The 53,631-nt window shown below is 39.7% G+C and carries 50 protein-coding genes, 3 tRNA genes and 1 riboswitch; of the genes, 23 read left to right on the forward strand and 30 right to left on the reverse strand.

Annotated elements, in window-relative coordinates:
* Window positions 1-171 precede the first annotated feature (171 nt).
* The 3 genes from Aru01_RS10415 to Aru01_RS10425 all read left to right on the forward strand — a co-directional run bounded on the left by Aru01_RS10415 (window position 172) and on the right by Aru01_RS10425 (window position 4,295).
* Window positions 172-1,365, forward strand: a complete 1,194-nt coding sequence (locus Aru01_RS10415; RefSeq protein ID WP_016657781.1) for a hypothetical protein — start codon at window positions 172-174, stop codon at window positions 1,363-1,365.
* A gap of 30 nt (window positions 1,366-1,395) precedes the next feature.
* Window positions 1,396-2,766, forward strand: a complete 1,371-nt coding sequence (locus Aru01_RS10420) for an amidase (RefSeq protein WP_016657782.1) — start codon at window positions 1,396-1,398, stop codon at window positions 2,764-2,766.
* A 638-nt stretch (window positions 2,767-3,404) separates the two neighbouring features.
* Complete coding sequence (locus Aru01_RS10425; protein ID WP_016657783.1) at window positions 3,405-4,295, forward strand: metal-dependent hydrolase; 891 nt, start codon at window positions 3,405-3,407, stop codon at window positions 4,293-4,295.
* Between the two features lie 140 nt (window positions 4,296-4,435).
* Here the strand turns inward: Aru01_RS10425 and Aru01_RS10430 are convergent, their stop codons facing one another.
* From Aru01_RS10430 to Aru01_RS10440, 3 genes are all read right to left on the reverse strand, one after another.
* The gene (locus Aru01_RS10430; RefSeq protein ID WP_016657784.1) at window positions 4,436-5,272 is read right to left on the reverse strand and encodes an SAM-dependent methyltransferase; all 837 of its coding nucleotides are present in this window, start codon (window positions 5,270-5,272) and stop codon (window positions 4,436-4,438) included.
* Between the two features lie 2 nt (window positions 5,273-5,274).
* Window positions 5,275-6,573, reverse strand: coding sequence for an FAD-dependent oxidoreductase (locus Aru01_RS10435; protein WP_016657785.1), 1,299 nt, complete (start codon window positions 6,571-6,573; stop codon window positions 5,275-5,277).
* A 256-nt stretch (window positions 6,574-6,829) separates the two neighbouring features.
* On the reverse strand, window positions 6,830-7,708 hold the full coding sequence (locus Aru01_RS10440; protein ID WP_016657786.1) for a pirin family protein: 879 nt from the start codon (window positions 7,706-7,708) through the stop codon (window positions 6,830-6,832).
* Between the two features lie 375 nt (window positions 7,709-8,083).
* Between Aru01_RS10440 and Aru01_RS10445 the strand changes: the two genes are divergently transcribed.
* Both Aru01_RS10445 and bfr read left to right on the forward strand, forming a co-directional pair.
* Window positions 8,084-8,278 (forward strand): bacterioferritin-associated ferredoxin, encoded by a 195-nt coding sequence (locus tag Aru01_RS10445; protein ID WP_016657787.1) that lies wholly within the window; start codon window positions 8,084-8,086, stop codon window positions 8,276-8,278.
* Window positions 8,279-8,532: 254 nt separating this feature from the next.
* Window positions 8,533-8,997 (forward strand): heteropolymeric bacterioferritin subunit Bfr, encoded by a 465-nt coding sequence (bfr, locus tag Aru01_RS10450; RefSeq protein WP_016657788.1) that lies wholly within the window; start codon window positions 8,533-8,535, stop codon window positions 8,995-8,997.
* A gap of 70 nt (window positions 8,998-9,067) precedes the next feature.
* Here bfr and Aru01_RS10455 read toward each other — a convergent pair whose 3' ends face one another.
* The 15 genes from Aru01_RS10455 to tpiA form a co-directional block, all read right to left on the reverse strand.
* Window positions 9,068-10,726 (reverse strand): PglL family O-oligosaccharyltransferase, encoded by a 1,659-nt coding sequence (locus tag Aru01_RS10455; RefSeq protein ID WP_016657789.1) that lies wholly within the window; start codon window positions 10,724-10,726, stop codon window positions 9,068-9,070.
* Window positions 10,727-10,819: 93 nt separating this feature from the next.
* On the reverse strand, window positions 10,820-11,281 hold the full coding sequence (locus tag Aru01_RS10460; RefSeq protein WP_016657790.1) for a pilin: 462 nt from the start codon (window positions 11,279-11,281) through the stop codon (window positions 10,820-10,822).
* Between the two features lie 140 nt (window positions 11,282-11,421).
* Window positions 11,422-11,973, reverse strand: coding sequence for a TPM domain-containing protein (locus Aru01_RS10465; protein ID WP_016657791.1), 552 nt, complete (start codon window positions 11,971-11,973; stop codon window positions 11,422-11,424).
* On the reverse strand, window positions 11,967-12,986 hold the full coding sequence (locus Aru01_RS10470) for a TPM domain-containing protein (RefSeq protein ID WP_016657792.1): 1,020 nt from the start codon (window positions 12,984-12,986) through the stop codon (window positions 11,967-11,969). Before Aru01_RS10470 ends, Aru01_RS10465 begins: the two co-directional genes overlap by 7 nt.
* A 39-nt stretch (window positions 12,987-13,025) precedes the next feature.
* Window positions 13,026-13,613: a LemA family protein gene (locus Aru01_RS10475; RefSeq protein WP_016657793.1), complete on the reverse strand. Its 588-nt coding sequence runs from the start codon at window positions 13,611-13,613 to the stop codon at window positions 13,026-13,028.
* A gap of 77 nt (window positions 13,614-13,690) precedes the next feature.
* Window positions 13,691-14,425 carry a tetratricopeptide repeat protein gene (locus Aru01_RS10480; protein ID WP_016657794.1) on the reverse strand — a complete coding sequence of 245 codons (735 nt, stop codon included), beginning with the start codon at window positions 14,423-14,425 and terminating at the stop codon, window positions 13,691-13,693.
* Window positions 14,426-14,656: 231 nt separating this feature from the next.
* Complete coding sequence (locus Aru01_RS10485) at window positions 14,657-15,055, reverse strand: ribosome-binding factor A (protein WP_016657795.1); 399 nt, start codon at window positions 15,053-15,055, stop codon at window positions 14,657-14,659.
* Window positions 15,055-17,760, reverse strand: a complete 2,706-nt coding sequence (infB, locus tag Aru01_RS10490) for a translation initiation factor IF-2 (RefSeq protein ID WP_016657796.1) — start codon at window positions 17,758-17,760, stop codon at window positions 15,055-15,057. Before infB ends, Aru01_RS10485 begins: the two co-directional genes overlap by 1 nt.
* Window positions 17,761-17,774: 14 nt before the next feature.
* Window positions 17,775-19,259: a transcription termination factor NusA gene (gene nusA, locus Aru01_RS10495; protein ID WP_016657797.1), complete on the reverse strand. Its 1,485-nt coding sequence runs from the start codon at window positions 19,257-19,259 to the stop codon at window positions 17,775-17,777.
* Between the two features lie 29 nt (window positions 19,260-19,288).
* Window positions 19,289-19,819, reverse strand: a complete 531-nt coding sequence (gene rimP / locus Aru01_RS10500) for a ribosome maturation factor RimP (protein ID WP_016657798.1) — start codon at window positions 19,817-19,819, stop codon at window positions 19,289-19,291.
* A gap of 202 nt (window positions 19,820-20,021) precedes the next feature.
* Window positions 20,022-20,098: transfer RNA gene (locus tag Aru01_RS10505), tRNA-Met, on the reverse strand.
* Window positions 20,099-20,183: 85 nt separating this feature from the next.
* Window positions 20,184-20,260 (reverse strand) — tRNA-Met (locus Aru01_RS10510).
* 36 nt (window positions 20,261-20,296) lie between these two features.
* Window positions 20,297-20,381 (reverse strand) — tRNA-Leu (locus tag Aru01_RS10515).
* 52 nt (window positions 20,382-20,433) lie between these two features.
* A complete protein-coding gene (gene secG / locus Aru01_RS10520) occupies window positions 20,434-20,772 on the reverse strand; it encodes a preprotein translocase subunit SecG (RefSeq protein ID WP_016657799.1) in 339 nt (112 codons plus the stop codon).
* 10 nt (window positions 20,773-20,782) lie between these two features.
* Window positions 20,783-21,577: a triose-phosphate isomerase gene (gene tpiA / locus Aru01_RS10525; RefSeq protein ID WP_016657800.1), complete on the reverse strand. Its 795-nt coding sequence runs from the start codon at window positions 21,575-21,577 to the stop codon at window positions 20,783-20,785.
* Window positions 21,578-21,834: 257 nt separating this feature from the next.
* Between tpiA and Aru01_RS10530 the strand changes: the two genes are divergently transcribed.
* From Aru01_RS10530 to coaE, 3 genes are read left to right on the forward strand one after another with little or no spacing between them, the layout of a single operon-like run.
* Complete coding sequence (locus Aru01_RS10530; protein WP_016657801.1) at window positions 21,835-23,064, forward strand: type II secretion system F family protein; 1,230 nt, start codon at window positions 21,835-21,837, stop codon at window positions 23,062-23,064.
* Complete coding sequence (locus Aru01_RS10535; RefSeq protein WP_016657802.1) at window positions 23,064-23,933, forward strand: prepilin peptidase; 870 nt, start codon at window positions 23,064-23,066, stop codon at window positions 23,931-23,933. The genes Aru01_RS10530 and Aru01_RS10535 overlap by 1 nt, the downstream gene beginning before the upstream one ends.
* On the forward strand, window positions 23,920-24,561 hold the full coding sequence (coaE, locus tag Aru01_RS10540) for a dephospho-CoA kinase (protein ID WP_042111330.1): 642 nt from the start codon (window positions 23,920-23,922) through the stop codon (window positions 24,559-24,561). The genes Aru01_RS10535 and coaE overlap by 14 nt, the downstream gene beginning before the upstream one ends.
* Before the next feature lie 31 nt (window positions 24,562-24,592).
* Here the strand turns inward: coaE and Aru01_RS10545 are convergent, their stop codons facing one another.
* From Aru01_RS10545 to ppnP, 3 genes are all read right to left on the reverse strand, one after another.
* On the reverse strand, window positions 24,593-25,531 hold the full coding sequence (locus Aru01_RS10545) for a DMT family transporter (RefSeq protein WP_016657804.1): 939 nt from the start codon (window positions 25,529-25,531) through the stop codon (window positions 24,593-24,595).
* 62 nt (window positions 25,532-25,593) lie between these two features.
* A complete protein-coding gene (gene rlmB, locus Aru01_RS10550) occupies window positions 25,594-26,343 on the reverse strand; it encodes a 23S rRNA (guanosine(2251)-2'-O)-methyltransferase RlmB (RefSeq protein ID WP_016657805.1) in 750 nt (249 codons plus the stop codon).
* A gap of 148 nt (window positions 26,344-26,491) precedes the next feature.
* Entirely contained in the window at window positions 26,492-26,815 is a 324-nt protein-coding gene (gene ppnP, locus Aru01_RS10555; protein WP_016657806.1) for a pyrimidine/purine nucleoside phosphorylase, read from the reverse strand.
* Window positions 26,816-27,243: 428 nt separating this feature from the next.
* On the opposite strand from ppnP, the gene recN reads away from it, so the two are divergent.
* From recN to Aru01_RS10575, 4 genes are all read left to right on the forward strand, one after another.
* Entirely contained in the window at window positions 27,244-28,908 is a 1,665-nt protein-coding gene (gene recN / locus Aru01_RS10560; protein WP_016657807.1) for a DNA repair protein RecN, read from the forward strand.
* Between the two features lie 301 nt (window positions 28,909-29,209).
* Window positions 29,210-29,764 carry a YqgE/AlgH family protein gene (locus Aru01_RS10565; protein WP_016657808.1) on the forward strand — a complete coding sequence of 185 codons (555 nt, stop codon included), beginning with the start codon at window positions 29,210-29,212 and terminating at the stop codon, window positions 29,762-29,764.
* A gap of 79 nt (window positions 29,765-29,843) precedes the next feature.
* Entirely contained in the window at window positions 29,844-30,257 is a 414-nt protein-coding gene (gene ruvX, locus Aru01_RS10570; RefSeq protein ID WP_040331472.1) for a Holliday junction resolvase RuvX, read from the forward strand.
* Window positions 30,258-30,299: 42 nt separating this feature from the next.
* Window positions 30,300-31,013 carry an SDR family NAD(P)-dependent oxidoreductase gene (locus Aru01_RS10575; protein ID WP_016657810.1) on the forward strand — a complete coding sequence of 238 codons (714 nt, stop codon included), beginning with the start codon at window positions 30,300-30,302 and terminating at the stop codon, window positions 31,011-31,013.
* A 9-nt stretch (window positions 31,014-31,022) separates the two neighbouring features.
* Here Aru01_RS10575 and Aru01_RS10580 read toward each other — a convergent pair whose 3' ends face one another.
* Both Aru01_RS10580 and Aru01_RS10585 read right to left on the reverse strand, forming a co-directional pair.
* Window positions 31,023-31,610 carry a TetR/AcrR family transcriptional regulator gene (locus Aru01_RS10580; RefSeq protein ID WP_016657811.1) on the reverse strand — a complete coding sequence of 196 codons (588 nt, stop codon included), beginning with the start codon at window positions 31,608-31,610 and terminating at the stop codon, window positions 31,023-31,025.
* 11 nt (window positions 31,611-31,621) lie between these two features.
* A complete protein-coding gene (locus tag Aru01_RS10585; RefSeq protein ID WP_016657812.1) occupies window positions 31,622-32,833 on the reverse strand; it encodes a multidrug effflux MFS transporter in 1,212 nt (403 codons plus the stop codon).
* A gap of 294 nt (window positions 32,834-33,127) precedes the next feature.
* Here Aru01_RS10585 and Aru01_RS10590 point away from each other — a divergent pair, with 294 nt between their 5' ends.
* On the forward strand, window positions 33,128-33,493 hold the full coding sequence (locus tag Aru01_RS10590) for a hypothetical protein (protein ID WP_016657813.1): 366 nt from the start codon (window positions 33,128-33,130) through the stop codon (window positions 33,491-33,493).
* Window positions 33,494-33,602: 109 nt separating this feature from the next.
* On the opposite strand, the gene pgsA is transcribed toward Aru01_RS10590, so the two are convergent.
* The 5 genes from pgsA to uvrC all read right to left on the reverse strand — a co-directional run bounded on the left by pgsA (window position 33,603) and on the right by uvrC (window position 39,240).
* Window positions 33,603-34,190: a CDP-diacylglycerol--glycerol-3-phosphate 3-phosphatidyltransferase gene (pgsA, locus tag Aru01_RS10595; protein WP_016657814.1), complete on the reverse strand. Its 588-nt coding sequence runs from the start codon at window positions 34,188-34,190 to the stop codon at window positions 33,603-33,605.
* A gap of 71 nt (window positions 34,191-34,261) precedes the next feature.
* Window positions 34,262-35,056 carry an acyl-CoA thioesterase gene (locus Aru01_RS10600; RefSeq protein WP_016657815.1) on the reverse strand — a complete coding sequence of 265 codons (795 nt, stop codon included), beginning with the start codon at window positions 35,054-35,056 and terminating at the stop codon, window positions 34,262-34,264.
* 244 nt (window positions 35,057-35,300) lie between these two features.
* The gene (locus tag Aru01_RS10605; RefSeq protein WP_016657816.1) at window positions 35,301-36,053 is read right to left on the reverse strand and encodes a TSUP family transporter; all 753 of its coding nucleotides are present in this window, start codon (window positions 36,051-36,053) and stop codon (window positions 35,301-35,303) included.
* 3 nt (window positions 36,054-36,056) lie between these two features.
* On the reverse strand, window positions 36,057-37,106 hold the full coding sequence (locus tag Aru01_RS10610) for a hypothetical protein (RefSeq protein ID WP_016657817.1): 1,050 nt from the start codon (window positions 37,104-37,106) through the stop codon (window positions 36,057-36,059).
* A gap of 334 nt (window positions 37,107-37,440) precedes the next feature.
* Window positions 37,441-39,240: an excinuclease ABC subunit UvrC gene (uvrC, locus tag Aru01_RS10615; RefSeq protein WP_040331473.1), complete on the reverse strand. Its 1,800-nt coding sequence runs from the start codon at window positions 39,238-39,240 to the stop codon at window positions 37,441-37,443.
* 346 nt (window positions 39,241-39,586) lie between these two features.
* Between uvrC and Aru01_RS10620 the strand changes: the two genes are divergently transcribed.
* A complete protein-coding gene (locus Aru01_RS10620) occupies window positions 39,587-40,462 on the forward strand; it encodes a transporter (protein ID WP_016657819.1) in 876 nt (291 codons plus the stop codon).
* 114 nt (window positions 40,463-40,576) lie between these two features.
* Here Aru01_RS10620 and lpxO read toward each other — a convergent pair whose 3' ends face one another.
* A complete protein-coding gene (gene lpxO / locus Aru01_RS10625; protein ID WP_016657820.1) occupies window positions 40,577-41,497 on the reverse strand; it encodes a lipid A hydroxylase LpxO in 921 nt (306 codons plus the stop codon).
* A 474-nt stretch (window positions 41,498-41,971) separates the two neighbouring features.
* Here lpxO and fadB point away from each other — a divergent pair, with 474 nt between their 5' ends.
* The 3 genes from fadB to Aru01_RS10640 all read left to right on the forward strand — a co-directional run bounded on the left by fadB (window position 41,972) and on the right by Aru01_RS10640 (window position 46,053).
* Window positions 41,972-44,125 (forward strand): fatty acid oxidation complex subunit alpha FadB, encoded by a 2,154-nt coding sequence (gene fadB, locus Aru01_RS10630; protein WP_016657821.1) that lies wholly within the window; start codon window positions 41,972-41,974, stop codon window positions 44,123-44,125.
* Window positions 44,126-44,137: 12 nt separating this feature from the next.
* Window positions 44,138-45,310 (forward strand): acetyl-CoA C-acyltransferase FadA, encoded by a 1,173-nt coding sequence (fadA, locus tag Aru01_RS10635; protein WP_016657822.1) that lies wholly within the window; start codon window positions 44,138-44,140, stop codon window positions 45,308-45,310.
* Window positions 45,311-45,606: 296 nt separating this feature from the next.
* Complete coding sequence (locus Aru01_RS10640; protein WP_016657823.1) at window positions 45,607-46,053, forward strand: hypothetical protein; 447 nt, start codon at window positions 45,607-45,609, stop codon at window positions 46,051-46,053.
* A gap of 133 nt (window positions 46,054-46,186) precedes the next feature.
* Here the strand turns inward: Aru01_RS10640 and Aru01_RS10645 are convergent, their stop codons facing one another.
* Complete coding sequence (locus Aru01_RS10645; RefSeq protein ID WP_040331474.1) at window positions 46,187-46,687, reverse strand: hypothetical protein; 501 nt, start codon at window positions 46,685-46,687, stop codon at window positions 46,187-46,189.
* A gap of 212 nt (window positions 46,688-46,899) precedes the next feature.
* Between Aru01_RS10645 and Aru01_RS10650 the strand changes: the two genes are divergently transcribed.
* The 6 genes from Aru01_RS10650 to Aru01_RS10675 all read left to right on the forward strand — a co-directional run.
* Window positions 46,900-47,172 (forward strand): DUF2798 domain-containing protein, encoded by a 273-nt coding sequence (locus tag Aru01_RS10650; RefSeq protein ID WP_016657825.1) that lies wholly within the window; start codon window positions 46,900-46,902, stop codon window positions 47,170-47,172.
* Window positions 47,173-47,273: 101 nt separating this feature from the next.
* Entirely contained in the window at window positions 47,274-49,412 is a 2,139-nt protein-coding gene (locus Aru01_RS10655; protein WP_016657826.1) for an Ig-like domain-containing protein, read from the forward strand.
* A gap of 188 nt (window positions 49,413-49,600) precedes the next feature.
* Window positions 49,601-50,296 (forward strand): YidX family protein, encoded by a 696-nt coding sequence (locus Aru01_RS10660; protein WP_016657827.1) that lies wholly within the window; start codon window positions 49,601-49,603, stop codon window positions 50,294-50,296.
* Between the two features lie 489 nt (window positions 50,297-50,785).
* Window positions 50,786-50,958, forward strand: a riboswitch (M-box (ykoK) riboswitch).
* A 224-nt stretch (window positions 50,959-51,182) separates the two neighbouring features.
* Complete coding sequence (locus Aru01_RS10665; RefSeq protein ID WP_016657829.1) at window positions 51,183-52,100, forward strand: magnesium transporter CorA family protein; 918 nt, start codon at window positions 51,183-51,185, stop codon at window positions 52,098-52,100.
* Window positions 52,101-52,118: 18 nt separating this feature from the next.
* Entirely contained in the window at window positions 52,119-53,069 is a 951-nt protein-coding gene (locus tag Aru01_RS10670; RefSeq protein WP_016657830.1) for a magnesium transporter CorA family protein, read from the forward strand.
* Between the two features lie 70 nt (window positions 53,070-53,139).
* A partial coding sequence (locus Aru01_RS10675) for a CorA family divalent cation transporter (protein WP_042111334.1) occupies window positions 53,140-53,631 on the forward strand: 492 nt, incomplete at its 3' end.

Below are 53,631 nucleotides of genomic sequence, written 5' to 3' on the forward strand. Positions count from 1 at the left end.
AAAAAGAAATGATTTTATATGCAGATATCGATTTAATGAACTCACGTGGTGCCCCGATATGGAATAAGCATAACGATTTAATTAGAGATCGCAGAACTGATACCTATGATCAAATGCTGGGCTATACACAACATACCCCATATCCACGGTAATTTAAGCTGAGTTTTGGAAATGGAAAAAAAGGATTCTTTATGGTTTTATAATTTATTGACCGTGACTACTGCCATTTTGGTGGTTGTATTCATGGTGCAATTCATCACCCAAAATGCGCTTAAGCTATGGCCAGATTATACTTCAATGCAAAGCTTATCATCGCCCATAGCATGGATTCGCTGGATTTTAGGGGATATGAGTGAGGCACAATTTTATAAAAGTGAACTTGCTTCTCTAGGCTTACTTATTGGCGCAATCACTGCGCATATGGCAAGCGTTCGAAAAAAAAATTGGAAAGGTTTTGATCTTAGCTATGGAACAGGTTTATTTCCATGGATTCTCTTCAGCTCAACACTAGGTTTAATCCTAAGTAATATTTTATGGGGATGGACGGTCATTAAAACTGATCAATGGCAACCCACTTTCGTTACTTTTGTTTCTTTACCAGCAGCTGTAGTACTGATGTACGGGCGTGGCTTGAAAGTCGCGTGCGTGGGAGCGGTTTCAGGTGCAATTTTAGTTGCACCGAGTTCTTTGCTACTCGTGAATTATGTATGTATGCCTTTGAACTTACCTAATATTATTGGGAATGTCAGTGGTATGGCTCTAGGCAGCCTGATTGCCCTATTTTTATTACATAAATACCCAACTCTAATTGCTCAATCAATCGAGCAAAATAATACCTCATCCAAAGAGGAGGATTTGCAAAGTAAAACGACCAATTTAACTACTCAAAAATATGGTCCGACATGGACAATTAGACGAATGCTGGCAGATTTTTCTGAGTCGCAATTTTTTGCGAATGAGCTTGCTGGTTTAGGCTATTTAATCGGAGTTTTTTTTGCTATTTATTTAAATCCGTTGAGTATCGCATATGGAAGTGGCTTGATTGGAAAAATTCTGATTGCACAGGTGCTCTCCGCAGGTATCGCTATTTTAGTCTGGAGAAAAAAATGGGAACTTTATGGATGGTATCCAACTTACATACCAATATCTTCTGTAGCTCCAGCAGCGGTACTTGTTTATCAGGGTAGCTTAATATCGATCATTGTTGGTGCAGTTCTTGGTGCAATATTAGCCCCGCCTTTGGCCAGAAAGCTATCACTTCTATTAGCCAATTATCAACATCCATATATAGGCAATGTTCTCTCAATGGCTGTAACCACGCTCTTAACCGTCGGTGTCATTGGTTTAATTCCAACATTGAGTTAAAGGTTAAATACCCAAGAAGTCGAGAAAATTATGCAAAAATGTCCCATACACGGTTTTTTTTCTGATCAAAATATCATGCAATTAGCAGAACAATTACGTAATGGAAAACTCACATCCATACAAATAACTTTGGCAAGTTTAGAGACGATTCAACAATTCAACAGTCAAGTCAATGCGTTTTGTTTTGTGGATAGAGACTTTGCAATCAAGCAAGCTGAACATGCTGATAATTTATTTGCTCAAGGCATCGATCATGGTCTATTGCAAGGTATACCCATAGCAATCAAAGATAATATTAAAACAGCCAATATGCCAACAACCATGGGATCTGCATTTTATAAGGATTATATTCCTACAGAAAATGCAGATTGTGTCGAACTCTTAAAACACGCGGGTGCGATTATTATTGGTAAAACCAATACGCATGAGTTTGCTTATGGCCCAACTGGAGATTGTTCATTTTTTGGTGCCACAAAAAATCCTTGGAATACAAAAAAAATATCAGGAGGCTCCAGTTGTGGAAGTGCCGTAGCTGTCGCTACGGGGATGGTTCCAATCGCAATTGGAACAGATACAGGAGGATCAATTAGAATCCCTGCTTCATTAACTGGCATCATTGGATTTAAACCAAGTTATAGAAGCTTTTCAACGCTTGGTGTATTCCCATTATCACAAACCTTAGATCATTTAGGCATATTAGCGAAAAATGTGGAGGATATTAAAATTGTATTTGATATATTGAAAAATCCTTCAGTGAAAACACAATCCACCAATGATCAAGAAGTTAAACCTAAAGCTGCTTGGATTGCAATTGAGCAGATAACACATCAATTTGATTCATCTCATTACCAGAACATAAAAGAAAAAGCTTTTGAATTATTTGGTCATCATCTAGAAAATATAGCTATTGATCTGAGCTCAATCTTTTCAGAAATTAGTAATTGCTTTACTGCAATCCAAAATGCAGAGGCCTATAGAATTCATCAAAAAAACATAGAAACCAATCCAGAACTATTTCAAACAGAGGTACTCGAACGCTTATACAATGCAAAACATACATCGGGATGGGCATATTTAGAGGCAATGTCATTGCGTGAGAAATTTCAGTTTACCCTATCAGAAGTTTTTCAACATTATGAATTCTTAATCATGCCAACCATCGCTATACCAACAACAGATTTAGATCAACGTTATATTTATTGTGACAACCATCAAATCAATGTACGTAATGCTCTATTAAGCCTAACTAGCCCATGGAATGTCTTAGGATTTCCGGCCTGCAACATCCCAATAATGTTATCTAATGACAATATGCCTTTAGGACTGCAAATTGTCGCAAATAATAATGACGATGCCAAATTGATTGAGTTTATGCAATTACTGAATACCGATATGTGCTAAAACCTATATAAAATTATTTTATTGGTTTAAATACTTTAGGAACACTAGGAAAATAATAGAATGTTCTGACTAAGTATCAGAATCATCTTTGGTAGGATTTAGCATAAAAGACCTTTATCTTTACTCGTTTCGAGCCTACTTGGACTCGAAACGAGTCCAATAAGTATTGCCCTAAGTACAACATAACTTACTGATATAACTACTGACACAATTTAATGGTGGAAAGCTCTGAGCTGATTTGAATCTGCTCTGCATCATCTTTGCTGATCTTGCTATAGCTAAACATTGAGTGTGAACTTGGTAGCTTTGATTCAAAGCTAAAATGCAATGACTATTCTATCTATAATCAATTAATAATTTCCAAAAGACCAAACCCCATCTATTCTTTATTTTAAATATTAACTTCTCTATTAATCAACCAATTATAGCTTATAAATAAATATCAATTAGATGTTCACACAAAACATAAACTCACTATTAAGTCTTTAATTTTTATTATATTTGCAACATTGTTTATACTCTCCAATGTTTTTATATTCGTCCTAAAGTGATATTTTTCGGCCTTTAGAGCCGTTATATTCAACCCTTTATTCAACTATAAATTAATAAGATGTTCATGATGGGTTAGGGATAGAAAAATGAATTCAAAAGTAAATATATCAAATCGTGCTGGCGCGACATTTCCAGTACGTCGTTTAAGCATCGATTATGATGCTGTACCTGAATATTGGGCCAATAATTCGGCAGCACTGACTCATTTCATGACAGCTCTGTCTGCACTATTTCCAGCGGGTGAAAAGCTATTTATAGATAGTGTACGTGCACTACGTCATCATCCATCAGTTAAAGATAATGCGGAATTACAAAAAGAAATCAGTGCCTTTATTGGTCAAGAAGCCATGCATACGCATGAACATATTGGTTTTAATGCATCTGCACAGAAATATGGTCACGATGTTGCTTTACTTGAGAAGCTGACAAGCAACTATATTCAAGCAGGAAGAAAATATGCGGCCATACCTTTTAAACTGTTTGGTTTAAAACAAGAAATGTTAGACATCATGGGAACAACCGCTTTAGAACATTTCACTGCCTCTTTAGCTGTACAGCTCTTAGAAAACGAAAATTTTAAATCTGTTGTGAGCACCAATGAAACCATGGCGTATTTATGGTTTTGGCATGCTATTGAAGAAAATGAGCACAAAGCTGTCGCTTTTGATGTATTTGAAAATATTTTTGGTAAAGGAGTTAAAGCATATTTAGCACGAACCAGTGCACTGCTTGTGGCAATGGTATTCTTATTTGTTGCACATAATCATTTCTTAGGGCACTTGCTTTATAAAGATAAGAAGCTCAATTTAAAAAATTTAGCTGAAATATATAATTTTGCTTATCGCCCAGGGAAAGGGATTATTATTGGTATGGCAAGTGAAATGGCATCTTATTTTAGACCATCATTTCACCCCAATGATTCAGATACAACAAGCTTATTAACTTACTGGAAAAATCAATTAGGTTTCCAGAGTTAACTGATTAATAGACCTCTTGTTAAATATCCATTTTAATAATATTTAATTAAAACAAAAATATAAAATATGGATTAAATTATTTTAATAACACAAGAGGTCTATTATTATAATATCTTTAAAATTATTTTAGTGTATTGATTTCAAGAGCTATTCTGAACGCTAATTTGTACATAACGCAGCATTCCTTTTTGATATAACTGCTGACAAAGTTGGGCGGTCAGACTAATTTTAAAATAATCGATGTTAAACTTACCTTGATCTTTTTTTAGCTTTAATTGCTGGATATATTTGGCAAAACCAGCGAAGACAGGCTGTGATAGGTCTTCAACTTTAATCTGCTCTAAACCTGCAGAACTTAAGCTCTGTTTTAATGCAGAAATCGTTTGCAATTGACTCAAATCTACATCTGCTGCTTTTAATAAATAGCGATAATAGCGCTGCTGTCTAATATTTAAGTGCTCAAACTGTTCTGACAAAGCCAAATAGTGAAAACCTAAGCGACCACCTTGAGCCAGTACAGTCTGAACTGAACTTAAAAATGCATTGAGTGAACTATGATAGGCCGCATCAATACACAAGATAACATCAAATTTTTGATCAATTTTAAGTTGATGTAGCTGTAAGAAAGACATGTTATACAACATCGGATTTGGTTTTAATTGCTGCTGAATTTTTTCAATACAAGTTGCCTGTAACTCTACTGCAGTTAAATCTCTCACCTGATAGTGCTGCTGCCAATGCTTTAAACTTGCCCCCTGACCACAGCCCAAATCCAATAAACGATCTTGTGGAGCTAACTGTACAGCTTGCGCTAAACAGTCAGCCAATGCCTGACAAGCCTGTACATAGCTGGTGCAGTGTTCATCCCAATACCCTAGGTTACTCCACACTAAGATACGATCATCACCTAGATATCGGCTGTTGATCGCATACTTATGTTTAACGTGTAGGGACTTCAACCATGACCATCTTTGCAAGATTAGTAACCCAACTGCGGAGCAACTTCTACTTGAGGCTTTAAACCAACAAATGGCAATGCTGCACCAAAGATCTCAGCAATATGCATTGCAGAAGTGACTGCTGATTCTAAAATTGGTAAACCATCACATGACCATGATCCACAGAAAAATACTTTACGGTCTGGATTTAAATGACGCTGCTGCAGCTCTTTATTTAAACCTACAGTCTGTGCATCAACCACTGCACGTGTCAACGTGACGGTAGAGATAATTTTCTTCGGATCAATCTCAGTGATTGGACGCCATGTTTGAAAAACAGGTGTTTTACCCACTAGACTCGGTTCAATTGAGTTCAACCAAACTGTAAACTGCTGACGACTAAAATTACGTTCCATCAAGTAGTTTAAAACAGACCAGTCTTTACGTTTCGGTGGCATTACAGAACTATCGGTATGAATGACCAAATCACCTTGCTCGAAACGGAACTGCTTTAATAAAGCAATATCATCAGCAAACTGCTTAGTATCTAAAAATTCTTCAATTTTGGTGGTCGGTGTTGCAACAACAACGCGGTCAAAATAGTTCACTTCACCCGCTGTGTTCTCGACCAATACTTTATTGCCTTCTTCGACAACTCGACTGATTGAAGAGCCACTACGAATATCAACATTTTCAATTAATTTATCGACTAAAGCAGGTGTTCCACCTTGAATCCGCAATAAAGCATCACCATCAGTTAACTGCTTTAAAAATACCAACAACGGCTTAGCCGGCCATTCGCCTATAGTTTTTGGATCACAAGTACAAATGGTGTATAACACTGGCATTACTGCGCCATGCCAAAATACTTCTTCAATATCGTTATTATTAATAAATTCGGCTAAGGTAATATCTTGATTTTTAGACTTAAAAAACTGGTGGATTGCTGTTTTAAGTTGCAGCATGCCTTTAACTAAGCGCCAACCATACTGCTTAATCCCTTTACGGTTATTAATTATTGGGAAATTACCAATACGGCTACGTGTAGTCGTAAGCCACGTTTCAGTTTTATCTCCAAACAACCAGCTACAAGCCATATAAGTACGAACAGGGAAGGTGGAAATTCCTAAATAAGCAGCAAGGCTCAATGTATTTTTCCAAAGATGCGGGTTCATTACACGTAAAGGCGCATCCACAAGTCCGTCTTCGAAAGTCACGCTATGACTATCCATCCCTCGCCCAGCAAGCGCTTCAAAAATGGTGATGTCATGTCCAGCATCCTTGAGAATCCTTGCTGCTGCCAGACCAGCCATCCCACTACCAATCACTGCTATTTTCACAGTTGTTATCCATGCGTTGACAATTTTTCCAATTATGAATCAAGCTTTAAAAAAACACCCTATTAAAAAGTTCCAGATTTTTAATTTATTTTCTGACAATACTATACTTATTCTCAATCTCACTGGACTTGATCTTATTCAGCCACGACTAAATTCAGCTGAATCATATGTAGCATCAAGTTTTAATATGTTTGCATTTAAAACGTAGCCAACCCTGTACAAAGACAAGGTTGGCTAACTTTACATCATGCTAGGATCACAAGGTTTCTGCTGCAATCTGACCAAACTTACCTTGGTTAAATTCAGCAAATGCCGTAACGATTTCTGCTTTATTATTCATAACAAATGGACCATAACCTTCGATCGGCTCATTGAGTGGCTCACCTGTTAAAATTAATAGCTTAGTTGCATCCAGTGCTTCAATCAAAATCTCTGTTTCAGCATCTTTGGCAAACAAAACAATCGAGTGATCTTTAATTTCATGCGTTGTATTGATCTGCACCTGCCCCTCTAGGACCACCACAATGGTATTGTGCTGCGCTGGTACTTGGAAGCTTCGGATTAGACCCTTTTGCAGTGTTAAATCCCACACATTGACAGGACTAAATGTAGTCGCTGCACCTTTAAACTGCTGAAATTCTCCAGCGATTACTCGAAGTTGACTGCCTCGGTCATCTAAAGCTTTAACTGGAATATCAGCAGCACTAAGTGCTTGATAACGAGGTGTGGTCATTTTGTCCTTTGCAGGAAGATTTACCCACAATTGCACCATTTCAAACAAACCACCGCGCTTTGCATATTCATCAGAGTGGAACTCTTGATGCACTAACCCCGCGCCAGCCGTCATCCACTGTACGTCTCCTGTTTTGATCACACCACCACCGCCATGTGAGTCTTTATGCTCAACCTCACCCTGATAGGCAATAGTGACTGTTTCAAAGCCACGATGTGGATGAGAACCCACGCCACGTTGTTCTTCAGTTGCGCTGAAAGCATAAGGTGCCGCATAGTCCAATAACAAAAATGGACTAATCACTTGACCTAAGCGATCATAAGAAAATAGGTTTTTTACAGGAAAACCATCACCAACCCAATGCATCTGTTGATTACGATAAACACCATTAATTTTTTTCATTGTGAAGTCCCATGCTTAAATGAGTACGATGGGTGCTATTTTAATGAGTTTCATACTGATTAACGAGCTGACCCACGTTACACACAGTGTCATAGACAGGACAATGACAAGACTTGAAATCGCTAAATTCGCCAGCAGTTGCTACAGCATGGAGGTATGGATAACCTTAAACTTATCCACAGTTGTGCATTTTTCGTATTATTCACTGAGCTGCAGTATCGCTTAAAAACTAAGCTTTGATAAAAAACAGATCAGTTGTTGTAATCTCATTCAAAAATTCAATTTAGAATTAATAATCAGCAAAATGATTTCTATTGACAAACGATAATAATTATCAATAATATTACCTATAAGGTTTAGCGATGGACTTCAACAATGTACGTGTGCTTATGTCGTGGAATTACAGATCAAGATATTAAAAATGCCGTTGCTGAAGGCAGTGAAAGCTTTCGTGAAATTCGTGACTCACTCGACCTTGGAACATGCTGTGGACGTTGCGTACCTGAAGCACGCGCAGTCATCAACTCTGAACTTGCAGCCATTGCAGCAAAAATTTCTATTGCAGCCTAAATCACCTTATAACTTGTGTTACCCAGATAACAATAACTAGATGATGTTGATTTCCTCAGCCCGCCGAGCACCAGACAGCGGGCTTATTTTTTATATCTACTTTATATTCAAATAGTTCTAATGAATTTTGATTACGATTTTCATTCGCCGTTCAGTAAATAACTCGAACAAAACCCAAGAGTCGGTTAGAATTTAGCAACTTTATAATGTCAGTATAGTAAGACATCATTCTATTGGGTCTGGGAGTAAAAATAATGAAAGGCGATCGTGACGTAGTCAATCAACTCAATAAGGTGCTTTATCATCACCTGACCGCAATCAATCAATATTTTTTACATTCACGTATGTTTAATGATTGGGGAATTGAACAGTTAGGCTCTGCAGAATACAAAGAGTCTATCCGTCAAATGAAACATGCCGATAAAGTAATTGAGCGTATTTTATTTTTAGAAGGTTTACCAAACCTACAACACCTTGGCAAATTATATATTGGTCAACATACAGCTGAAGTTTTAACTTGTGACGTGCGTAAAGTCACTGAAAACATCGATGCAATCAAAGAAGCCCTCGCCCTTTCCGAAGTAAAACTCGATTATGTAACTCGTGATCTACTGCAAGAGATTCTTGAAAAAGAAGAGGAATACTGGGATTGGGTAACCACCCAAATCGATTTGGGTGAGTCAGTGGGTATGGAAAACTATATCCAAAGCCAAATCTAAAAAAGAAAATCCCCATCTCAAACTGCATTCTTTGCAAAGAGATGGGGATTTTTTTTATCTCAAAAATGTATTAGTTCGCTTTTGCGGCTGAAACTAATTCTTCATATTGATATGTCTTACCATGCAGTTGTTGAATAATCCATAGCTGATGCTCTGCTTCACTACGTTTACCATTAAATGCTAAAAGCTGAGCATACTTATGTAGATCATAACGTGATGCTGTATTGGAAACCATGCGCCCAATTTCAGCCAGTTGTGCATCTGTCACTTGCGTATAGGGTGCCAATCCGATCCACCAAACACGCTCTTTAAATTGCGTCAACACCCAGATATTTTTTTGCATATCTTGCTGATCTTCAACGCTTAAACTTTTCTGAGTTGCCAAATAGGATTGAGTTTTATAAAGCTCAAAATCACGTACCATTATTGTGCCTAACACTACACCAACCAATACAGTCAAGTGGATAAAAATCACAGGGAGTTTGATACTTGGCAATCGTGGATATTGTGATTGTATCAAGCCCAATAAAAAACCCATCGGCAATAAGAAATAAGCATAATGAATTGGGTACTCAAGCATCGCGTGAATCAAAATTGCAGCAATCATCAGCCCCGCAATAATAGAAACATTTTCTTTAGCACCTTTGTTCAGCCAATACAGCCAGCAGAAGAAATAGCCAACAAGTAAAGTACCGATCAGCAAACCATTCCAAAGTAGCAAATCAAAGATCATGTTATGCGCACTTTTATACCATTCATGTGAAGGGTAAATATCAAAAGCAGCGATCTGTGCCATACTCGTTTGGTTCCAACCATAACCAAACCAAGGCTGTTGACCCAGCGCAATCGATGCTTGTGCCCACATATCAAAGCGCAGATAACCTGACGAGGCACGGTCTACTACATTAATCGTTTCAATGGGACTTTGTTGACTCAAAGCCGCGATCCAAGCATTAAATGTTGGCAACAAAGCAATATCCGCAACAAAAATACCAATCCACAGCAATAACCAAGCGAAGCCAATGCGGTGATTACGCTGATAACTTTTCACACCCCAATAATGTTTTATAAACCAATAGATTGGGACAAATAAACCAACCACCCAAGACGTGCGAGACTGCGTTAATGCAATTGCAAAAATCAGTAATAAAGCAGTAGGCACCAAAATTCGTTTTGCCAGTACACGCTGTTCAAACAAATATAAGCATGCAAACACCCCTAAACTTAGGAAGGTTGCAAGGTTATTGGGCTGTGCAAAGTTTGCATAAGGACGATTCCCTTTGAGCACATTGACTAAACCGGGGAAATAGCTGGTGAGATTTAGCCACTGTAAAACAGCGATAAAACCCGACAATACAGCAACAACAAGAACCAAAAGAGAGAAGCGAGTAAAAACACCTTCACGTGCTTGTTGAGTTGAAGCTAAGTTGTAACCTACCACAACCATTAACCAAAACATCAGCAAGTAAGCACTTGATAATAATGCTGTACTAAAATAAATAATCAGACCCGCTGCCCATTGAATTAACGGCACAAAAATAAAGCCCGCAGCGATCAGTTGTGGTTTAGCAATTTTAGGAGCTTGTTTAGCAAAGCACATGCAAAGTGATAAAGCCGCAGCAAAAGTTAAAATTTCGCTGCTAAAAGTTGTCCATGGCATTCGATGTACAGGAGAAAGCCATGCTGCAGCCATCAATAACGCAGCGAGGATAAAGAAAAAAACACGCATAAAAGCAAACAATGAAAATGATGTTCATTATACAGTCTTCACAACTTTTCTAAACGCCTAATCAAGATCGGTACTGAGTAATCGTGTTACAACTCAAGTTGCTACATTTTTCGCTGTACAGCTTCGTGGCAAATACTTCACATCGGCATTGGAGTGACAAGACCAAATATTACTCACTTTATCCATACTCAAAGTGACCGTTTTATCCTGAATTGCTTGTGCAACTTGTTCTTTTTTAAATCGGGCAGTAATGCTACATGCCTCTCCTGAATCACTGGTCGTTACAGAGACAATATATTGACCTGTAATGTCAGCTGGTCGAGGTATGCTACTGATCTTCTCAAGTTTATTGTCTAAACATGCACCATCCTGTGCAAATGTTTCTGATACCACAACTTTTAAACCACTGGTGAGTGTAAAAGCTTCTGTCATTTGTGCACGAGCAATATAGTCCCGATAAGTCGGAACTGCAATAATCGCCAGAACCCCAATAATCACAATGACAATCATCAATTCTATTAGTGAAAACCCGTGTTGTTTAAACAGCTTAACCATCTGTGCATAGCCTTTGATTTAACCAATTCTTGTTGCATATTGGTCAATCAACTACTGGCAGACAATTATTTCTCGATAAGTAACGCTGTCAACTTTAAGCAATCCAATGAAAATTGATATTTTACAAAAGATTAGAAAAGTTATTTTAAGATAATTGGTTGATTAGAGAGTTCATCTTGTTGTGTGTAACCGAGCTCTTGCTGGAAATGTTGTAATATCTCAGCAATACGCTCAATAGCAAACAATACAGCCTCCAGATAAGCCTTCTCTTTAAGACTGGGTAGCATTTCCTGACAGATCTGTTCCCAACACGTTGCCTGTGCAGCCTGTTGTATACCGCGATCCACCACAATTTCTACGGCTCTTTCACATAGATTTAAATACAACATAACACCGCTGTTATACGCTGTATCCCAGACTCCAAGCTCAGCGAAAAGCTGCTGGGCACGTTGTCTACTGTTGTGGTGATAGGCCAAACCTGCTGGGATATGCCCCTCAATCACCACTTGAATTTCACCAGCATGCCCCTGTTCAGCCTGCTGAACTGCAGCAGCAATTGCCTGCTGATCTTTTTGATTAAAGTAGTGTTTGACTTGCACAATGCTACAAGCATGTTTTATCCAGCGTTTGAAACTTGGTGCTGTATCAACATGTTTGCTCACAAATACTGTATTTGAGCTTTGATTTACCATGAACCTGATGCTCCTCCACCGCCAAAACGACCACCACCGCCACCATATGAACCACCGCCACCGCCGCCTCGACCACCCCCCCCTCGGCCACCGCCAGAGAGTAATGCTTGTAAGATCAACTGCGCTAAAGGGGTAACCAATAAGGCAAAGAGCACACCTCCCATTAATACACTGGTGAGCAAACCAGCACCATTAAATAGCCCAGCTGCAAAACCTGTCACCCCTGCTGTCGCAGCACTCACACCACGCCCAACAAACATTGAAGCAAAAGCAGCAATAATAAAAATGACTATCGCAGTATTTAAACTACGCTCACGACTTGCCTGAGCTTGTAGTGCATCTTGCTGTCGCTGTTTTAACTCTTCCGCGGCTTTTTGCGCAGTCTCTGGATCTTGATTTAACCGCACTTCAATTTGATTGAGTGCAGCCATGAGGCCTTGTGCATAAGCCTGTTGCTTAAATGCTGGGGTTATTTGCTCACGTATAATCTGGTTCGCCAAGATATCGGGGAGTACCCCCTCTAAACCATATCCTGTTGAGATATTGACGCGGTGATCATTTACAGCAACTGTAATTAATAAGCCATTGTCTTGCTTAGCTGACCCCCACTGCCCTTTCTCAGCAATACGCATAGCAAAGTCAAAAATACTCTCTTGTCCTGTACTTGGGACAATTACGATTGCAATTTGAGCTTTGCCTTGGTCATAGATCGACTTAATTTTCTGTGAGAGTGCCTGCTTTTCATCGGGCTTTAATACTTGCGCCAAATCAATCACAGGTGCATTTAAAGCTGGAATACTCACTACTGCTTCAGGATCGGGCTGCGCTGAACGTGTTGCAGCCATTCTTTTTTCTTCTTGCTCAACCTGAGTAGGAACAAATGTAGCTTCACTTCCCACGGGTGGAGACTCAGCGAATACAGTCACTGAACTCAACATCAAGATCAGACACACAACGCCGCTGTACAACCACGATAACCCAGGCGATATGATTTGTTGTTTCACTGCTTGCATTCGCTTCACCTCATCAGTTTAAGCTCGATCACTCAAAACTTAGAAATCTACTTTAGGGGCTTTTTCAGTACCCGCTTCAGCTGAGAAGTTCGGTTTAGTTTTCATACCAATAACTTTAGCAGTCATCGCTTGTGGGAACTGGCGTACAAAAGTGTTGTAATCTTGCACTGTGGTAATATACCGATTACGTGCCACACCAATACGATTTTCAGTACCTTCAAGTTGAACTTGTAAATCACGGAACTGTTCATTGGCTTTTAAGTCAGGATAGTTTTCACTTACTGCCAACAAACGAGATAGTGCACCTGTCATTTGCGACTGAGCTTGTTGATATTTTTCAAACAACTCAGGGTTTTCAAGTACTTCTTTGTCTACTTTAAGCCCTGCAACATTGGCACGTGCCTCTGTCACCTCAGTTAACACACTTTGTTCGTGTTTAGCGTAGCCTTTCACAACATTCACTAAGTTTGGTACTAAGTCTGCACGACGTTGATATTGGTTTTGTACTTCAGACCAAGAAGCGGTTACCGCTTCATCTTTTGCTTGTAAGGTATTATAGCCACACCCAGTGAGGCTCAGACTGCCAGCTAAGGTAGTAACCAATAGAGTTTTCTTAAGTAGGTTCATTGAGTTTCCCCAGATATTTATTTGTATTTTTCACATCAAAATGATTTTAAACACAATTTTCAGAAGTTTTGTTTCATTTATGCTATCAATGACTGAATAACTTGTTTTAAGTGCATTGTGATTCGGACCATCATCAGCTTAAATTTATACCATTTTGAGTCCCTAATATAGCTTTGGCGTGCTTCAATCAGTTCGGCATCTTGGTAATCCAATGAGTTCGCCAACCGATATAGACTTACAGTAGAGTCATCTTCTGTACGATATCTTACAACTTCAATATTAGCCATATTAAATAAAATCTGTGCTGTAATTGGATCATGATGTACAAACTGCAAACGCTGCTGCATTTGGATTTTGCTGTGCTCTAAAATCGTATCAAGATCATAAGACTTTTCATTGAATTTCACCGATTTTATCTTCTCAAGCGGTGCTGCCTTTGAACCAAAATCTAAGCCTAATACGTCATTTTTCTGGATCCATGTATGATCTTTTTGTTGTGCTAATTGTGCATCTAAAATTTTGACATGAATCCACTCACTGCCCTCATGAATGTTGGGATCTCGACTAATACCTTCTACAATCCAATGTTTAGCTTGTTCAAATTGTTGATTAAGTTCATAGGCTGTACCCAAATTGGCTGCTGTTTTAGCCAAATTAGGATGTTGTCTTTCTATCATATTAAAAATATCAATTGCCTGTTGGTACTTTCGATCGTAAATCAGCAGCACCCCATAATCATTCAACTGTTCTAAGTTTTTATTTTTAATTAATTGATTTTTAATTAAATTTTCCTTAACTTCTTCATCACTCATTTTATGTGTAAATTCAGAGGTATATGAATTAATGCACGCTTTGATTTGCCTTTAAAAGTTAAATTTAGAACAACTAATCCCGTTAAAAAAAGTGCTTTCATTATGTTTATTTAATTGATTTAAAGTAATGTATTTAACTATAGCGCATAAAAAATCCATAGCGATACATTTATTTCTTGCAAAAGAAAACAGCCACCCAAAGGTAGCTGTTTATTAAATCAGGTCATCGACCTATTTTTCTTCATCTTGCTCAGCAGGTAAATCTTTAACTGCCTCAGCAATCAAACCAAACATATAGTTACCATAAGCATTGGTCTTGTCGTAATGGAAACGCAAACGTGGTGTCACGCGCGTTTTAAGACGACGACTTAACTCTTGACGCAAAAAGCCCGATGCCTTATTCAAGATATCTAAAGTATCTTTGTGTGCAGCTTCGTTTTGGTCATTTTCGAGTTCACGTCCCATCACGGTCACATAGACATCAGCATAACCAAGGTCTGGACTGACTTTGACCGCAGAGATGGTCACTAGACCACCTAAGCGAGGATCTTTGAGCTCTTGGCGAATAAGTTCAGACAACTCGCGTTGTACGGTATCACCCATTCGCTTCAAACGCTGACTTCCAGCCATTAAAGACTCCGTTTCACCAATTGAACACTATAGACTTCGATCTTATCGAGTTCTTTAATGTCGTTATAACCTTTAACTGCAAGGCCACACTCAATACCGGCACGAACATCATCAACCACTTCTTTATAACGACGTAGAGATTCGAGTTCACCCTGGAATACAACTACATCATCACGTAATACGCGGATTGGTTTGTTACGGTAAATTGTACCTTCCATCACCATACAGCCTGCAGCAGCACCAAACTTACTTGAACGGAACACTTCACGTACTTGAGCAACACCCAAGATTGTTTCACGATGTTCAGGAGCAAGTTTACCACTCATCGCATCTTTAACATCATCGATCAATTCATAGATGATGCTGTAGTAACGAATATCAATACCGTCTGCGTCTGATTTTTGACGAGCTGTAGCATCAGCACGAACGTTAAAGCCGAGCAATACACCATCAGAAGATTCAGCTAATGTCACGTCAGACTCAGTAATCGCACCAACGCCAGAACCGATAATACGTACTTTAACTTCATCAGTTGAAAGTTCGTTTAACGCAACATTAAGTGCTTCAAGTGTACCGCGTACATCAGTTTTCAATACGATATTGACTGTTGGTACATCTTTTTTGCCCATAGACGCCATGATGTTTTCAAGACGCATTGAACTTTGACGCTCAAGACGTTTTTGACGTTCACGGTCAGAACGCGCATCAGCAACTTCACGTGCTTTCTTCTCATCATTCACAACAAGAACTTCATCACCCGCCATTGGCGCTTCAGGTAAACCTAAAATCTCAACAGGGATAGATGGACCAGCTGACTTAATACGGTTACCGTTTTCATCAGACATCGCACGAACACGGCCGTGTGCAGAACCTGCAAGCACGAGGTCACCCACGTGTAGCGTTCCGTTTTGTACCAAGATAGAAGTCACAGGACCACGACCTTTGTCTACACGAGACTCGATCACAACACCTTGTGCAGCACCTTCAGCAGATGCTTTAAGTTCCATCAATTCAGCTTGAATCGAAATCAAATCAAGGAGTTCATCAATACCTTGACCGCTATGTGCAGAAACCATCGCTACAGGTACGTCACCGCCCCATTGCTCAGGTACGATTTCTTTCGCTGTTAATTCGTTAAGAACGCGATCTGGATCAGCAGATTCTTTGTCCATTTTGTTGATCGCAACGATGATTGGCGTACCTGCAGCACGCGCATGATCGATTGCTTCAGCAGTTTGTGGCATAACACCATCATCCGCAGCAACAACAAGAACAACGATATCAGTTGCCTTAGCACCACGTGAACGCATTGCAGTAAATGCTGCGTGTCCCGGAGTATCTAGGAAAGTAATAATCCCTTTCTCAGTTTTCACATGGTATGCACCAATGTGCTGAGTGATGCCACCTGCTTCGCCCGCTGCCACTTTGGCACGACGAATACGGTCAAGTAACGATGTCTTACCATGGTCAACGTGACCCATAATCGTTACAACTGGCGGACGAGTTGTTTGCTCACCACGTGCTTCTTCAGCAGCAACAAGTAAGTTATCTTCCGCTTGAGTATCAGAAACTAAGATCGGGTTGTGACCCATTTCTTCTACAACCAAAGAGGCAATTTCTTGATCAATACTTTGGTTTTGCGTTACTAACTCACCCATTTTCATGAGAGATTTAATGACTTCGCGGACTTTAACCGCCATTTTTTGAGCCAAATCAGCAACAACAATTGTTTCGCCAATTTCAACATCATAAACTTGTTTCTTAACAGGTTTTTCAAAACCATGTTTATTCGACTGGCTGGTTTTTAAACCACGCTTATGTTGGTTATGGCTGAAGTTTTGTTCTTCTTGACCACGACGACCGCCTTTCTTCTGACCGCGTGTATCTTTGGTATTACCACCACGCTTGATTTCACGGTCTTCTTGATTGAACGAATCTTCATAAGCCTGACCAACCAAACCAGCAGCAAGTGGAGAATCATCAACAACACGAATAGTGGTTGTTGTATCTTCACTTGAATACTTAGATGCCATACGACGCATTTGTTCTAACGTACGTTGTTGTGCATCTTCTGCAGCCTGACGACGTGCAGCTTCTTCAGTTGCTTTTAACTGTGCAGCTTGAGCTTCACGTAAACGTTTTTGCTCAGGCGTTTCAATTGTTTTTACATTTGCTTTAGTAATCGGCTTATTCGTTGAACGGCGTTTTACTACCACTTCAGCTTTTTGCGTTACTTTTGCAGTTTCTTTCTTTTGTGCAGCGCGCATCGCATCAAGCGTTGCACGTGCTTTATTTTCAGCTTGTGCACGATCAGGTTGCTCAGCAGCAACTTGTTCTTTTTGCGCTACAACAGCTTTTGCATCCGCATCAGCCTTTGCTAACGCTTCTGCTTTAATCTGTTCAGGATCAGGCTTAGTAAAAGTATGTTTTTTACGTACTTCTACATTAATAGTCTTGGCTTTTCCTGAGGTACTCGCAACTTTTGCTGTACTAGTGGTTTTGCGTTTCAACGTGATTTTTCCTGCATTGCCGCTGGCTTGGCTCTGAGTACGAGTCAAATGTGCCATTAAACGATCTTGCTGTTCGTTGCTAATTTGATCATTAGCACTTTGTTGGGGTAGCCCTGCTTCACGCACTTGATCCAGAAGCTTTTCAACTGGGAGTCCTACCTTGACCGCTAACTCTTGAATTGACTTATCCGTCATGTATTACCTCCTAGTTAATTAAACCATGATTCGCGTGCCTTCATGATGAGCTGTCCTGCGGTCGAAGCATCTAAACCTTCGATATCAGAGATATCATCAGTGGCTTGATCAGCTAAGTCGTCGACAGTAACCACACCACGCTGGGCGAGTGCATTTGCAATCTCTGAGCTCATTCCTGGCATTGCAAGGAGTTCTTCACTCGGAGCTTGAGTATTTTCTTGCTGTTGTAACGCATCAGCGAGCGCAGCTTCTTTCGCACGGCTTTGCAACATTTCAACTAAATCAGCGTCAAGCTCGATTTCATCAAATGTTTCTGCTGGTACATAAGCAATTTCTTCAAGAGAAGTAAAGCCCATTTCAACCAGTGCGATCGCTAAATCTTCTTCAATATCTAAACGTGTTACAAACATGTCTAAATACTGTTGTGCTTCGTTTTGTTGACGCGCACGATACTCATCTTCAAGCATCATGTCGAGTTTATAACCCGTTAACTCTGATGCTAGACGGACGTTTTGCCCTTGTGAACCAATCGCACGAGCCAATTGATCACTGGTTGCAAAAATAATATCTGCCGTTTTCATATCTTCGTCAATCACAATTCCAGATACATCAGCAGGTTCTAAAGCACTTGCAATGTACTGTGCTGGATCGTCAGACCAAACCACAACATCAATACGTTCACCATTGAGTTCTTGCTGAACTGCTTGAATACGTGTGCCACGCATACCAATACAAGCACCAACAGGATCGATACGGTGATCGTTGGTTTTCACTGCAATTTTGGCACGTACACCCGCTTGACGAGCAGCTGCTTTAATTTCAATGATTTCTTCTGAGATTTCTGGAATCTCTTTTTTCATCAATGCAATTAACATCTCTGGCTTAGCACGTGAAAGCAACAACTGTGCACCACGACCTTCACGGTTAACGTTAAATAAAATTGCATTAATACGTTGTTTTGGACGCAAAATTTCTTTTGCGATCATTTCTTCACGTGCTAAGTAAGCTTCAGCATTATCACCTAAGTCAATAATAAAGCCATCTTTGGTTTGTTTTTTCACTTCACCATAGATAAGTTCACCAACTTTAGCTTCATAAGCATCAGCAATCAATGCACGCTCAGCTTCACGAATTTTTTGCACAATCACTTGTTTTGCAATTTGTGCAGCAATACGACCGAACTCAATTGATTCAACTTCAAGCTCACGCACATCACCTATTGACCACTTTGCTGGATCAACATCAGAAATTGCATCTTGGCAAGCTGGCATTTCATGATCTTCATCAGCAACAACAGTCCACTGACGGAAAGTGCTATATTCACCAGTTTTACGATCAATTTCCACGCGAAGCTGTGCTTCTTCAGAATTTGTGCCTTCGTAGAATTTTTTCTTCGTCGCTGCAACTAACGCTTGTTCAAGCGCTTCGAAGATTGCTTCTCGACTAACACCTTTCTCATTACTAACCGTTTCTGCGACGGTAAGAATTTCACGGCCCATAAGTCACCTGCTATTCAAATTCTTTTAAATTAAACGTTATCTTGGAAAATCAAATTTGCTTTATCGATGTTGTTGCTATCAATTTCCAACACCTGTTGCTTTTCGACTTCAACCTGAATCAATTCGTTCTCTACATCCACTGCAACGAGTTTAGCTTGGAACTTACGGCGATTTTCTACCGCAGCAATCAAACGCAGCGCTACTGTATGGCCAATATATTTTTGCAGTTGTGCAAGTTGGAAAAATGGGCGATCCCATCCTGGTGAGGAAACTTCTAAGGCATATTCACCTGAAATTGGATCATGAACGTCGAGTATTGCACCGACTTGTTGGGTGACACGCACGCAGTCTTGGACACCGATTCCTCGGCCAAGCTCTACTTCACCATCTTCATTGATCACTGGCTCAGCGGCTTCATCAACTTCACGGTCGATGTAAATACGTAATAATGAACGTTTGCCTTGAGGGATAAATTCAATACCCCAAAGGTCGACATCACAAGCATTTACTGCTGGTGCAATCAAATCTTGTAATACTTGAGTTTTATTTGATAACTTCATTTGCTCTCGTCATTTTCCCACAATGCAATCGGTCTAGGACCAATACCTATTTACTATAGTGAAGCATGACTTTTTGACCAACTGATGTCTACACTACACGATAGCCAATAAAAAAAGGGCGCCAATCGCCCCTATTATTGCACAGAATCAGAAATCCCACTGTGCAAAAAGGCCCACCTATTTGTGAGCCCTCTTAGAAACTTGGTAGCGGGAGCTGGATTTGAACCAACGACCTTCGGGTTATGAGCCCGACGAGCTACCAGACTGCTCCATCCCGCATCAACGTGCAATATTGTAACTGAAGAATAAAAAAAATCAATCGAATTTTATATTCTTCCTGATTTAAGTTGCACCTTAAATCAAATGGTAGCGGGAGCTGGATTTGAACCAACGACCTTCGGGTTATGAGCCCGACGAGCTACCAGACTGCTCCATCCCGCATCAAAAGCTGCTTGCATCAACGATCTGGTTTATCGTTGGTGCGGAAGGGGGGACTTGAACCCCCACGCCCGAAAGCACTACCACCTCAAGGTAGCGTGTCTACCAATTCCACCACCACCGCAGCTGCACGCATTCTAGTGGGTTCACTTGCAAAATGAAAGCGATTTTTTCACTTATTGCGAAGTTTCAGGTTTGTTTGGCGAAGTTTCAGACGATTGAGGTGCAGCAGGCGCAACGGGTTGAGTAACTGCCAACTTCTTCAAACCTAATGGATCTTCGGCATGTTTTTTGGCAAAAACAGCCAAGCTAATACTGGTTACAAAAAACAAAGCCGTTAAGATCGCTGTTAAACGTGTAAGGAAGTTTGCTGAACCTGAAGCACCAAATACAGTCGCAGCACCGCCACCACCAAATGATGCACCAGCATCTGCACCCTTACCGTGTTGTACCAAAATCAAGACAATCATTAAAACAGCGAGAATAATATGGATAACAAGCACAAAGTTTTGCATTTAGAATTCCTTAGTGTTTTGTTTGCGCAAAGGCTTGAGCGATCTTATAAAATGACTCAGCCTGTAAAGAAGCACCACCGACTAAGGCACCATTAATATCAGGACAAGCTGCGAGTGCTTCAGCATTATCTGCTTTTACACTACCACCGTACAAGATAGCGATATCTTGTCCGTAACCAGTGAGCTGTTTTAGACCTGCACGGATTTTTTCATGCATGGCTTGTGCATCTTCTGGTGAAGCTGTTTTACCTGTACCGATTGCCCAAATAGGCTCATAGGCGATTTTAATATTTTGCCATTGCTCAGCTTTAACGACACTAGACAAATCACAGATTTGTTGCAACACAACCTGTTCAGCTAAACCTTGCTCACGCTGCTCTAAACTTTCACCAACACAATAAATAATCTGGAGTCCAGCATTTAAGGCATGGGTTACTTTAGCAGTAATTTGTGAAACATCATCACCAAACAATTCACGGCGCTCAGAGTGACCAATCAATACATAATGAATAGCACTGTCTTTTAAAAGTTCAGCACTCACCTCACCTGTATAGGCACCCGTTCCAGCAACACGCGATAAATCTTGTGCAACTGTAAGAACCTCAACTGCGGCATCTTGTAGTTGTTGCTGTACAGAAAGCAATGCAATTGCCGTAGGCGCAACAGCGATACGACATTGAGCCACATCAATTGGCCCTGCTTGCAAATATTGTTTGAGTGATTGTATGAGTTGTTGTGAATCAGATTGCATTGGGTTCATTTTCCAATTGCCGACAACCCAAGGAGTTATAGTCGAACCCGACATACATCTAACCTTCTATCGAAAATGCGCCCATTCTACACGGAAATTAAGCATTATAAAATTCTTTCATCAAGCACAATGCTTTTTTCTCACATTTGCACTCAATCCCAAACACAGCATAACGACAAAACCTGCATGAACACTGCTATTTGAGCAAATGTTAAAAAATGAAAAGCTAAAAAATTAAGTTGTAGCAAAGCAGAGCACCCTGTACTCAGATTACAGCTGCCTCTATTGATCAATTAAACAAGAATAGACAAATGAATAAAACCCAATCCGTCCGAACGCGTACTTACCGCTATAAAGGCTATAATGCTCAAGGCCAACATGTTTCAGGTGAACTCTGTTGCCCCTCCTTACAGTTGGCAAAAATCCAACTGAGACGTCAAGGCATTCACTTAAAAAAAATCCAAACCATAGCCCGTTTACCACATCGTCGAATATTGAATATTTCTTCAATTAAATCGACCGAAATTCATCTATTTACACGCCAACTTGCCACTTTACTCAAAGCCAATATCGCGCTATCACAAGCACTTGAACTCATTTGTTCAGGTTTACAACATCAACGTATGCAACAACTACTACAAAAACTTAAAAACCAAGTTGAAGGTGGTCAACGTTTTAGCCAAGCCTTGACCCAACAAAAGCAATATTTTGATACTTTATATGTAGCATTAATACAGATCGGTGAACAATCAGGAAGCTTAGATATCATGTTAGATCGTATGGCTTGTTATCAGGAAAAAACTGAGCGATTAAAACAAAAAATCAAAAAGGCCTTATGGTATCCATTGCTCATCTCCTGTGTAGCTTTGTGTGTGAGCTTCATCTTGATCTTAAAAGTTGTGCCTATATTTCGCGAACTTTTTACATCTTTCTCAGCCGAACTTCCTCTGTTTACGCAGTGGATACTCAACCTATCCAGTTGGCTGCAAACGTATTGTTTATATTTACTGTCTTTGATCATGGTTATTTTGAGCATCACGCGTTATGGCTATCAACACTCTCCCAAACTCCGCCTGCTTTTAGAACGACACTGGTTAAAACTCCCCATCTTTGGTGATCTGCTCAGTAAATCCATCATCGCCCGCTATTACCGCACCTTAGCCACAACTTTTGCTGCGGGTGTTCCGCTACTTGAAGCATTGGAATACACTGCAGCGGTCAGTAATAATACGCTTTATCAAAATGCTGTCATAAAAATCCGCGATGATGTCGCGCGTGGACAACAGCTGCATGTGGCTATGCGTAGCTCACAGCTATTTCCACATATGGCAGTACAAATGGTTCAAATTGGTGAAGAATCTGGCGCTTTAACTGAGATGCTTGATAATATTGCTGAGCGCTTTGAAACAGAAGTTGCGCATACAGTAGAAGGTTTAAGTACACTACTAGAACCGTGTCTTTTAATTTTTTTAAGCTTAATTGTAGGTAGTTTGGTGGTTGCGATGTACTTACCAATATTTAAAATGGGTTCAATCATCTGATGCAAAGTCTTTCAGTCCTTTTTACACACTCTCCTGCGGTGTTTTATCTTAGCATTGCAGTTTTAAGTCTGTGCATTGGTAGCTTCTTAAACGTGGTTATTTATCGAACTCCACTTATTTTAAAACGCCAATGGACTGACGAGTGTAAACAATTTCTAGATCCAGACTACCAACCAAGTAACAGTCAAAAATTTAATTTAAGTTTACCTGCATCACACTGCCCACAGTGCAAACACACATTGCGTTGGTACCACAATATTCCACTACTCAGTTGGCTCATATTAAAAGGTCGCTGCTCGAACTGCCAGCAACCGATTGCTATTCGATATCCGCTGGTGGAATTACTCACCATGCTTTGTTCGCTTACAGTCGCCTATGTGCTTGGGCCAAACTTAAGCATGTTAGCCGGTCTCGGCCTCACTTGGACATTGATAGCACTGACATTTATTGATTTTGATAACCAGCTACTACCTGACTTTTACACCATTCCACTCGCTATGGCGGGATTATTACTCAACAGCTGGGCTTTTTACACCTCACCACAACAAGCCATTTGGGGCTATCTCATTGGTTTTATGAGCTTGTGGTTGGTGTATCAAGGATTTAAATTATTTACAGGCAAAGAAGGCATGGGCTATGGTGACTTTAAGTTACTTGCCGCCCTTGGTGCTTGGATGGGACCGTCCATGCTGCCGTTGATTATCTTGCTTTCCTCAAGTCTAGGTGCAATTATCGGCATAATTTTGTTAAAAATTCACAAAGAAAGTCAGCCCTTTGCTTTTGGCCCTTATATCGCGATCGCGGGTTGGATTGCATTTTTATGGGGAGAGAAAATCATGGATTATTATTTGGGTTATGCGCTACCTTAAGTCACCCCAAACCACCCAAGGAGTCACCGTGCAGCAATTTATTTTAGGCCTCACAGGCGGTATAGGCAGCGGAAAATCAGCAGCAAGCCAATGGTTTGAGTCACAAGGAATCGTCGTTGTCGATGCCGATATTGTTGCTCGGGAAATCGTTGCAAAAGGACAAACAGCGTTAAGCGCCATCGAAAAACACTTTGGCCCTTGGGTACTCAATGCTGAAGGTGAATTAGACAGACGTGCTCTACGAGAACATATTTTCAAACATCCTGAAGCACGCAAAGCTTTAGAAGAAATCACCCATCCAGCAATTCGGCACTCAATTATAGAACAGCTACAAGCAGCACAAAGCCCTTATGTCATTTTAGTTTCGCCGCTTTTGTTTGAAACTAACCAACATCAACTGACACAGCGCACGCTATTAATTGATGCATCTGAACAATTACAAATCCAACGTGCCAGTCAACGCGATCTACAAAATATTGAACAAATTAAGCAAATTATTGCAGCACAAATGTCACGGCAGCAGAAACAACAACGTGCAGATGACATCGTACTTAATGATGGTTTGCTCTCACACCTTCATATGCAGCTTGAGCCTTTACATCAAAGCTACTTACAACTCGTGCAGTAACAGAGCCATACCCTCAATAGCAAATGACAGCTCAATCTTGATCAGGTTTATTTTGCTGCGCTTTTTGTGCAGCTAAAGCTTGATCCAGTGCGCTCTTTCTCCCCCACCAACGCCAAGGTTGCAAAGCTCCAATCCCCATTCCCAACAGACCAAACATAATTGCAGGACTCAAAGGTTCATTCAGCAAAGGAACAGCCACCACTGCTGCGATAAATGGTGCTAAGGTCACAATACTTCCCGTTTTAAATGCACCCAATCGTTTAATTGCTTCAACATAGGCCATGGTTGCAACCATAACAACAAAAATGCCATGAAATAGCGTTTGCATCAGCATATGCATGGGTTGTACTTGCTGATATTGGTGTGGCAAAAACAGTAAATAAATAGGCAGATAAATAATTGCAGACCAAATAGCCACTGAGGTCATCGAGTGCCAAGCGGACAACTTCCAATGACGTAGCAGCACCGTAAATACAGCCCACAGCACAGCACTGGTAAAGAATAGCAAGTCGCCTAAACCAAAAGCTGTGCCTGTACTTCGATACATGAGGTAACTCATGATCACAATAGCACTGAGCATGATCACGACACTAATCCACGTATCACGTTCAAAAGGTTCTTTAAATAAAATATAAGCAGCTACCGCTGTACAAAGCGGTAAAAAGCCATTGAGAAAAATAGCGGCATGTGCGGCAGGTGCATAGTGAAACGCACTATAAGACACTAAACAGTAAGCAACACCACCGATGAGGGCTAAGATAAATGGCTCTTTATGCCATAAAAATGCGGTGTCTTTTCTAATCAATAGGATAGGAAATAAAATCAAAAAGGCTAAGCCAAATCGAAATGCGGTAATATCCCAAGGACTAATATGCCAAACAGCATTTAGGCGTGATGTAATAGTAAAACCACCCCAAATGCACATGGTGATCACGACAAAGATATATCCTTGCGTGCGAGAACTGATCATGAAATTTCACTCATTAATCAGGGTAAAACGCTACGGATGTAGCGCGTATTTAAATATCCTATTTAAAAACCCTGACGTTGACGGTTTGCTTCATATAACGCCATTCCAGTGGCGACACTGACATTTAAACTTTGTAAATCACCAGCCATTGGGATATATACAGTCTGATCACATTGCGACTGAGTAATAGGACGTAGACCAACATCTTCTGCCCCCATGACGATCGCCACGGCACCAGTTAAATCACATTGATGCAAAGGCAAAGCTTTTTCATCCAGCATCGTACCAATAACGCGCACATTAAATTCATCTTTAATATGGGCAAGTGTACGTGCCAAATTAGTCACTTGAATAAACTTAACTTTTTCAGCCCCACCTGCTGCAACTTTACGTGCAGTTGGCGTTAAACTCGCAGAGCGGTCACGTGGCACAATCACAGCACTCACCCCCATTGCAGCGGCAGAACGAATACAAGCACCCAAGTTATGTGGGTCTGTAATATGATCTAAAGCCAATAACATGGTTTGAGGTTGTTGCTGTAGCAACTGATCTAAATCTTTTTCATTTAAAGTTGGATGTGGACGCACTGCAGCCACTACGCCTTGGTGAAAAGGTAGACCAGCTAACTTTTCAAGTGTATCTCGACTGGCTTTCTGCACACTGATACCAAATGGTTCAGCCAACTGCAAAATTCGCTGTAAACGTTGGTCATCACGACCTTTTAAGGTAAACAATGTGAGGACTCGCTCTGGCTCAAGCTCTAATAATGACTCTACAGCATGTACGCCATAATAATGTTCTGCTTTCGCCATGCTTAACCTCAATATATGCAATTCAACAAAGATAAAAATGAAAAATCCTGCAAAGCCTACTTTACAGGATTAATCTATGCCGATCATTTTACCCGATTTCACCTTAAAATTCTTTTAAATTTCCTCGGTGATATGTAATCCTAATCACTTAGCCTTCTAAGTGGCAGACATAATCGAGCACATCGTCAGTTTCAATTTTAAAACGGCTATTACCAGGAACATAAAATGACTGGCCTGCACGAAACAACTCATGTGCTTCGCTGTCAGCGATCGTCACACGACATTCACCAGAGATAATTTCCATACGCTCAGGTACATGTGTTTCAAAAGTCAGTGCTTGTTCAGATGGCAAGATCACCCCTAATGTTTTTTTTGTTCCATCTTCAAATTGCACGGTATGGCTTATGCACAAACCACCAAAATAAACATTTGATTTTTTTATAACGGAAACATGATCAAATTGTGATGACATGCGTATACTCCAGATAATGCGCACTTATGTAAATGACTGTCGGGCTAGTTTACATTGTGCCCGATCACCGAATCAATCTATCTCTGATCTATGTTTTTTATCAGATTTAAATGATTAGCTCAATGTTCTGTGTATTCAGGACTTTTAGTGATCTATCACAGATTGAAATAAGTGAAAATACTCAACAACCTATAGCCTGAGTTAGATACTAGCAAAAGATTTGCCCATGAAGATGACATTGCTATTAATTTTGCAGTACTCATCTTTTTTGTCCTGCAGGATATCGTTATAATCTATATTTCACGATCAAAACAGATCTTATATTGTACTAAAACAAAATTAAATGATGTGCTAAGTGAATAAGACTTACTGTAAGTCATTCGATCAAGCACTGATTTCCCATTGACCCTTGTGCCTCGGAAGCGTTTATGCTGACACATTTAAATCTTATTAATTTTGCGCTCGCTGATAATTTAGCTGTGGATATAGAAACAGGTTTTAATGTTTTAACGGGTGAGACAGGTGCTGGAAAATCATTATTACTTGATGCTCTATCTGCTTGCTTAGGCGAACGTACCGATACCAACTATGTACGTTATGGATCAGATAAAGCAGATATTACTGCAGTATTTAGTTACCAAGAAAATAGTATTGAAGCTGCTTGGTTAAAACAACATGAAATGAATGATGAAAGTGGTGAGATCCACTTACGTCGCGTCATTTTTGCCACAGGCCGCAGCAAAGCTTGGATCAATGGTCGCCCGAGTAGCCTGTCTGAACTCAAAGAAATCGGACGTTTACTGGTACAACTTTATAGTCAACACAGCCAACAACAACTTCTAGAACCACCCTATCCAAGGCACTGGATTGATCGTTATAGCAACTTTGCAGCCGATGCACAAACAGTACGTCAAGCACACCAAAATTGGCAAAAAAATATTCGTCTTCATCAAGCAGCGATTGATGCACAAGCCAATCGCCAACAGCGTATGGAAACTTTAGGGCTACAACTTGAAGAGCTCGAAGAGATCATGAGTATGAACTATAGCGAAATCGAACAAGAGTTCGACCGCTTAAGTCATCATGAACACATCATGCAAGACTGTAGTTATGGTCTAAATGCTTTAGATGATGCAGAACAAAACATTAATCAAGAAATAGCCTCCATCATTCGTCGCATTGAAACACATGCTGGCCGTAGCGAGCAATTGGGTGAAATTTATAACTCAATGCTCAATGCACAAAGTGAACTACAAGATGCGAGTGCAAACTTGCGCCAATTTATCGATCGACAAAGTTTTGATCCTGAGCGTATGGAACAGCTCAATAACCAATTAGAAATATTTCATCGCTTGGCGAGAAAATATCGCACTCAACCAGAGGTGTTAACAGAACAGTATCAGCTCTGGCAACAAGAACTTGAACAGCTACAGCAGCTTGAAGATCCAGAAACCTTAGCAGAACAGGTTGAACAATCACATCAAGCGTTTTTAACTCAAGCACAGCATTTGGATCAAATTCGACGTGATGCCTCTGGACCATTGGCAGAACAACTCACAGAACAAGTCAAAATACTTGCTCTACCCGAAGCGCATTTTGAGTTTAAATTTGAAGCACTCGAACAACCGAGCGCAGAAGGCCTAAGTGCGATCCAACTTCTATTTACTGCCAACAAAGGCATTCCAGCTCAACCTTTAGCACGTGTAGCCTCAGGCGGTGAACTTTCACGTATTGCCTTAGTTATGCAAGTTATGAATGCAGAAAAAACGGATGCAGAGGTTTTGGTCTTCGACGAAATTGATGTGGGTATCAGTGGAGGTACTGCAGAAGTAGTCGGACGTCTACTGTCAGGCTTGGCCCAACATGTACAGATTCTTTGTATCACACATCAAGCTCAGGTTGCTGCACAGTCAGATCAACACTTATTGGTGAAAAAACAGCAAACTGATCCAGCGAGCAGTACCATTATTGAGTTAAATGAGGATGAGCGTGTCCTCGAATTAGCACGTATGACTGGCGGTGTAGAAATTAATGAAACGACGATCCAGCATGCGAAACAACTGCGACAACTGAAATTTCAGCCAACACTCTGATACACTTTTGCTATCAAGTGTGTCCTGCCGATACACTTGATGTGCTCTGGTGCTACTCAACATTGCGATTGTCATACAAGTTATCGCTATTTAGTCCGATAAAACTCAGTAAAATACTTTGAAATTGGCTAGCCTGATTAAAACATACGAATTTTTTATAGCCTCTTCACAAACATTCAACAGCAAAAATACGTACTATTCTCATTAACTTCTTCTTTAATTTCAAAAATTAAGTTATGGTAAATTAAAAGATAATTTCAGCATGACTAATCAACTGAGCGAAACAAGGAGAAGAAATTCAGTGACCAAACAGTTTTTGACGCATCGTTGCCTGATCGCTCCACCCAATATGGTCGACAACTTTTTCGCCAATACAGTGATCTATCTCGCTCGACATGATGAAGAAGGTGCACAAGGGATTGTAATCAATCGACCGGCAGGCATCCAAATTAAAGAACTTCTCAATGATCTAGACATCGACGCTGATAATGTCAATCCACATGAAGTCTTACAAGGTGGCCCATTACGCCCCGAAGCTGGTTTTGTACTACATACTGGGCAGCCCACTTGGCACTCATCGATTGCTGTGGGTGAAAACCTGTGTATTACAACCAGTAAAGATATCTTAGATGCGATTTCACACAATCAAGGCGTAGGTAAGTACCAAGTTGCTCTAGGCTATGCAAGTTGGAGTAAAAATCAGCTTGAACAAGAAATTGCGCGTGGTGATTGGCTCATTTGTGACTCTGATATGGATTTGATCTTTAATATTCCTTACGATGACCGCTGGGATGCTGCTTATCGTAAAATAGGCGTAGACCCAATTTGGTTAAGCTCAGAGATTGGACATGCCTGATACAAAAACATCTACTCCCACAACGATCACAGATCTAGATACACAAACTGCAACCACCGATCAAAAAAACCAACTGATTATGGCCTTTGATTTTGGAACGCAAAAAATGGGTATGGCAATAGGTTCAAGCCTGATTGAAAGTGCCATGCCTTTAGCCTTGTTTCCCATGAAAGATGGTATTCCTCAATGGGAAACACTGCTTAATATTGTAAAACAACACCAGCCAAACTTATTCTTAGTGGGCCTACCGCTCAATATGGATGATAGCGAATCTGAACTCTCTGCACGTGCCCGTAAATTTGCACGACGTTTGCGACATCAAACCAATATCATTACTTGGATGGTTGATGAGCGACTAAGTACGCGTGCTGCTCGTGATGAACTTGATCAGTACCAAGCCCAAGGTCGCGCCAAAAAACTTTCAGCAGATAGTTTAGCTGCGGCGTTGTTTATCGAAGCTTGGTATCGCGATCCAGCAGGTATTCAGCCCTAATTCCACGAATTCCTCACACTGAACGATCTATGTAGTCAAACTATGTCTAAAACCTATGTAATTTATGGCGTTAGTAAAGGACTGGGGCAAGCTATGCTTGAAGCACTACCCAGCGCAGATGACCTTGTCTATGGTATTTCTCGTAGTCAACCTCGTGATTCACAGCCCAATCTACACTGGATTGCCGCAGATTTATCACAACCTGAACAAGCACGTGACCAAGTTAAGGCCGTGATTGGATCAGAGAAAGTTGATTATCTTATTTATAATGTCGGTATTTGGGAAAGTTTAGCCTTTGATCCAGCCTATAACTTTCAGCAGTGTAATGATGCAGAAATCGCTGCGATGTTAAGCACCAATATTCATGCAAGTATTTTAGCCATTCAATCCCTGTTAGATAACTTAAAACGATCTGAAAATGCCAAGATTATTTTAATTGGTTCAACTTGGGGACTCGATAATCACAACGGTAAAGAAGTGGTTTTCTCTGCGACCAAGTATGCTCTACGCGGCATGATTCATGCTTTACGTGAAAACTTACGTGATGATCGTATTGCAGTCAGTATTTTAAACTTAGGATATTTAGCGACTGAGTTCTCTCTTGAAACACCTGTTGAGCAAGTGTTACAACAAAGCAATGCCGAACTGATACCACTACAGGATGTCATGCTTGCATTAAAGTTTATTTTATCAACGAGTTATGCAAGCTGTGTCAAAGAGATCAATATGCCCGCTATGGCTGATCACAACGTCTAAGCAGGCCGATTATGACACTGTCGATGCTTGAATGGCTTTACTCAGCACTTCAAGCATCGCTGTACGTTTCTTTTCATATGCACTCAATGTTGAATAAATCAATTCAATATGCAAGCTATCTATAATGCCCAAGTAAGCCTCTTGAAAAGTTGCGATCTCATCTACAGTGAGCGACGGTGCTGCGGCTTTTAATTGCAGTACAAAATACTCTCCAACTTCAGTCAAATAATTGGCATAAGCTGCTTTAATCTCGACTTGTAAAAAAGCAGGCCCTACAAAAGAGGCTTTTAAGAATAGAGCCAAGCTTGGTGATTGCTCAAATCGACTAGGTAATGAAGCACAGTAACCATTTCCTAAGTACGACTGTTGTTCGACCTGAAAACACTGCTGCATAAAAACTCGTTCTTGCTCATAAGCAGCAGAAAATACCGTACTAAACAAATCATTTTTACTTTGAAAATGACTATACAACGACGCCTTACGAATACCCACAGCCTCTGCAATGGTATTCAGACTTGATGCATCATAACCATACGTCGCAAAATGGCTGGTTGCGACTGCACAGATTTTTTCAAATGTAGAAAGTGGCATATTCATAAGGCTATCAATTAATGCGCTGTCACCAAATCTCTTGTATTTGGTAATCGAGCAACTGTAAATAAAGTAAGGGCGATCAATATGATCCCAATCATACAGAGTAACAGCAACCAATGCATCGCACCAACTTCAGAAATATAACCTGCCAAAGGTGTTGCAAATGAAGAAATCATCAATTGCATCGCCCCCAATACAGCAGCCGTTGAACCAAGTGCCGTTTTCTGCGAAGACATCGCTAAAGCCATAAAAGTTGATTCAGCTATGCCTAAACCCAACATTGAGATAAAGAAACTCGCTGCAATCGCATAAACACCTAGATCAAACATATTCATCAGCACTGCAAGAATTGCACCCAAGCCCATTAAAACCGAACCATAGACAGTAAGCTTAGAAATTCCCAAAACACCAATTAGACGATTACACAGTAAAGCCCCTAACAAAACTGCTATACCCGTTGCACCAAAGGTAAAACCAAACTGCTCTGCTGATAATGCAAAATTCTTTTGATAAACCAAACTAGCGCCTGCGATATAGGCAAATAAGAAGAAGAACGCAATCGACAAAGATAAAGCCGGCAGTATAAATGACCGTGTGCTAATAATCTTTTTATATCCACCTAAAACATTTTTACTATTCAATGCAATTCGTTGTTCAACAGCTAAGCTTTCTTTTAAGTTGACCTGACTATTGAGCAGAGCAAACACTCCCATAATCGCCATACTCAGAAATACAGCTCTCCACCCCCATTGCCCATCAATAACTCCGCCTGCGGCAGGAGCTAATACTGGCGCTAAGCCTTCGATTGTCATCAATAAAGCGAATAACTGCGCAGCCTGAGCCCCTTCACTCACATCCCGCACTGTACTTAAGGCAACAACTAAAATTAAAGAAGCAGATATACCTTGACCAAAACGTGCATATAACAACGTTTGAATTGAGTCTGCTGATGCAGCCCATAATGCCATCAAGATAAAAGTAAGTAGCCCAAGCATTAAAGGTCTTTTGCGCCCATAGGCATCCGTGATGGGGCCAAAGATTAATTGACCCAAGCCCATTGAGAGTAAAAATACAGTTAAAGTTAATTGCACATTGGCAAAGGAGGTTCCCAATTCAACAGCAATTTCAGGTAAAGAGGATAAATACATATCGATCGCTAAGGGACCAAGCACTGTAATTAATGCAAGTGATGCCGCTAACTTGATATGAGATGTTTGCGATTTCATGACGTACTCAAGACTATTGTAATGCATAAAAATAAAACTACCTATCGGTAGGTAGTTTGGTTTACTACAATAACAGCTCATTTTTTATTGTCAATTTTTAATCTACTTTTATTTGCAATTCACAGGATGATCACGCGCTAAAACTCAAGTTAAAACAGTAGACGCGAAGAACATCAATACCCACTGTAATCGATGGCAATACTGCATGAACTCATTACTTTCCATGTTATTATTAAGTTAAATTAATGTATTGATAAAAATCATTTAAATTGACTTTAAACAGGAGAATATAGCGTGAAAAAAAATATCTTGTGGCTTGCTGCCCTATTACCTGTCTTACTCCATCCAAGCATCGTGATTGCTGCACCGTATTGTAATGCTCAACCAGATCAGCAAATGATGGGGCAGATGCATAATGGCAATCATATGATGGGACAAATGCACAACGCCGATGCTCAATCAGTACAAACGTTTAATCAAAAAAGTGCTGAGCTCAATAAACTTTATGCTCAAGGTGTCAAAGAAAATGACAAAAGAGCACAAGTCCTGATTAAAGATTTAGATAATTTATCTAGAAAAATGTATAGCGATACAAAGCAACCTTATCGCGATCACTCCCAGCAACACGGTCAAAACCAATACCGTGGGGGTTGTAGATAATCTATTGAACAGATAATTCAGGTATATCATTGATCTGCGGCTAAAATAAAAGTCCTGTAGTGTTATTTCACTACAGGACTTTTTATCTATCATTTGCTCGAATGTAAATTTAAGGTTGTTTTAAATATGGCCAAGCGGCTCTTAAGTAAATAAACATCGACCACAACGTGAGAACGACTGCGGTATAGAGTAATGCATAGGCTAACTGGTCTAAAGGTTTCCAGTTCAGTAAAAACACAGTAATCGCAATCATTTGAAAGGCTGTTTTATATTTGCCGATTGCGGATACGGCAACACTGGTACGTGCACCCAACTCAGCCATCCACTCACGCAGTGCAGAAACCGTAATTTCTCGTGAAATAATCACCACTGCTGCAAAGGCCATAGCAATACTTGGACGCCACTGCACTAACACGATCAAAGCTGTTGCAACCATTAATTTATCAGCAACAGGATCTAAAAAGCGCCCAAATGCGGAAGTCTGATTCAACGTTCGTGCCAGATAACCATCAAACCAATCCGTGAGTGCGGCAACCACAAAAATAGCTGTCAAAATAAGGTGACGTGTCATCCCACCCTCATGACCACCCACCCCGATCGCTGGCGGCCAGTAAGCAACCAATAAAAATACTGGAATCAATGCAATACGTGCCAACGTCAAAATATTGGGAATATTCCATATACGACCTGTCGTCATCGTTTATCGTTCCCTTCTATTCTGGGTAAATATATTGCGCTTACTTTAAACGATTCACTGATCACTGTCGACTAGCTAAATACAGTAACTGTTTGTCTTGAAATTGCAATCAAGTGATTATCAGCATCCCATATTTGCGCTTGCTCAGTACTATAGCCATCCGCAGCAAACTCTGTATGTACTCGATACTTAAACCAATCATGCAATTGATACTGCATTGGCCGCAGCATAGTCATATGCCAAGTTAATGAACTCGCAGGTGCAACTTGTTCAAACATCGGGAGCACACCAGGTGGCCAAATATCAGCCAAAATCAGTAAATCTGCTTCAGACATAGCTCGATTGCTATGTTTTTCGGTATCAAATCTAAACCATCCTGAAAAATCAGGATCGGCACTGCCACTAAAAGGTGCATTACCGCTGGCCCAAGCAATTTCAAACTGGCGAAAACATTCTGGTGCCAAATTCAAATTTGGCAGACGAGGTAATCGTTCAACATCAGGGAAATCAGGTGCTTCTGGTTGCTGTGCAACGGAAATATTTGAAGGGCGAGCACGACCAAAACTTGCCACCAAAATACTCTGTACAGCATCATTTTGCCAAATTCGCACTTCAATACTCATCACTGACTTACCCTGTCTGAGCACCTCAGCAGTCAGCCTCATTGGACTCGGTTGTACAGGGCCAACAAAAATGACGCTACAACTCAGCAGCTGTTTCGATTCATCATTCACCAGCTGCTGTGCTTTATGTAACATCATGCCTGCAACCAAACCACCGTATATGGTTCGCCCCTGCAACCATCCTTCAGGAATCTCCACCCACTCTTGTTGTTCAATGCTTTTTAGTAAGGCCTGCAATGCCATAATCGATCTCATCCTGAGCCAAAATCATAATGTTACATAGCTTAAGTCTGATCACAATGATTTCATCAGTCAAAAAAAGTGCTCTAAAGTACGCTTTTTGCCAATCAATAATAAGGTGTTGACATCCTCCCCCAATAACAGGAATAAGGATGTCATTATGTTGAATGAAACTATATTTAATAGATATTAGATTTTTAATTTTTACTTCACTTTTTAGTATGTAATTTTTCTAACACAATTTATATTAATTCGAATTAAATGATTGAAGGATAAGTTTTATAGCCATAAATAAACTCACAAGTATCAACATAGGTCTAACTATTTTAGTGTTGTACTTCAATATATAAATTGAACCTAGGAAAGCACCCAATGATGCACCTACAGCCATAATAACACCCAGTAAAATTACAATATTACCTTGTAAAGAAAAGACAGTTAATGCGCCTAAATTACAAGCTGCATTAGCAATTTTCGTATGGGCAATAGCATTTATAATTCCAAAACCCAATAAATAAGTATAAGCAATCATATAAAATGAGCCTGTACCCGGACCAATTGCTCCATCATAAAATCCTATTATAGGGATAACCATAAGTATAAATAATGTCTTAGATATTTTCTGATTCTTATTCTCTAAATTTATATTTTTAGAAAACATAAAATATATTGCCACCAAAATTAATATTGGAGGTAGTGCATATTTTAATATGTCTTTAGGCATTGAGGATATAAATAAAGCTCCGACAAGACCTCCAGCATATGCAAGTATTATTATTTTATAGCCAATACTCCAATCTATTAATTTTTTTTTAGAGAAAGAGTATGCAGCGGCAACACTAGCAAATGATCCTTGAAATTTATTGGTTGCCATTGCCGCTAAAGGAGACATACCCGTTAACATTAAGGCTGGCAATGTTATTAGGCCGCCGCCACCTGCTATAGCATCGACAAAGCCAGCAAAAACTGCAGTTAAAAATAATATAAAATAATCAGACAATTTCTATCCTTTAACTATATATGGATTTTGATTTATAACTATAGGATCAGTGTTTTGATCATATCCAAAAATCCTAACCAATAAACGACGATTATCTTTAATCGTATCTCTACAATGCATTGTTTTAAAATTATTAATAATCAAAGTATTTCTACTTGATAAAGATAACTTTATCGGATTAAATTTTTTAATTTTTTCTTTTAATATTTCAATAGCTTCATGGGCTATTTTAGGTGCATTTTCTGAAACCTTAAACCTTAGAAAATTAAATTTCAACATATATGTACCATCTACATATTCTTCTATAATTTTTATATTTTTCCCTCCAGATCCTTCCCCTTCATTAAAAGAATCACTTCTTATAAAATCAAAACAATTTTCTTTTAATTGATTAATAAATTTAGGTTCTATACTGTCTATTATATTATACATTGGGATAATATTAGTTGGCTCATCTAAAGGATTCCATACAGCTGATAAAATTAAAGATGATGGTGCGGGTGAGTGCCCTTGACTATGCTGCTTAGAACAGAAGTAAGGAGTTTCTGTATGTGCACTAAGAGAAACACCTGAGTGAGAACAAGGCCTTGTACTCTTTTTAAAATTACCTACAAGCCTTATAGCTTTACCATGGTTTTCTATATCATATGCAAAAGATTTTTGATCAACTAATTCTAGTAAAATAGAACTTCTTGCAGCAATTAATTGTATCGTGTGAGTATTGACTAATTGTTTTTCTAAGGGTAATTCATCAGGTAAAAATTCGTTAAACTTATTTCCATGAGAATTCAATAAATTAGAAAAAAGTAATGCTCCTATTTTTCCTTCCTTATTAAGATTCAAAATTTTCTTTTGTTCATCTGAAAGGCTTTTCTGAATAATGTTAATAAAATATCTTCTGGCTGAAAAATCCTGAATTTTATCAATCCCTCCATCTTCTACAATTTTTTCTGAAACTTCGTGAAGTAATTCACTTTGTTTATCATTAAAATTAAATAAAATATAATCTTGATTGAAAGATGATCTATCATAAAGCTTAGCTATGTTATTCATAATTTGACTCAAAATTGTGACTTAGTAATCATTATTTTAGAATAATGTTTAACAATTATTAAAAATAAGAAGCTTCACTGTATTTTTTTTGTACAAATTTTCAAATATTGAACTGACCTGTTAAGCATCCAAATTTAAGAGATAACTGGGGTGTGGGCTCATCCTATTATCTAAACTTATTAAGAACTACTAGGTCAGCAATAATCTCCCCCTCTTGGCTTTCTAAGTTTCTAGCACTGAGTTTATGGTCTAATAATTTGATACTGAACATCGTGCTTAGCATAAAAAAGCTGAAGCGGCCTTCAACTCAAATACCGTCTCAATCCTTATTCATTTACTCATGCAATATTTTATAAATGGTACGTGCCATAACCGCCCCCAACCCTGGAACCAAGGTTAGATCTTTTTCAGAGGCCTTCAGTACCCCCTGAATACCACCAAAATGTGTTAACAAATCACGGCGACGTTTTGGGCCAAGCCCCGGAATCACCTCTAAGACAGAACGGCCACGACTTTTGTCCCGTTTAGCTCGATGTCGGGTGATTGCAAATCGGTGTGCTTCATCTCGAACCTGTTGTATCAGATGTAGGGCTTTATGATCTTCAGGCAATTGTATTTTTGTACCATCGGTAAAGTGCAAAGTTTCTAGACCAGGTTTACGCCCTTCCCCCTTGGATACCCCGACCATAAATGCGTCTAAGCCAAGGTCTTGCATCACCTCCATGGCCATATGTAACTGACCTTTACCACCATCGATGAGTAGCAAGTCAGGTAACATAGACTTTTTATAACGTCGAGTGAGTGCTTGACGCATCGCCGCATAGTCATCTCCCCCAGTAATATCTTCAATTGCAAACTGACGATAATCGCGTTTACGCGCTCCACCACTATCAAAGACCACACATGATGCAATGGTCGCTTCACCCATAGTATGTGAAATATCAAAACATTCGATGCGATCTACTGGTCGTTGCAGCACCTGCTCTAACTGATGAAAACGCTCATTAAGTTCAAAATGATTACTCAGCTTGCCTTTAATCGCATGCTGCACATTCATTTGTGCCAGTTCTAACCACTCTGCTCGCGTTTCACGTACCTTATGTTTGATTTGAACTTTTTGCTCAAAATGCTGACTCAATGCTTGTTCTAATTGTGCGCGATCAGTCAGCTCAACATTTACAATTAATTCAGCAGGAATTTCGTCTGCGACCTGAAAGTAAAAGTTAGCAATGAAGTCAGACATCATCTGGCTTAAATCATCATCAACCATATCGGGAAAGTAAGCTTTACCACCAAGCATCTTACCATTACGCACATGCATGATCTGCACACAAGTGACTCCGGCCATATAAGCAATCGCGAGAATATCAGCCTCACCTTTGACCGTATAAATCGCTTGCTGTGTTTGTATATCACGTAACAGTGCCAATCGATCACGATAGAAAACAGCTTTCTCAAAAGCCAAAGCTTCTGCAGCCTCCTCCATTTTGCCAATTAATTCTTGGTTAAGCTCTTTGGTATCCCCCCGTAGAAAACGAATTGAGTTCTCTACATCCACTTTATAATCTTCTGGACTAATCAGGCCGACACAAGGTGCTGAACAGCGTTTAATTTGATATTGCAAACAAGGACGTTTACGCTGTGAGAAGTAGCTATTTTCACATTGGCGAACATTAAATAATTTTTGTAAAACCAATAAAGTGTCACGTGCATTATAAGCACTTGGATAAGGCCCAAAAAACTTACCTGCTTGATGACGCCCTTTACCACGCCCACTGGCGATACGCGGATAAGGTCGATCTGCGGAAATAAAGATATATACGTAAGACTTATCATCACGCAGCATAATATTATATGGTGGGCGATGTAGCTTAATCAGGTTCTGCTCAAGCAGTAAAGCCTCAGTCTCTGAACGCACAATCAAGGTTTCGATATCACAAATACGCGCAACTAAAGCTTGAGTCTTAGGATGTTCAATGGTTTTAACAAAATAGCTCGATACACGATTTTTTAAATTCTTCGCTTTTCCGACATAGAGTAACTCCCCATCTTTACCCAGCATTTTGTAAACACCTGGGAGCGGGGTCATATGATTTAAAATTTTTTCAATATGTTCTCGTGCGTTCTCGTTCACAGCCAGCCTTTTCATGAGGTTTACAGCATTATGGATGATGTGAAGGTGATCACAGCATTTTCAAGCAAAATAAATATGTTAATTCTAGACCTTTACTCAATATCTCCCTGTTTAAGAACCTACCTAAATCAAACCCATTGCAATTTACAACAGTTTAGTTCGTTCTTTTGAGCTCATCTATTGATCTCTTATTGATCAAAATGAGTGCATTCAAATAAATGCCGAATAACGCCTTTTTTTGCCGAATTTAAGTAACGAATATGCGTCATATTTTTTTAAATTACGACGTGAATACAAAAAGTTGTATGACACAAATACACTCTCTAACGCGATCAAGGAATGATACATGTACGCGACTAAAACACTTCGACACTCAACTGTTGCAGTCTGCACCTTTGCTCTATTCAATCTCTCAGCCCATGCAACGGATATTGATGCAGGTGATTATGACTATGCTCCAAGCGGCACCAATCTTGCGCTGCTTTATTACCAACACGCCAACCGTGATGCGCTTTACCAAGGTAGCGATAAAGTAGCTGGAAAAAATGAATTAACATCCGATATCGGTATTGCTCGTTATGTGCATTACATGGATATGGGGGGTATACAAATTGCCCCGCAAATTTTGGTTCCCTTTGGCCGTCTCGAAGCGGGTAAAGATATTTCCAGTATGGGATCGAGCAGCGGTATTGGTGATGTGATCCTTGCCAATGCTTTTTTCCTCTATCATAACGCTGAGTCAAAAAGCCAATGGGGAATAACACCCTATTTATATCTCCCCACAGGCCAGTACTCCAAACACGATGATATTAACCTAGGGGAAAATCGTTTTAAACTCACGCTACAATCGGCCTATACCACTCGGATCACGCCTAAACTGGCTGTAGATGTCGCAGGTGATTTTACTGTCTATGGTAAAAATGATGATGCCCGAGGCGGTACGCTAAAGCAGGATGTAGGTTATCAACTACAAGCCAATACGCGCTATTTTCTCAATGATCAGCTCGATCTACGCGCTGGGGTCTCATATAGTGACGCAGGTAAAAGCAAACTTGATGGTATTGAGAGTGCAAGCACCAAACAGAGTAAATTTTGGCTAGGGACAGCTTACTCCCCAACTCCAGCAACCAGTGTCATCTTGGCCTATGGTCGAGATATTGATGTAGAAAATGGCTTTAAAGAAGATAACCGCATCAATTTAAGACTGATGTACGCTTTCTAATCTCGCTCTATTTTAAAACCTCAATCAAAAACGCCCGATGAATATCATCAGGCGTTTTTTAAACTCAGCGTCGATCTCTAAAACCTAACTCAAAACCACGGCATTAAGATGTGATTAAGCTGTCATTAAATAAGGACGAATAAAGATCATGAAGAATGCCCCTAACATCAAGAACCATTTCAACACATAGTACATAGTGCGGTTGGTTTTCTTCAGTGCTTTGGCTTTTAAGCGAACTTGATAGACATAACCAAATAACTTATTGAGTGCCCCAGTACGATCTTGCTCACTGTTTGGTGAACTCGCAGCAGTCATGACATTTTTACCAAACCAATGGTTAAAATGCTGTACCAGACGACTACTCAATGGACGTTCGACATCACAAAATAAGATGATACGATTTTGCTCGGTACGATTTTCAGCGTAGTGAATATAAGTTTCATCAAAAACCACACTTTGCCCATCACGCCATGAATATTTCTGCCCATCGACATCAATAAAACAGCGGTCATCATTAGGGGTCAACAATCCTAAGTGATAACGTAAAGAACCCGCATACGGGTCACGATGACTCACCAAGCGGCTATCTGGAGCAAGTTCAGTAAACATCGCTGCTTTAATACTTGGTAGGGTCTTTAACAGTGCAGTGGTTTTAGGACAGAGTTCTGCTGCCGATGGGTGTGCAGTGTCATACCATTTTAGATAAAAACGTTTCCAACCTGTTTTAAAGAACGAGTTGAAACCCAAGTCATTATAACTACTTGCTGCCTTAATCCCGCCTTGCTGATAAAGTGCTTGGGCCTCATCACGAATCATTTCCCAATGATCATCCAGCACCTTTAAATCTTTAAAGTAGCGACTTTCAATATAAGGCTGATTAGGTACTTTAGAGAACAAGTACATGATAAAATTTACGGGTGCAAACAAGGTAGAATGATCAAAAAACTGACGATAAAACGAATGTCGCACCTTTCCACGGTACTGGACATAAATCGCAGAGAGCACGAATATAGCCAGTATAATCCACTTCAACATATTAACACCTAGATACAATTCACAGACTTTACTTGATTCGCTCGCGAGATCGTTTTCGCTAAATTGTTATATATTTCAAGTAAACTCCATTCTAACATAGTGCAGCATATGAAAAAACCAACCACCTCACTCGACTCTTTTCGCATCAATTGACATTTCTGACAAATTTACACAGTAAAATTATTTTCTCATTGATTAAAAAAAATGTTTTTTAGTGATATTTTTCACAAAAAAACCTAATTTAAACATAGTGTTCTGTTTTTCTATGCTTATATAAACAAGCTCTATCAAGTAAAAGCTTCATTCTGAGCAAATAATTTAGGTGACCCTTGCGTCACGGCTTGATACAACTTGTTGTATTCTTTTTAGATATAGTTATCGTAAGATGAGTGAAGCATACTTGTGTGCGCAACTTGCACCACGCTAAACCAACAACATCAACGTAAAAGTCCTCCAAAAAAAGGAGATCAGGGCATGATCCACGCTGGCAATGCCATTACCGTCCAGATGCTTAAGGACGGGATTGCAGAATTCCGCTTTGACTTACAAGGTGAGTCGGTCAATAAATTTAACCGCGCAACATTAGAAGATTTTCAAGCTGCGATCCAAGCTGTTAAAGCAGATCAAAGTATTAAAGGCTTGATCGTTACAAGTGCCAAATCTACATTTATTGTGGGCGCGGACATTACTGAGTTTGGTGACAATTTTGCTCAAGGTGAAAATGCAATCGTTGAATGGGCAATGCCTGTTCATGATATTTTCAATAGCTTCGAAGACTTAGAAATTCCTAAAGTCGCTGCAATCAATGGCATGGCCTTGGGTGGCGGTTTTGAAATGTGTCTTGTTTGTGACTATCGTGTGATGTCAGAAGCTGCACAAGTTGGTCTACCTGAAATTAAACTCGGTATCATTCCTGGTTTTGGTGGTACGGTTCGTTTAAGCCGTATCATTGGTATCGACAACGCGATTGAATGGATCGCGATGGCTGCACCAAAACGTCCTGCAGCTGCACTTAAAGATGGTGCTGTTGATGCAGTTGTTGCAGCAGACAAATTACAAGAAGCTGCTGTACACCTTGTACAACAAGCTATTGATGGTCGTCTAGATTGGAAAACCAAACGTCAAGAGAAACTAGATCCAGTTAAACTGGATATGCTTGAGCAGATGATGGCATTTAACTCAGCGAAAGGTGTAGTCCTCGCTAAAGCCAACCCTGCACAATATCCTGCACCAAAACTAATGATCGATTCACTCCAAGCTTCGGTTACTCTGCCACGTAATGATGCACTCAAAGCAGAAGCGCAAAGCTTTGCTAAAGCAGCAGTTACTCCTCAAGCAGAAGCACTGATTGGTCTATTCTTAAATGACCAAGTGGTGAAGAAAACTTCTAAACACCATGAAAAAGGTGCTCACCCTGTCAACCAAGCTGCCGTATTAGGCGCAGGGATCATGGGTGGCGGTATTGCATACCAGTCTGCGAGTAAAGGCACACCGATTATCATGAAAGACATTGGTAATGCTCAATTAGCATTAGGTATGTCTGAAGCGAACAAGTTGTTGACTAAACAAGTTGAGCGCAAAAAATTAAAACCTGCTCAAATGGGTGACACACTTGCACGTATCCGTCCAACTTTAAGCTATGACGAGTTTAAAGAAGTCGATATCGTGATTGAAGCAGTGACTGAAAACCCTAAAGTTAAAGAAGCTGTTCTTAAAGATACTGAAAGCAAAGTACGTGATAACACCATCATTGCATCAAACACATCGACCATTTCGATTACACGTTTGGCAAAATCTTTAGCACGCCCAGAAAACTTTGTCGGTATGCACTTCTTTAACCCAGTACACATGATGCCTTTGGTTGAAGTCATCCGCGGTGAACAAAGTTCTGAAGAAGCAGTCGCTACAACTGTAGTTTTGGCACAAAAAATGGGTAAAACCCCGATTGTTGTCAACGACTGCCCTGGTTTCTTAGTCAACCGTGTGTTGTTCCCTTACTTTGGTGCCTTCGATCTGTTATTAAAAGATGGTGCAGACTTCCAACAAGTCGACAAAGTGATGGAGAAATTCGGCTGGCCAATGGGTCCTGCTTACTTACTTGACGTTGTCGGTATCGATACTGGTGTTCACGGCGCTGAAGTGATGTCAGAAGGTTTCCCTGATCGTATGAAACCAAGCTTTAAAGGCGCGGTTGAAATCATGTACGAAAACAAACGCCTTGGTCAAAAGAACGATGTTGGTTTCTACAAGTACGAACTCGATCGTAAAGGTAAGAAAGCAAAAACCATCGATCCTACTGCTTATGACGTGATTGCACCAATGGTTACTAGCGAAAAACGTGAGTTTGATGCACAAGAAATCATTGATCGCATGATGTTAGCGCTATGTAACGAAACAGTACGTTGTCTAGAAGACAATATCGTTGCTACTCCTGCAGAAGCAGATATGGCAATGATCATGGGTATTGGTTTCCCTCCATTCCGCGGTGGTCCATGCCGTTACATCGACCAAACTGGTGTTGCTGAATATGTTGCGCTTTGCAACAAATATGCACACTTAGGCAAGGCTTATGAAGCGCCACAAATGTTGCGTGAAATGGCTGAAAATAACAAAAAATTCTACGGTTAAGGAGCGACGTGAATGGCTACTTTAAATCCACGTGACGTTGTGATTGTTGATGGTGTGCGTAGCGCCATGGGCAAAACAAAAAACGGTATGTTCCGCAATGTCCGTGCCGACAACCTGTCAGCAGAGTTGGTACGTGCTTTAGTTGCCCGTAACCAATTTGATGTCAACGACGTTGAAGATGTGATCTGGGGCTGTGTCAACCAAACCCTAGAGCAAGGTATGAACATTGGCCGTAACATCGTGTTATTGGCTGACTTACCTAAAACTGTTGGTGGTCAAACGGTAAACCGTTTGTGTGGTTCTTCAATGCAAGCACTACATACTGCAGCAGCACAAATTGCGACAAACCAAGGTGATGTTTTCATCATCGGTGGTGTAGAACACATGGGCCATGTGGGTATGATGCACGGCATCGACCTTAACCCAGAAGCATCTAAACACTATGCTAAAGCTTCAAACATGATGGGCTTGACTGCGGAAATGTTGGGTCGTATGAACCAAATCACCCGTGAAGAACAAGACCAGTTTGGTGTTGAATCACACCGCCGTGCTTGGGCTGCAACGCAAGCAGGTCGCTTTAAAAACGAAATCATTGGTATCGAAGGTCATGATGCAAATGGCTTTAAGATCTTATGTGATGTCGATGAAGTGATTCGTCCAGATGCCAACATTGAAGCCTTTAAAGCATTACGCCCTGTATTTGATCCTAAAGGCGGTACAGTCACAGCAGCAACATCTTCAGCTCTGTCTGATGGTGCATCTGCAATGCTAGTGATGTCAGCTGAACGCGCTCAATCACTTGGTTTAAAACCACGTGCTGTGATTCGCTCTATGGCAATCGCGGGTTGTGATGCAGCGATCATGGGTTATGGCCCTGTTCCTGCTACACAAAAAGCATTAAAGCGTGCTGGCTTGTCTATGACGGATATCCAAACCATCGAACTGAATGAAGCTTTTGCTGCACAAGGCTTATCAGTCATGAAAGGTTTGAACATCTATGACAAACAAGACTCGATCAACTTAAATGGTGGTGCGATTGCACTCGGTCACCCACTCGGTTGTTCTGGTGCGCGTATTACTACGACACTACTCAACGTAATGGAACAGCAAGACACTCAATTCGGTCTTGCAACAATGTGTATTGGTCTTGGCCAAGGGATCGCAACCATTATCGAACGTGTTTAAGTTTTAATTAAATACGAAAAATCCCCGCTGATGCGGGGATTTTTTATTTCAAGCCAAAAACAAAAATTACATCATCTTGTACCCTATTTCGCCCACCTTTGCCAAAGGGAAAAATAAGCATTGATTATGCTCAAACTTGATCGATGCAAATAAACATAAGTCTTCATACAACTCTTTTTTTTTAGTCACTTTATTATTGAACTCAATATACAATGAGTCGTCTCCAAATTAATTTTTGCATTATCAATCAAGCCTATTTATGATCTGATAAATATTTCTAATTCAATGACATAATCATGATCAAGAAAATTCTATTTTGTGCCAGCTTTAGCCTCATGATCATTCAAAGTGCTTGGGCTGATAATAACCATCAACTTGAAGCGCGTGTAAAAGAAAAATTAGGTACAAAAGTTCTTACTGAAAAAGAGGTCTATGCAGGCGCTGATCAAACCAATCTGCTTTATGCTCACTGTATTGGAGAAACGGCAGCAAAACTCAAAACCATGTATCCAGATATTAAGCAGCAAATCGTCATCCAAACTGTAAATGAAGCCTGTGAATATCCTGAAGACCGCTATGGTATTTATAGTATTTTATTGGCTTCAACCATCGCCATGAAAAAGCCACTTTCAGAACGACAAGCAGCAGTATATTTAGAAAAAGAATATGAAAAAATAGGTCGTGATCAAGCCAATGCTGAACAACGTGAAGCCATCTACAAAAAACTTGGCATTATGAAATAGCAAAACTATTAGGCTCAACCGATCAATCTGTCTGGTATGACACAATACAACAGTACAACGAGTTAAAAAGTACTCTCTCCTTTTAAGGAGAGAGTTAGTGAGAGGACTTAAGCAGCCTCTGCTTTAAAAGGGTTTACTTCGATAAACCAAGCTTAGAAAAAATATCCGGCGTTAAAAAAGTTGCGATCAATTTATTTAAATCAAGATGACGAACTACACCGCGCAACTGCTTTTTCACCTCAGGATTTGAAATAATTTCTTCACCCGTTGTACGACCTAACTCCTGAAAGCTATCACCTACAGCTTGAATCCCTTCTGCTTGAATCACAGCTTTGGTTTGTACTGCACATTGTTCAGTGATCACACGCTGTAAAACCTGTGCAAACTTTTGATCTAACTGACCCCGTTGTTCTTCAGTCACATTGCTATAAGCCTTTAAATCGGGATGTGTAGACAACGCCACAAAGGTCCATTGTAATACTGTGGTTTTATCTGTTGCTGTAGTCGCTTTCACCAAACAATCGCTCAATTGATCTACCGTAGGACCAGCAACAGCGATTTGTGCTGTTCCCAATAGCGTTGCTGCAAGCAGCAATGGACGCATCCAAGCAACCTTGTTCTTTACTCGAGTCATATCATTCGCCTGCAACATAAAAAAATCCAATAGAAATAAAGTACTTTTTACCACAAAGCTTAGTGTTTTTATCTATACATCTCACTTCAACCTATATAACTATACATAATATATTGATACTCATAAATTAACTTTACCCTATGGTGAGGGTTCTTATCCGCTGACAAATCCTTTAAAATTTGCTGTCCCTTTTAAATACAACAAAGAGTTTTATGGACAACCGAACCGCAAAAATCATTGGTAATATTCCGAAACTCCCCATGAAATATGCAGGTATTCTTATTCCCTTTTTTCTGTCTTGTTTAATGAGTGCCATCATCTCCATGATCAATATGATCAAAAACTTAGGTTTTATAGATGGCTTCTTTGGACTTTGGCTTTCCGCTTGGCTTGTCTCTTGGATGTTTGCCTTTCCAATCGTTTTAGTGCTCCTACCTCTGGTTCGCCGACTTGTTAGTTTATTGGTGGATATGCGTACACCGTAATAATCTTAGTCACTGAGTTTATTTAACATTGAGTATAAAATTTTAACTGATACGTCATGATTTAACTTTATTGTATCTCCAATTGTTATGGAGTCTTTACAGTGAAGTTTACTGCCAAAATATTGCTACTTGCCGCATCAGTTACTTTGCTTAGTGCTTGTAACGACAGCGATGATGATTCAACCAACCCCAGTACTTCTCAAGATCATGTTTATCCTGAGTTTAAACCCACTCTACTCGATTACACACCTGGCAAATTACTCAGTGCGGGTTCATCTGATGCCTCAACAGCAGTCAGTATTGATGGTGAATATATTATTGTTGCTGATGATGAGAGCAATGCTCTAAGGGTCTATCCTAAAAATGGTGGTGATGCTGTCGCAGAATGGGATTTCTCAACGCAAGGCCCACAATTAAAAAAAGAATTAGATATCGAGGCAAGTGCCTTACTTAAAGACAATCGTGCCTACTTTATTGGCTCACACGGCAATAAAAAAGATGGTGGTGATGCTGCGGATCGTAGCCATTTATTTGCAGTGAAAATTTCTGGAAAAGGGGCACAAACTCAGTTTGAATACCAAGGGATTTATTCAAACCTAGAAAAAGACTTGGTGGATTGGGATCAAAATAACCTGCACCAAAAAGGCAAAGATCACTTTGGCTTTAAAGTATCCGCTGCTGCTGGTGTTGCACCAGAAAACTTAAATGGTTTTGCAATTGAAGGGATGACTGCAAGCCATGATGAAAAACAACTATTGTTGGGCTTTAGAGCCCCTGTTACCGATCAAGGCCAACGTGAAAAGGCATTAATTATTCCTTTAATCAACTACCAACAGCTCATTCAAAAACGAGATTCAAAAGCACTTTTTGCTGCACCCATCGAACTTGATTTAGCAGGTCGTGGTATACGCTCTATGGCTAAAACAAAAAATGGACAATACTTAATTGTGGCTGGACCTGCTGCTGGTAATCAAAGCGCACTGGATAACGCTTTTGGACTGTATTTATGGGATGGCAAATCGAGCACGCCGCAGCTGCTCAATAATCGTATTGAAAACTTACAAAGCCAATCTAAAGGCAGCATAGAGACCATTGTAGAAACTCACGATCTTGGTGATAAAATCCAGCTTTTACTCGACAACGGCGATAGTATTTGGGAAGGACAAACGGCCGTTTCTAAAGACTTAGAACCTCATCAACAAAAGTTTCAGGGTGCTATATTTAATATCGGTTCAGCATTTAAAGATATTGTTGCTCCCCAAATCATCACTGCAATTCCTGAAAACAATCTGCAGGGTGTAAACCTTGATAGCCCAATCCAATTGCTACTTAATGAAGGAATTAAATCCCAAGTAGGCCAATTTGATCTCTATGAAAACAACCAATTCATCCAAAGTTTTAATGCCCAAAATAACAACTTAAAAATCAATTTTAATCAAGTTGAATTACAGCCTACTCAGCCATTTAAAATAAATACTGAATATAAAGTAGTAATGTCACAAGGACTACAAGATCACAATAAAAACCTGATGCCAACTCAAACCATCACCCAATTTAAAACGGCTGGCCAACCGACAGAGCTCGCGCTAGGTGATCTTTACTTTATGGCAACCAATGCAGAAGCTCCTGATGCGATTGCCTTTATGCTCATGAAAGACATCAATGGTGGAACTGAGATTTATTTTAGTGACCGAGATTATAGTGCCGAGAAGACAAGCTTCTGGGACCGTAAAAAAGACCAAGCAGCAACCAATGAAGGAGTGTTCCGTTGGACTGCTGATCGTAATTTAAAAGCAGGTTCGATCATCACCATTCAAACGGATACTCCAACAAGTCCAATCGCTAATATCGGACGTGTACTTGGTTCACCATCAGGGATTGGTAAAGAAGAAACCATCTTTGCCATGAGTAAAACCAAAGTGAATGATCTCAAAGATGGATCAGCAGGCTTAATTACGGATACAGGAACATTCCTTGCTGCTATTACAGTAGGAAGTGACAAAGACAATGATATTCCTGAATCAATCCGTGCATATAGTCTAAAATTTATGCCAAGCATAGCTGAACAAACCAATGCTATTTATAACGTGAAAAACTGTAGCTTAGAGCGTCAAAATCTCACTGCTTTAAAACTTAAATTAATGGATAAAAACTGCTGGAGTGTCAGTTATAAATCCCAAGGAGCAAGTGGTTTCCCTATTAAAGACAACAGTCTATTTGCCAATGCAGTTGTCCATTAATCTTGCTACTGCATAAACAATATAACGCTAAATTTAGTGCTCCACTGCATCTGCGTGGAGCACAATTAAACTGAAGCATCATTAAAATAATAAGTGAAATATTTCTCAATTTTCTTGACAATTCATCTAATTAATCATCATATATTAAAAATATTCATCCTATTCAATTTACTTTTTTGGAGTTTATATTGAAACATTCAATAATAAAAACGAGTGTAGTACTTGGATGCTCTACCCTCATCCTCTCAGCTTGTGCCACATCGACCTTGCTTAAAAAAGGCAAAAATGAACGCACTCGCACCGAAAAAGTAGTTTTAGTTGAGGATAATGTAGTAGCTTTTGGTAAGTTAGCACAACAAAACAGCCAACTTCCTGCCGATAGTCTAGTCATTGCAGGAAGTAAAAATAGCTATGTACTCACCCAAGGTGGTGCACGCTTTGTTTCTGTAATTGGCCAGCTCGATCCTAAATATATTCAACTTACCCGTGAATTAAACTTTTATTCAGCTAAAAATGATGGTCAATTTTCTGGTGTATTGCCACTTTCTTATGTCAAATTACAAGAAAATGTAAGTAAAAAAGACCTTGAATTTTTTATTGAAAATGGCGCAGAAGAATGTACCACTTCAAGTGATAAGCGCATGAATGCTCAGCGTTTTTGTTTCAATATCAAACTATCTGGCGTGGTCTATCCTGTGGTCAACAATTTAAGTTCACTCAAACCTCTAAGCAAGTCGTATCCAGTCAGTATTTACACCCAAACCGAAGAGCATTACACCACTTATAAAAATAGTGGTGCAGAGAAATTAGTGCTTTTCCCTTTTGCTGTGGCATTCGATGTGGTCACGCTTCCTTTCCAAGCTTTATCTAAAATTTTTGACTAAAAACATATTCATTCAAATGAAAAATCCTCGTTTTACACGGGGATTTTTTTTGCCCAAATCTAAAATTACTTTACCTAATCCTGATCAGCCTCAGCTACATATGATCAAATATCAATCAGTTGATTTTTATCCTACTCAACCGAATGAAAGTCACAGCTTTAAGCCGATCAAAAATTACCCTCAAGAAAATTGCTTACATTTAAGCAAAACCACATGACCAAAATTAAAACTACATAAAATTATAAATATAGTTTTTATCGACAAAAAATCATTATTTAACTAGTAATTATCTACAGTATTTAGATTAATACAATTTACACCACCAATAAAAGAATATATATTTTTCAATAAAATTCCGAAATCTTTCATTCTATTTTAGCAACGATAAACCCAACTATAATCACTGACAAATCAATGTCTTAAATTTTAATTTAATTTTTTAGTGGAATTGTATAATTTTCCTGCATATACTCCGCGGCAACAAATTGCAAAAAACCTCGTTAGGTGAGGCTCCTGTACGGAGACATGCTACTGCCCAGAAACGTCCAAAGACGCCAACGGGTTTGAACAGAAACCATCGAATTAAGGTGGTTTATAACGTAGCTAGAAACCCACGTTTCTTATGCCGTACAGTGCTAAAGCTCAATGAATTGGGGTAGACCAATATCAACACGCTCGGGTCGTTCGATGTCCTGAGGCGTTGATGTTGTGCCGGACTGTATCTGTAAAAAGTCATGTCTAAGCACGCCCCTATTTTATTGGAGGCGTGCTTTTTTATTGCCGATTCAAAATGTTTTGTAGCCAAATGCTATGCGCTTTTGAGATTTACTATTCGAGGACAGGGTTGTACAACCACTGACTCATGCACGGTCAAGGAGTTTTAAACATGTTTAAAACGAATGAAACCCAAATGCAGATACACTCCATCCGTTGGCTCAAAGTTATTGATCCGGATCAGGAATATATCACCCATATCTCCACTCAGTTTTCAATACCGCGCAATTTTATTCAAACTGCATTAGATGAAAATGCCAGTGCACGTATTCAATGCAAGCAACAAGCAACATTGATCATGACGCATCTGCCCTTCAATACCTCATCCAAAGCAGAGCAATCCGTAAGTTGTAAGAGCTTCGCGGTGATTATCAAAGATCATTTGGTGTTTATTATTTCTAAACATGACCATCCCATCTTTGACCAAATGATTCAGTATGTAGAACAAGGTCCTGAGCATAGTGCAGAACAGTTAGCTGATTATGTCTATCGCTTTTTAGAGCTCGCAGCAGATCAATTTATTGTTGCCAGCAAAAGCGTCAATGAACAAATTAGCACTGTTGAACATGAGTTACTTAGCTCAATTAAAAACAAACAAGTTTTTAAATTACTTAACCACAACAAGGTCCTTAATCGTATTGCAATCTCGTTGCGTGGCAATAGTAAAGTTTTGAATTTACTCAATGATATGCAGGTGGTAACAGGTCATCAGGCAGCACAGCATCGCTTGCTGAATGTCATGGTTGAAACCGATCAAGCACAAGCCATGGCTGAAATTCACAATATTAATTTAAGTAATCTGATGGATGCGTATTCGGCCGCAATCGAAAACAACTTGAGCTTATTGGTTCAATACCTGTCGGTCTACGTCATTATTGCAGCAATACCGCTAGGGATTGCGAGCTTATACGGTATGAATATCCCACTCCCCCTGCAAGAACAACCGTATGCTCTTTCTCTACTGGCTGGCCTCAGTCTGCTACTCAGTGTTGCCATCGTTATTATTTTTAAAAAACGTCAAATTATCTAAGTATTGACGGAGTACAGTATGCTTAAAATTTATCAAAGCAATCCTCAAGGATTACTACTCGAAAGCCAAGATATTCAACACAACAGCATTATTTATTTGTGTAATCCACAATCAACAGAAATTGAATTACTCGCGACTAGTTTACATATACCTCGCAGTTTTTTTAACGACTGTTTAGATAAAAATGAACGCCCTCGTATTGAGAAAGATGGCAACACCTTATTAATGGTGCTCAATACTCCAGTACAGTTAGATCACACTGAACAACATCAAGCGCCTTATCAGACCCAACCTTTTGGCTTGATTCACTGTGAAAATCATTTAGTTATAGTCTCTGCACAAAAGTTGCCACTGCTCGATGATGTACTCGCTGGTAAATATGGCGAGTTCCAAAGTTATATGAAAACACGATTTAGTTTATTGGTGTTTAAAGCTGTAGCTGATTCGTACAACTTGAATCTCAATAAAATCAACAAGCAAATTAGTCAGCTACAACATCAATTGAAAAAATCATACCGTAACCATGAGTTATTTGGCCTCATCGCCCTCAATAAAAGTTTGGTGTACTTTTCAACCGCTTTAACGGCTATGAATATTTTATATAAACGTATCATGCAAGGGCACGATATTAAATTGCATGAACCTGAGTCTAAGCGCCTGCAAGAAATTTTAGTTGATATACATCAAGCTGCTGAGGTAACGGAGTTACGTCGCGAAAGCTTAAGTAATCTTATGGATGCCTATGCTGCAATTATCCATAACAACTTAAATGGCGTGTTAAAAATACTGACGACCTTAGCGATCGTGATGGTCATCCCAACAATGATCGGTAGTATTTTCTCAATGAACGTTGCTTTACCTTATGAAGAAGAATGGTTTATGACTGTATTGGTCAGTATCTCCATGTTGTTAATTGTGGTGGTCTTGTTGATTGTTTTCTACAAGAAAAAGTATTTACGTGCAGCTTAGTGCCAATAAGCCAGACTTGTAAATTTCACTCACCCTTTATTGGCCTTAGCCTAACTATTGAGTACTGAACATGATTGATATTTATCGTTATACCCAAAATTCGGAACAAGCAAGCACATCAAACCCTGTAGCCAGCAGCTTGCATTTTCAACAAAGCATTGATGCCAAAACCGTACATCTAGAAAAGTTAAACACTGAACTGCAAGTCCCTGCGGATTTTCTTCAACAAGCACTTGATCTAGATGAGCGCCCACGTATTGAACAACGTGGGGAATGGACTTTTTTGTTAATTCATATCCCGTTCAATGATGAAAAAGTTGAGAAACTTGATGATCAAGTGAAGTTTCGTACTACACCACTGAGTATGTTGATTAAACACGATTGCTTCATCTTGATCTGCAATGAAAACAATGCTTACCACCCTGCTTTCTTTGAGCAACAGCATATTATTCAGCAACAACAAAGTGGTACTCATCCCGCATGGTCACTCCTTCAACACTGTGCGCAAAGCTATGTTGAATTAGTTAAACAGCTTGAGAAAAACATTGTTCAAGCCGAAGAT

Source organism: Acinetobacter rudis (assembly GCF_000829675.1).
Classification (GTDB): domain Bacteria; phylum Pseudomonadota; class Gammaproteobacteria; order Pseudomonadales; family Moraxellaceae; genus Acinetobacter; species Acinetobacter rudis.

What these genes read in the sequence shown, in the direction of transcription:
- Aru01_RS10475 (WP_016657793.1), bottom strand. Translation starts at nt 13,613, where the DNA reads ATGAACCTACTTAAGAAAACTCTATTGGTTACTACCTTAGCTGGCAGT.
- Aru01_RS10415 (WP_016657781.1), top strand. Translation starts at nt 172, where the DNA reads ATGGAAAAAAAGGATTCTTTATGGTTTTATAATTTATTGACCGTGACT.
- Aru01_RS10645 (WP_040331474.1), bottom strand. Translation starts at nt 46,687, where the DNA reads ATGACTCGAGTAAAGAACAAGGTTGCTTGGATGCGTCCATTGCTGCTT.
- Aru01_RS10470 (WP_016657792.1), bottom strand. Translation starts at nt 12,986, where the DNA reads ATGCAAGCAGTGAAACAACAAATCATATCGCCTGGGTTATCGTGGTTG.
- infB (WP_016657796.1), bottom strand. Translation starts at nt 17,760, where the DNA reads ATGACGGATAAGTCAATTCAAGAGTTAGCGGTCAAGGTAGGACTCCCA.
- Aru01_RS10420 (WP_016657782.1), top strand. Translation starts at nt 1,396, where the DNA reads ATGCAAAAATGTCCCATACACGGTTTTTTTTCTGATCAAAATATCATG.
- fadB (WP_016657821.1), top strand. Translation starts at nt 41,972, where the DNA reads ATGATCCACGCTGGCAATGCCATTACCGTCCAGATGCTTAAGGACGGG.
- rlmB (WP_016657805.1), bottom strand. Translation starts at nt 26,343, where the DNA reads ATGGCGAAAGCAGAACATTATTATGGCGTACATGCTGTAGAGTCATTA.
- Aru01_RS10585 (WP_016657812.1), bottom strand. Translation starts at nt 32,833, where the DNA reads ATGAAATCGCAAACATCTCATATCAAGTTAGCGGCATCACTTGCATTA.
- Aru01_RS10650 (WP_016657825.1), top strand. Translation starts at nt 46,900, where the DNA reads ATGGACAACCGAACCGCAAAAATCATTGGTAATATTCCGAAACTCCCC.
- Aru01_RS10460 (WP_016657790.1), bottom strand. Translation starts at nt 11,281, where the DNA reads ATGGTTAAGCTGTTTAAACAACACGGGTTTTCACTAATAGAATTGATG.
- Aru01_RS10610 (WP_016657817.1), bottom strand. Translation starts at nt 37,106, where the DNA reads ATGAATAACATAGCTAAGCTTTATGATAGATCATCTTTCAATCAAGAT.
- Aru01_RS10480 (WP_016657794.1), bottom strand. Translation starts at nt 14,425, where the DNA reads ATGAGTGATGAAGAAGTTAAGGAAAATTTAATTAAAAATCAATTAATT.
- bfr (WP_016657788.1), top strand. Translation starts at nt 8,533, where the DNA reads ATGAAAGGCGATCGTGACGTAGTCAATCAACTCAATAAGGTGCTTTAT.
- Aru01_RS10545 (WP_016657804.1), bottom strand. Translation starts at nt 25,531, where the DNA reads ATGATCAGTTCTCGCACGCAAGGATATATCTTTGTCGTGATCACCATG.
- Aru01_RS10600 (WP_016657815.1), bottom strand. Translation starts at nt 35,056, where the DNA reads ATGGCATTGCAGGCCTTACTAAAAAGCATTGAACAACAAGAGTGGGTG.
- fadA (WP_016657822.1), top strand. Translation starts at nt 44,138, where the DNA reads ATGGCTACTTTAAATCCACGTGACGTTGTGATTGTTGATGGTGTGCGT.
- Aru01_RS10620 (WP_016657819.1), top strand. Translation starts at nt 39,587, where the DNA reads ATGTACGCGACTAAAACACTTCGACACTCAACTGTTGCAGTCTGCACC.
- ruvX (WP_040331472.1), top strand. Translation starts at nt 29,844, where the DNA reads ATGGCCTTTGATTTTGGAACGCAAAAAATGGGTATGGCAATAGGTTCA.
- Aru01_RS10485 (WP_016657795.1), bottom strand. Translation starts at nt 15,055, where the DNA reads ATGGCTGGAAGTCAGCGTTTGAAGCGAATGGGTGATACCGTACAACGC.
- Aru01_RS10670 (WP_016657830.1), top strand. Translation starts at nt 52,119, where the DNA reads ATGCTTAAAATTTATCAAAGCAATCCTCAAGGATTACTACTCGAAAGC.
- Aru01_RS10455 (WP_016657789.1), bottom strand. Translation starts at nt 10,726, where the DNA reads ATGCGTGTTTTTTTCTTTATCCTCGCTGCGTTATTGATGGCTGCAGCA.
- Aru01_RS10665 (WP_016657829.1), top strand. Translation starts at nt 51,183, where the DNA reads ATGTTTAAAACGAATGAAACCCAAATGCAGATACACTCCATCCGTTGG.
- recN (WP_016657807.1), top strand. Translation starts at nt 27,244, where the DNA reads ATGCTGACACATTTAAATCTTATTAATTTTGCGCTCGCTGATAATTTA.
- ppnP (WP_016657806.1), bottom strand. Translation starts at nt 26,815, where the DNA reads ATGTCATCACAATTTGATCATGTTTCCGTTATAAAAAAATCAAATGTT.
- Aru01_RS10465 (WP_016657791.1), bottom strand. Translation starts at nt 11,973, where the DNA reads ATGGTAAATCAAAGCTCAAATACAGTATTTGTGAGCAAACATGTTGAT.
- secG (WP_016657799.1), bottom strand. Translation starts at nt 20,772, where the DNA reads ATGCAAAACTTTGTGCTTGTTATCCATATTATTCTCGCTGTTTTAATG.
- Aru01_RS10440 (WP_016657786.1), bottom strand. Translation starts at nt 7,708, where the DNA reads ATGAAAAAAATTAATGGTGTTTATCGTAATCAACAGATGCATTGGGTT.
- Aru01_RS10445 (WP_016657787.1), top strand. Translation starts at nt 8,084, where the DNA reads ATGTACGTGTGCTTATGTCGTGGAATTACAGATCAAGATATTAAAAAT.
- rimP (WP_016657798.1), bottom strand. Translation starts at nt 19,819, where the DNA reads ATGAAGTTATCAAATAAAACTCAAGTATTACAAGATTTGATTGCACCA.
- lpxO (WP_016657820.1), bottom strand. Translation starts at nt 41,497, where the DNA reads ATGTTGAAGTGGATTATACTGGCTATATTCGTGCTCTCTGCGATTTAT.
- Aru01_RS10535 (WP_016657802.1), top strand. Translation starts at nt 23,064, where the DNA reads ATGCAAAGTCTTTCAGTCCTTTTTACACACTCTCCTGCGGTGTTTTAT.
- Aru01_RS10575 (WP_016657810.1), top strand. Translation starts at nt 30,300, where the DNA reads ATGTCTAAAACCTATGTAATTTATGGCGTTAGTAAAGGACTGGGGCAA.
- pgsA (WP_016657814.1), bottom strand. Translation starts at nt 34,190, where the DNA reads ATGACGACAGGTCGTATATGGAATATTCCCAATATTTTGACGTTGGCA.
- Aru01_RS10530 (WP_016657801.1), top strand. Translation starts at nt 21,835, where the DNA reads ATGAATAAAACCCAATCCGTCCGAACGCGTACTTACCGCTATAAAGGC.
- nusA (WP_016657797.1), bottom strand. Translation starts at nt 19,259, where the DNA reads ATGGGCCGTGAAATTCTTACCGTCGCAGAAACGGTTAGTAATGAGAAA.
- Aru01_RS10640 (WP_016657823.1), top strand. Translation starts at nt 45,607, where the DNA reads ATGATCAAGAAAATTCTATTTTGTGCCAGCTTTAGCCTCATGATCATT.
- Aru01_RS10580 (WP_016657811.1), bottom strand. Translation starts at nt 31,610, where the DNA reads ATGAATATGCCACTTTCTACATTTGAAAAAATCTGTGCAGTCGCAACC.
- coaE (WP_042111330.1), top strand. Translation starts at nt 23,920, where the DNA reads ATGCGCTACCTTAAGTCACCCCAAACCACCCAAGGAGTCACCGTGCAG.
- tpiA (WP_016657800.1), bottom strand. Translation starts at nt 21,577, where the DNA reads ATGTCGGGTTCGACTATAACTCCTTGGGTTGTCGGCAATTGGAAAATG.
- Aru01_RS10425 (WP_016657783.1), top strand. Translation starts at nt 3,405, where the DNA reads ATGAATTCAAAAGTAAATATATCAAATCGTGCTGGCGCGACATTTCCA.